We start from the raw sequence: 55,507 nt of genomic DNA, 5'->3' as shown, positions 1-55,507 counted from the left end.
CCAACCGCTTGATTGCGCTGGCAAAAGAAATCATGCCGGACCCGGATCCGCGTGAACTCGATGTGATGTTGTCTACCGGTGAGCAGGTCACCATAGGTATGACGGCGCTGGCATTGTCAGAGCTTGGCATTAAAGCCAAGAGCTATACCGGCTCACAGGTAAGGATTTTGACCGATGATGCGCATACCAAAGCACGCATCCTGGATATCGACCAGCACAACCTGAAAAAAGACCTCGATGATGGCTATGTCTGTGTGGTCGCTGGGTTTCAGGGGGTCGATGCCAATGGCAATATCACGACCCTGGGCCGTGGTGGCTCTGATACCACCGGCGTTGCCCTGGCTGCTGCTTTGGGCGCGGACGAATGCCAGATCTACACTGATGTCGATGGCGTATACACCACCGACCCGCGTGTAGTGCCGGAAGCGCGTCGCCTGGAAAAAATCACCTTTGAAGAAATGCTGGAACTGGCTTCACAAGGTTCTAAAGTATTGCAGATTCGCTCAGTGGAATTTGCCGGTAAATATAAAGTGAAACTACGTGTGCTTTCCAGCTTTGAGGAAGAAGGCGATGGCACACTGATTACGTTTGAAGAAAATGAGGAAAACATGGAAGATCCAATCATCTCCGGTATCGCGTTTAACCGCGATGAGGCGAAAGTGACTGTGGCTGGCGTACCAGACAAACCTGGCATTGCTTACCAGATTTTAGGCCCGGTGGCAGATGCCAATATTGATGTGGACATGATCATCCAGAACGTAGGTGCCGACGGCACGACCGACTTTACCTTCACCGTACACAAAAATGAGATGAACAAGGCGCTGAGTATTTTGCGCGATAAAGTGCAAGGGCATATCCAGGCGCGTGAAATCAGCGGTGACGATAAAATCGCCAAAGTCTCTGTGGTCGGTGTGGGCATGCGTTCACATGTTGGCATCGCCAGCCAGATGTTCCGTACCCTGGCAGAAGAGGGCATCAACATCCAGATGATCTCTACCAGCGAGATCAAAATTGCTGTGGTGATTGAAGAAAAGTATATGGAATTGGCAGTGCGCGTATTACACAAAGCTTTTGCTTTGGATGATGCGTAATCTGACTAAAAACATTCTTTAATTTTGCGTTGATTTACGAAGGGTTTTCGCGTACTATGGCGCCCTTCGATGCAGTAGCAATGCTGTGTTGAGCAGTAATGTAGTACTCGTTTAAAACGGTGAGCTGGCCGAGTGGTCGAAGGCACTTCCCTGCTAAGGAAGCATATGGGCTTAAACCTGTATCGAGGGTTCGAATCCCTCGCTCACCGCCAAATTTTTTAAACTTGTGTTATAATGCTGTCCTTGTTGCAACAGCGTTGTAACAACCTTGGCGCCCGTAGCTCAGTTGGATAGAGTATTTGGCTACGAACCAAAGGGTCGGGCGTTCGAATCGCTCCGGGCGCGCCAAAAATAAAAGCCTTGTTTCTAACGAAACAAGGCTTTTTTCTTTCTTATTTCCCTTCCAGTCCAAGCAATGACACGATGCGTGGTTTTCTTGAAACAAGCAGTTTTTTGTATCGTCATTTGCAAGAAGCAGGTGCTCGACAAGCATTTTTCAATGAGCTACTGATTTTTGTAAAGAAATTAAAATCCTGGCGCACATCGTATTGAGCACTACTGGTATCCACATCCCAGCGTAGCGAGAGGGTTGTCAGATATGGTATCCTCTAGCTTTGTTTTTTTATTGGTGTTTTAGTGTCTCTTAATGCTTGTTTGGCGCGGATTGCAGACGATATGCAGCAGGTGGATGTCGTTGTTCGCCAGTCTTTGTCATCCCAGGTACCGCTGATAAACCAAATCTCAGAGTACATCATCCATAGTGGCGGCAAACGCCTGCGTCCGGCATTGGTATTAATGTCCGGCGATCTGGCTGGTGGTGTGACGCCAGCGCACCATGAGCTCGCAGTGATTATCGAATTTATACACACCGCGACCTTGTTACATGATGATGTAGTGGATGCCTCGGACCTGCGTCGCGGCAAATCAACAGCCAATCATGTGTATGGAAACCCTGCCAGCGTGCTGGTCGGTGATTTTCTGTATTCTCGCGCTTTCCAGATGATGGTCAAGTTGCAGAATATGCGCGTGATGGAGATATTGGCCGACGCGACCAATACCATTTCTGAAGGTGAAGTGCTGCAGCTGCTTAATGTGCGCAATATCGGCGTCAGTGAACAAGACTACCTGCAAGTGATCCATTTTAAAACGGCTAAACTGTTTGAGGCAGCCACGCGCCTGGGGGCCGTGCAACGCCAGGCCAGCCCGGCACATGAAGAGGCGCTGGCAACCTATGGCATGCATTTAGGCACGGCATTCCAGTTAATTGATGATGTGCTGGATTTAACCGGTGACAGTGGCAAGATTGGTAAAACATTGGGTAATGATTTGGCAGAAGGCAAAGTGACTTTGCCTATGCTGTATGCGATTCAGCAAGCCCCGGCGACGCAGGCTGACCTCGTCAAGCAGGCGTTGCTTGAAGGCCAAGTCGCGCAGCTAGAACAAGTGCTGGAGATCCTGCATGCGGTTAAGGCGTTTGATTATGTGCGTTCGGTCGCACAAAAAGAGGCGCTGCTGGCCTGTCAGGCGCTAGATGTTTTTGAACCCGGCGCAGCCAAGCAGGCGTTGCTGGATCTGGCGCAGTTTTCGGTGAGCCGCCAGCAGTAAAGCGGCAGCATGCATTTTCAAAGCATGCTGCGCTGATCCACTTGATAGGCTAGTTCAATAATAGTCCGTTTAAAGGTGACTAGTTAAGCGCAATCGGTTCACCACTCACGTGGTAATAACTCAAGCGTGCGCATTCATTTGTTGCGTTTGTCAACGCGCCATCAAACAGCGATTCACCATTGACATCGACCACCGCGTAGCCATTGTGATAAAGCGTTACTTCTGCTTGCAAGGCATGGTCCGAACGGCTGGCAATCGTCGGCCGGCCATGTTTGTGTGAGGCGCGCATGGCGAAGCTGACACAATTTTCCTCTTCCTCTTCACTGTAGACTTCCCAGTGTGATTGTCCGGTCAGGTTTGCCAGCCATCCTGGCAGGTCGACTTCTACGCGGCAGATCACCGGCTCGTCCCAGGCAGGGTGTTCTACCTGGCCCAGTTCGAGTTCGGCCAGTGCGAGTTCGGTAGGAGGCGTGAATTTGATTTGATCAGACATAGGCAACTTCCTTCACTAGTAAGATTCAGATGCGAAGGCACTCAACGGGAGTGTCATTCTCATCTTACACATAAATGGTGACATTCAATCTGTTTTCAAGCCTGTAATTTCTGCTTTGAAGCTGGCTTTGCGCTGCATGCGCGGCTTTTAATCTTGCTTACTTGTAACAACGATGAGATGATGCAGCAACCTTAATAGTGTTATCGGTATCATGACAGAATTCCTTGAACCTGTTTTAAGTTTATTAAGAACGCAACCACATTTTCTGCAGGGCGTGTGCTTGGTCCTGGGCTTGCTGGTGGGCAGTTTCCTCAATGTAGTGATACATCGCCTGCCCAAAATGATGGAGCGTGAATGGCATGCCAATTGCCTGGATCTACAGGGTCAAAATGTGCCCGAGCAGCCCAAATATAACCTGGTCGTTCCGCGCTCTTCCTGTCCTCACTGCGGACACATGATAAGCGCGCTAGAAAATATCCCTGTCATCAGCTATCTGTTTTTGCGCGGGCGATGCAAAGCCTGTAAAGCCGCTATTTCAATCCGTTATCCGCTGGTAGAAGCCCTGACTGGTGCATTGTCATTCGCGGTCGCCGTGCAATATGGCTATAGCCATTTGACATTGTTTGCGCTGGTATTTGTCATCGCGCTGGTCGCTTTGACCTTTATCGATTTCGATACCCAGTTATTGCCAGATGATATTACCTTGCCGCTATTGTGGCTGGGCCTGCTGCTTAACCTGAATAATGGATTCACGGATATTACCTCTGCCGTCGTTGGTGCCATGGCCGGCTATCTGGTGTTATGGGCTGTGTATTGGCTGTTTAAACTCGTGACTGGTAAAGAGGGTATGGGTTACGGCGATTTTAAATTGCTGGCTGCGATCGGTGCCTGGTTTGGCTGGCAATTGCTGCCAGCGGTGATATTGCTAAGCTCGGTCGTGGGCAGTGTGATAGGCATAGGCTTGATTCTATTCAAAGGCAAAACCCGGCAGACCGCGATCCCATTTGGCCCGTTTCTGGCACTGGGTGGTATTGCCGCCTTGTTTTACGGGCAAACGCTGGCCGCTTTCTACCTGATGCCTTAATGGAAACTAGATGACTAAAGTAGTAGCCGTCACCGGCGGCATAGGCAGTGGTAAAAGTGAGGTATGTAAAACCTTTGTTGATCTCGGCGTGCCAGTGGTAGACCTGGATGACATTGCGCATGCCATGAGCGCCCCCGGGAGCATTGCCATGCAAACCGTGCGGCAGACATTTGGCGACGCCATGTTTGCAGCAGATGGGCAGTTAGACCGGGCAAGGCTGCGCGAACTGGTGTTTGCCGACCCGGATGCGCTCGATCAGCTGAACCAGATCATGCATCCGGCCATTCGCGCCGAGGCTGCACGGCAGATCGCACAACACTCCGCTTCTGCCTATGTGATTCTGGCGATCCCTTTACTGGTTGAGAGCCGTGCTGACTGGACTATGATTGATCATGTACTGCTGGTGGATTGCAGTGAAGAAACGCAACTAGCGCGCGTGATGCAACGTAACGCGTTTTCGGAGGCGATGGCGCAAGCGATCATTGCCGCACAAAGTAGCCGTCAGGAGCGCCTGGCGATTGCAGATTCCGTGATTGAAAATGATCAAAACCTGCAAGATTTGCATGAAAAAGTACTTAAGTTTCATCAAATTTTCTCAAAAACTTGCCAGTGAGTAAAAAGGGTTTCATAATCAGGCTTTTATTGCATACTTTTCAAGTATCAGCTGACAGAAAAGGCTGCCGTGTCGAGCTACGAGTTCCCATTTAACGAGCGCATCAGAACATATCTCCGCCTGGAAGATTTGTTTGTAAAGATGCTGCACCATATTGAAGTAGGCCATGAGGTGAATCATCATGTGGCGCTGCTGACGCTGTTACAAATCCTGGACCTGATCGATCGTGGCGATTTAAAAGTCGATTTACTACAGGAGCTGGACAGGCATAAAGTCCAGCTTTCATTCTTGCAGCACAATCCGAATATCGACCAGAATGCATTGGGTGACACGCTGGCTAGCCTGGATCGTTGTGCCACTGCATTGCGCTCAGATCACCAGAAGCTGGGCCAGTCATTGCGCGATAACGACTGGTTGATGAGCGTAAAACAACGCGCCGGTATCCCGGGCGGTGTGTGTGAATTTGATCTGCCTTCCTATCGCCACTGGCTGTATTTAACGGTCGAACGCCGCAAAACGGATTTTAGCCAATGGCTGACGCGGCTCATGCCCATGTACGAAGCCATACGCATGATCCTGCAACTGTTGCGCGGTAGCGGCCAGGTGCTGTCACTGGTGGCGCACAAAGGGGCTTACCAGCAGCAGTTATCCGGCCATAAACCCGCACAATTATTGCGGATTGAAATCGGTCACGATGAGTGTTTTCCTGAGGTGAGTGCCAACAAGTACGCCATTAATATCCGTTTCCAGAAACTGGATTTCGTACAAAGGCCAAAAGCCTGCGAGCAGGATATCCCCTTCAAGATGATCATCTGTAACTTTACCGGCCCGGGACACAATTAATGCAAACAACGGTGAAACCACGCCAGGTGGCCTGCCCCGGCTGTGGCGAATTGGTCGAGTATTCAACCGCGAATGCCTACCGGCCATTTTGCAGCGAGCGCTGCAAGTTGATGGATCTGGGGGATTGGGCCACAGAAAAATTCAGGATCCCTGACGCCACACCGCCCGACCTCAACGAGCCTGATTGATTCGCAACGCACACTGGTCATGATCATGAAAGCACTCGCCAGTTTTCTGATGAAACTTTTGTTAGGCCTCATGCTTGGTATGGGCATGGCCCAGGCAGATGCCATGATCAGCGATGCCTGGGTGCGTGCTTCTCACCCCGGCCAAACCGTAGGTGCTGCCTATCTCACGCTTCACAGTCGCGAAAATGTGAGCCTGGTCTATGTGGAAACCGCACGCGCTGGTACCACTGAACTGCATAGCATGACCATGCAAAATGGTGTTATGAAAATGCGCCATGTGGAAACGCTGCCAATTCCCGCCAATAAACCGGTCAAGCTGGCGCCAGGTGGCTTGCACCTGATGCTGTTTGAGTTGCCCAGCCCATTTAAAGTGGGCGAGAAAATCGAATTCAGGCTGTGTTTTAAAAATGATTCTGGCAGGATACGCGAGCAATTCGTCAGCCTGCCAGTCAAAGCCGCTGATTAACTCACTTAACCTCCACCATTTGAATACTGATGTTTCTCACCGCATTGCTTTCAACCAAAGCCATGTGCTGAGTGACGAGTGGTCCGATTAACATAATTTTTCTCCTGCCCTCCTTAACTTATTCGCCGTTCAGACGTTATCTATGTGCGGACCTGGTATCTGTTCAAGATGCATGTCCATTGATGAGCGGTGATAATTTTAATAACGGGTTTTAGTGCAATGACAACCAACGCATTGCAGCGTATGCGTACCGGAGAACTAGCGCTCGGTATGTTTGTCGCTGAATTAGACATTCCATGGCTGGATAGTCCATTTATCTTGCAGGGCTTCCTGATAGAGAATGAAACACAACTGAATGAGTTGCGTACGCTATGCCGTGAGGTCATGGTAGATAGAAATATGTCTATAGGTGGACATTTTGCGCCACAAAAACGTGAGAAAGTCACAGGTGTTTCCCGCACTGCCTCCGTCAGGCAGGTCGATACGCGTTCATCCACAGCCACGCATAGCCGTACTTCACCATCTCCCAATAGTTTTTTAAAAGTGGTGCATGCCTTGCGCGAAGGCAAAGTGCCGCCTGTCGTCGATGTACCTAACGCACAATCGGATTCTCCGGCAGCGACACACGCGCCCACACAGAGCAAACCTGCAAAGGCGAAAACACCGCAAAAGCATTACCAGCAAGCCTCGGTATCCTTCTGGAACCGGCTGTATAACTGGCTTTACGGCTTACGCACGCCGCAGAAGAAAAATGCGGATAGTGACCTGATCAAGCTGCAAAAAACAGCACAGGCGCACCCTGAATCGATGGCTGCACTGATCCCGGTTGAGCTGGAGATTGTTGAAGTCTATCCGCAGTTTGCCAAAACCGAGGCGGATACCCGCGATGTGTTTGAGAAGATCGCCTTAGGCACCAATGTCGACCTGGTCCATGTCAGCCAGTCCCTCGATAATATGCTGCAAAGCATAGAGCGCAACCCCGATGCCTTGCTGTGGCTTTCTCGCCTCAGGCAGACTGATGATTATGCCTACAACAAGGCGCTGTATGTCAGCATCAATATGATGGCATTTGGCCATTTTCTGTCGCTGCCGAGAAAGCAGGTGAAAGATTTAGGCATGGCGGGCTTGTTCCAGGATCTGGGCAAAATCCAGATTCCTACCGAAATCCTGCAAAAACCAGGCCGGCTGGAAGAAAGCGAGTTCCTTCTGGTCATGCAGCACGTGCAGGCCAGCCTTGACACCTTGCGCTCCAATACTGATATCAGCGCAGATGTGATGCAGATTGTGGCTGAGCACCATGAGCGTTTTGATGGTAGCGGTTATCCTCACCAGCTTGCAGGCGCCGGGATTTCATTGCTTGGGCAAATCGCCGGGATCATGGATACCTATTGCGCGATGACCAGCGATAAACCGTATGCCAAAGGCATGTTCAGTCATCAGGTGCTGGAACACCTGTATACCAGCAAGAATGAGAAATTCAGCGAATCATTAATTGACCAGCTGATCCAGTTTTTTGGTATTTATCCGGTCAGCTCACTGGTCGAGCTCAATAGCGGCGAAGTCGCCGTCGTGATTCAGCAGAACCAGATCCGGCGCTTGCAACCGCGCGTCATGATCTTGCTGGATACACAAAAGATCCGCATGAAATCGCCAGTCACCCTGGATCTGATCCACAGCCCGCTGACGCCAGCTGGTGAGGCATACCGGATCGTGCGCGGCTTACCGCCGGATTGTTACGGCCTTAACCCGGCGCATTATTACGATTAAGCCATGCAGCATTTACCACATACCGAGCGCGCAGCACGTCTTGAGAATGACCAGCCATTGCTGAAGCAAGCATTCAGGCGTTACCAGCCGCTGTCGGTCGACGCTCTGGCTGCGCGCTTGATGCAGTTTGGCTTAACACCTGCTGATGTGACCCGCAGCCCCCTTGAGTTGCAGCAAGCGCAACTCACGCAGATAAAAACGCATTTAATGACTGAGCCGCAGGCTAATGCCGCGCTGGTAGAGCAATACCTGCACGCGCTGGCGCAGCTAGGCCAGCGCCATGATTTTTATGCGTTTACAGAGGCCCTCAATGACTTGGCGGTGATCTGGATTGATCTGTATGCAGAAGGTGTTTCTATCACCTCTGTAGAGACATTGTTAAGCGCGCTATGCGTTCCACAATGGTTTTCAACATCTAAAACCCGCGCGCTTAAGCACTGCCTGTCGCATTTGTTGATAGAGTCCGCCGCCCGCTATGACCATACTGCCCTCGAGTTCGCCAGACGTCATCATCAGCATAGTCATTTGCCTAACGGACGCTTGCTGGTCGAGCAATTGCAACAACTACTGATCTTTAGCCAGACCGAAGCAGGCTTGCTGCTGATCAGCTTTAAACTGAGTTCTACCATGCTGGATGGCCATCGTCACCGGATGCCTGAAGTCGCCGTTGAGATCATTAAACGCCTGCAGCAAAACCTGCCCAAAGACCATACCTTATTTCACCTGGATTCCTACGAGTTTGCGGTATTGTCACCGCAACTGGACCATACCGTGAAACTGGACTTGCTCTCGGCAAAACTGCGCCGGCCTTTTGAATTCACCGTCAATGCCAAACAGCAGCTTTTTTCAGTGAGTCCCGTGATAGGGGGTGTTTGCCGCGATGCCACCCATAAAAAAGCTGACGATATGCTTGCGCAAGCGCGTCTCGCGCTGGAGCACGCAGACAGTACCTATCAGCCTTTTGCTACGTATTCAGAAGCTTTAAGCGAGCACGCTGATGCCAATGCGCAACTGCGGCAGGATGTGCTGGATGCGTTCGAGAATGACCGCATGGCCTTATATCTGCAACCGATTGTGGATACGCTCAGCGGGCAATGCATGGGCGCCGAAGCCTTGTTACGCTGCCGCAAAGCCAACGGTGAATTTATTCCGCCGCCGGTAGTGATCGAGGTGCTGTATCAGCAAGGCCTGGGCAATATGTTTATCCGCTGGCTGATTAATACTTCATGCCGCTTAGCCAGCACCATTAAACAGAAAACGCGGCAGCCGATCTTTCTCTCCATTAACCTGACTGCTGACGACCTGATCAACCGGGAGTTGCCTTATTTACTGGCCCAGGCATTAAAATTATGGGGGGTAGAAGCCAGCATATTCACACTCGAAATCACAGAAAATGGCCTGCTGGTCGATGAGCAGACCGCCGTCGAAATCATGCGTGAATTCACCAGCATGGGTTGCCGTATGGCGCTGGACGATTTTGGCACCGGCTATTCCTCCATGTCACGGCTGCGTAATTTGCCGATAGACCTGGTGAAGATCGATCAATCCTTTGTCCGCAATGTGGCGCATTCCGCACAAGACCGCGCCATCGTCCAGGGCATCATCACCATGGCACACGGACTAGGTAAAAAAGTCGTGGCCGAGGGGGTTGAAGATGCCGATTGCCGGGCGATTATCCAGTCATTGCAATGCGAGAAGATCCAGGGCTATTACTTCTCCAGGCCTCTGCCATTTGAGCAGTTCTTAGCATGGGTAGAGGTGGGGCAGACACCTGCACCGCAAGTTGAGCTGATGGATTAGCTGATAAGCTGTTTCCATGTTGAGTCTGCCTGATTAACAAGCTCTTAGGCCTTAAAGGAATTTTTTCAGGCTTAAAGGCTCATATCTGTGTGATGACCTGCATCATTCATGCAAGGTCGCTTATTAAAAACACTCATCATCATTTATGCCTAAACTTTATGCGCGCGCATCTTTTACTCCAGCCAGTTTGTATACAATCGCGCTCATCACCATGGGCTTGCTGACTAGCGCTTGTTCGCCGGTAAATATACTCAATGCGGTGATTTCCGATAAAAGTTATCACCTCAACAACGGTGTTGCTTATGGCGATCTACCGCGGCAAACACTGGATATTTATACGCCGAAAAATCATTTAAGCGTCAAAGAGGCACCACCGGATAAAACAGAAAATAACGTCCCCATAGCCAGCAAAGGCCTGCCGGTGGTGGTATTTTTTTACGGTGGCAGCTGGGATTCCGGCAATCGTGGCAGCTACAAATTCGTAGGCGAAGCGTTGACTTCACAAGGCTTTATCGCTGTGATCCCAGATTATCGCGTCTACCCTGAAGTGCTCTTCCCTGGTTTTATGGAAGACCCGGCCAAAGCCGCCAAATGGGTCAAATTACATGCAGCAGAATTTGGCGGTGACCCCGAACGCGTTTTCCTGGCAGGCCATTCCGCTGGTGCGCATATTGCCGCCATGCTAGTGTTAGACCCTGAGTTTCTCGCAAAGCAGGACAGCAAACCACAAGACTTCGCCGGCATGATAGGGCTGGCTGGCCCTTATGATTTCCTGCCGCTCAAGAGTGACAGATTGAAAATAATTTTTGGCCCGGAAGACCAGCGCGTAAAATCGCAACCGATCAACTTCGTTACAGGCAACAACCCGCCTATGTTGCTGATGGTTGGCACTAAAGATAATACCGTCTGGCCAAGAAACACTTATCGCCTGGCAGCAAAAATCAAAGCCACAGGCGGCCCCGTTGAGGTGGCCGAGTTTGCCGGGTATAGCCATATCGATATGGCCGCCAAACTGGCAAAACCGTTGCGTGATGAGCGTATGCTAAATACGATGGCGGATTTTATAAAGCAGCATTAAAGCTGCATTTCTATATTAAAACGTAGCGAGATACAGATTTTCAACCTGCTCCCTGGCCCAAGGGGTCTTGCGCAAAAACTTCAGGCTCGATTTCACCGAAGGGTCATTCTTAAAGCAATTGATATTCACTTTTTGCGCCAGCTTCTCCCAGCCATAGTGGTCAGCGAGCCTGACCACTATGTTTTCAAGCGTAATGCCATGCAATGGATTGTTGGACTGAGAGGGGGTGGATGTGGTCATTTCAACGATCGTTTGATTACTGGTTTAAAGCGGCAGCAATTTGTTTGTATGTAGATTTCGCCACTGATTCGCAAAGCGAATTCATGCCAAACCATGCATTCGCAGAATAATCACTCGCCGTAAATAGTTTTCCTTTATAGTTTACCTTCACGCCTAGCCTGTCCTTGCCAGCCATAAACCCAAACAACGCCCGGTTCGCGGGGTTGCGTTGACGGAAATCAATAATTGAAACCTCGGCCGTCTCTTCTTCTGATAAAGCGTAATTGTGTTGGCTTGCTTCTGCTGTATAAGTTTTCTCAATCAGTGGAATCACCTTCTCGTTGATCGGGCAATCGCCACAATCCCAACGGATACTGAGTTTTGGTATTTTTCTAGATATCGTCGCTGGCTCAGATTCTGGTACTGGTTCTGGAGCAGGAGTCGCCTCGACTACTTCATTTGCTGTCGATATTTCTGAAGATTCTTCAGCAATAGCAGAAAAAGTAATAAAGGATTGGCATAACACAAGCACTGAAGCGGCTAACAAATGTTGAATTTTCATCATGATCCCAAGAGAAAGTAATAAATAAATCTAGTTGTTTTAAATTGAATTGCCACGCGTGAGCCAAAGAATACTTGATTATGTGTAAATAATCCAAGCCAGTTTTGAGTGATTAGCCCTTACTTTTTAAACTGAAGTGTTGGAATAAAGCTGATGGAAACTACCATCGACCTTTGATTAGACTTTCATAGCATTCTAAATTTTTATCTAAATCAGCTGCGCTTGATGACTGCATGAGTGTGATCGTTTCTGGGTTCGCAACTATATGAGAAATCGTAGTCTTGCAGGAGTCTTCTTGTTCATCCCAATCAAAAAACACCTCATAATCTTTGTCTTTCTCAAACTGGTAGCTAAAGGCGTTGCCACAGTATCGAATATTATCCTTTCCTATCGGACGACTAATCACCGCCCCTCTGAACAAGAAATGTAAGGGTTTATTCGTTGTAACAAAGACTTCTTTTGCAGCATTTTTATTATGATGATTCAAGGGTATACCCAGCGACTTTGGGTTGCTGTTGACCAGTACTCCGGTCCTTAACTTTATCCACTCTTGTTCATTAATTGTACATGCCGCATCTTCATAGCCATATAAAACTGTAATGCTTTCAGTGTTAGTTGCAAACCTGACTCTGGCACGGTCTCCTGATGTAGGTTCCTGATAAGACAAGCTCTGGCATCCTGCTAAAGCAAAAGTGAGCAGTATTAAAAACAGATTTAGCATTGATGGTACCTGGTGTTTGTATGAGTGAGTGCATTTAAGCGTTCCGCTTGAATGATGGATTAGTCAGTATGTCTGATTTCAAACAACTGACGGATGCCAAGTATAACCAAACCTAAAACAGCAGAGAATACACAAACAACATGAAGCTTGCTGAGAGGGCTCGCTGATAAAGCACATTAGTTATATTGGTTAAGAAAAGTGGATTGGAGTCTGAGTGCTTGACAGAATTAAGCACTAGAAAAGAATAACTGCATTCCACTTCGTTTAATGGGGAACGGTGAAGTTTTACTTTTGAACTACATTAGATATCGTTGCTCGTGAAGCCATCTTTCTTGAGGCAAAGAATGTAAGCGCAGTTCCAATCATGACGGGCGGTGAGCTAATATAAGTATTGAATGCATTTGTAGTGAATATTGCCCATGAAATCATGTAATAAATCAGCTCAACATCAATGACGATGTTGGCTGATTAACAAGAGCAGTTTTTCTATGAGCAAATGGAGCAGTTAATTACGTCTTGATCCATTGCAAAGGACCTTGGAATAAATCAGAGGCTAAAACAAATAAGAAAAGAGCCAAACCAAACCAAAGAATAAAGTTTGTAAATATCACATTCCAACCGTGATATTTTTTTTCTAAATGTTGGATTATCTTTTTGACATTTTCGTCTTTAGTTTCGGCGTATAACTTGCGGAGAACTTTTAACGAAACAGGAAAGCTCGAAAATGCATAAATATACATTGGGATAATAGCCCCAAGACATAGAATCGCTGCTCGCGATGGTGTAGGGAACTGCAAGCATGCGATAGCTAAAAAGGTTGTTGATGCACCAAATACCCAATTGAGATAGTCAAAGTGTGATTTAACTTCCTGTGCATATTCTTCATCAGTGATCAGTGGTTTGTTATTCATAGCGCTTCCCTATTGATGAGTTCATCATGTGCGACATAAAGGCCAGGCTTTAGCACGCTCCTACTTTTAAACACAGTATCTCGTTCAAAAAGTATTTTAAATTTAACAATAATTAATATTTGTTAAATTATGGTGCATCCTAAAATACAAATATGAATGCGTCAACTCAAACGTTGAAGCTACTTGACCAAATATCCAATAGGGTTCGACACAGGCATCTAAACACTGGCCGATTTAGATTGGATGAAAATGCTTATTCCCGCTCCAGTAAATTGAGCGTATTAATAAGGATTTCAGCAATTTAGTGGGAGTGCTTGCTTTTAAGTCAGATGTTCACCAGCAGCCTCGCTGCATAGCGATGCCACGCGCGCCACTCGCTTGTGCTTTTGCCAGGTGCTCCGGGCGCATGCCACCCAGCCCATAGGTCGGGATTTCCAACCCACTTAGCATATCAGCGAACTTTTCCCAGCCTAATCCGAGGGCTTGCGGGTGGCTTTGTGTTGGCAACACTGGAGAAAGCAGGGCGAAGTCCAGGTGCAGGGATTGGGCTTTTTGTAGTTGTTCAGCATCATGGCAGGAGGCTCCTATCAGTAGGTGGTCTGGTTTGGTTGTCATTGCCATCAGGCGCTGGCTATTCAGGTGTACGCCTTGGTAGCCCAGTTGTGCAGTTTGTTCCGGGCTGCTATTTAACAGGCAGCGGCAGTCGTACGGTGCGCAGAGTGACAGCACTTGTGCACTTAACCTGGCTAGGTCATCCGGGCTGAGTTGCGATTCCCGGATTTGCAGTAACTGCAGGCCTTGATCCAGTTGCAGCCTGAGTGCTTGCAGAAATGCTTGCTCGCCCATTTCTTGCACATTGCTGATGGCGTACACAGGTGGTAATGACAGCGCTTGCATGATGGGGGCATTAGCTGGCAGTACCGGGCTGACATTGAGCTTTTGCGGGTGTTGCCAGGCTAGCTGCTGGCCTTCTCTGGCTTGCAGTTCGCCTTGCCAGGCACTGACAAAAAAGAAATGCAGTAACACGGTTTTAGCTTCTGCATCATGTGTGGCGGGGTAGTCATAACGCCGTTTGATCCAGGGTTGTATCTGGGTCGGGGTAATGCCTAGTTCTTCTTGCGATTCGCGGATCAATGCATGTTCCGGGCTTTCTCCGCTCTCGATCTTGCCCCCGGGAAACTCCCACCAGCCTGCCCAGCCTTTGCCTTGCGGGCGGCTGGCGAGCAGGTATTCGCCGGTGGGTTTGGTCAGGATGGCAACGGCGACTTGAACGAGTTTGGTCATAGGCTTTATTGAATGGCGGGTGATCGCACGTATACAGGTTAAGAATTGGTTTTTAAGAGGAATCCTGCATCCGCGTTTTCGTTAACAATGTTGGAAACAGTGTCTCTGTGGCGCGGGTATCGCTAAGCTTTTAATTGAAGTTTCCCGGCATAATCCTTGGCAAACTGGAAAGCCACGCGGCCACTGCGGGCACCACGGGTGTGGTAAAACTGCAAGGCGGCATGCCGGGCGGTTTCATCCATGCTGACACCAAAGGTTTGCAGCCAGTGCTCGGCAATGTTCAGATATTCATCCTGGTCAAAACTGTAGAAAGATAGCCACAGGCCAAAGCGTTCGGCCAGTGAGGTTTTTTCATCAATGGTATCGTTGGGGCGGATCTCGCCGGTCTTTTCCAACACCGGCTGGTTATCGGCCATATATTCCGGCATCAGATTCTTGCGGTTGGAGGTGGCGTATACCAATAAATTGGATGAGGCATTTTCAATCGAGCCATCCAGAATGACTTTCAGGGCTTTGTAGCCGGTGTCATTGGCTTCAAAGGTGAGGTCGTCACAAAAGATGATGAATTTCTCCGGGCGGTTTCTGATCAGTTGCGTGATTTGTGGCAGGTCGGTTAGATCCTGCTTGTCGACTTCGATCAGCCTTAAACCGATCTCCGAATAGGCATTCAACAGCGCTTTGACTAGCGATGATTTACCCGTGCCACGCGCACCAGTCAGCAGCACGTGGTTGGCGGGCAGGCCTTGCAGAAACTGCTTGGTGTTGCGTACCACTTCGGCTTTTTGTCTATCGATAAACCGGATATCTTGCAGTGAAACCGCATGTGGATGTTCGACGGCTTGCAATTGGCCCTGTGCGCCATGTTTGACCCAACGCCAGGCAGTGACTTGCCAGTTAGGTTCGGCCAGCGGTGCAGGTAGCAGGGTTTCCAGGCGCGAGATGAGTTGCTCGGTGCGCTGTAGCAGGTGTTCAATCGAATTCATGCGGGTTTTCTTAAATCATGGAGTAGGGTGAGGGGCTATTGTACACAATGCCGGAAGGGGCTGTCAGCGTAAGCGCCCTTTGCTGGTTGTAAAAACCTTGACGCAAAAAATAGTCGCTTTGTGTTAACTTGTCAGGCTTATATTTGGTCACGCTTTTAATCCCGACAGGTCACTTGCTATGCAACACAAAAAAATTATTCTGGCATCCCGCAGCCCGCGCCGGGTGGAGCTATTGGCGCAACTAGGCGTGCAATGTGAAATCGTCCCGGCGGATATTGATGAGTCCTGCCTCGCAGGCGAAGATCCGGCAGTGTATGTACAACGCCTGGCAAAAGCCAAAGCGCTGGCCATTGCCGCCACGCATGCAGATCGCGGGCTGGCTATCCTGGCCGCAGATACGACGGTGGCACTGGGGCAGGAGATTCTGGGCAAACCGGCTGATGCCGATGAAGCGATGGCGATGTTGTCTCGCCTGAGTGGCAGCGTCCACTTGGTGCATACGGCGGTGGCCGTTTACCAGGCTGGGGCAGTGCAGTGTTTACTCAGCACGACACGCGTAGAAATGATGCAGGTGCCGATGTCGATATTGCAGGATTATGTGGTCAGCGGTGAACCGATGGACAAAGCCGGTGCCTATGGCATACAGGGGCGCGCGGGCGCCTGGATCGCGCGGATTGATGGCAGCTACAGCGGGGTGATGGGCTTGCCTCTGCATGAAACGGCGCAGTTGTTGCACGCGTGGTAAACTCTGGGGAAAAAACGGTAACGGTTTGGGATCGGGTAAAGCAAAATGTCATTGGCGCAGGAAGTATTAATCAACGTCACGCCGCAGGAAACGCGGGTGGCGATTCTGGAGCAGGGTGTAGTCCAGGAGTTGCATATTGAACGGGCATCTTCGCTGGGCATCGTTGGCAACATTTATCGCGGCACCGTGGTGCGGGTGTTGCCCGGCATGCAATCCGCGTTTGTTGAAATCGGCCTGCCTCGCGCGGCTTTTTTGCATGCGGCCGATATCATGGCCTGCCACTCTGAAGAAGGTGATGTCAAAACTGACAGGCCTATCCAGGAAGTACTGCATGAAGGTCAATCTATCATCGTGCAGGTGATTAAAGAGGCGATAGGCACCAAGGGCGCGCGGCTGACCACTGAGATCAGTATCGCCGGGCGTTTTCTGGTGTATCTGCCGTTTCAAAAACATATCGGCGTTTCGCAACGTATTGATATCGAAGAAGAACGCGAGTTTTTGCGTAACCGTTTGCTGGGATTGTTGCCGGAGCAGCGTGAAGGCGGCTATATCATCCGCACCATGTCTGAAAACGCCACGGATGAAGAATTGCTGGCCGATATCGAGTATCTGCGCAAGGTGTGGAGCAAGATCCAGACCGAAAGCACTACCGTTGGCGAACGCTCACTGATTTTTTATGACCTGAGTTTGCCGCGCCGCATCTTGCGCGATGTGGTGTGCAAGGAAACCACCAATATCCGCGTGGATTCGCGCGAAATGTTCGAGCGATTAAAAGAGTTTGCCGAGTTGTATGTATCGCACGCGGTCAAGCCGCTCACGCATTACAAGGGCGAGCGTTCATTGTTCGAGTTTTATGATATTGAAAATGAAATCGAAAAGGCGCTGTCACGCAAGGTCGAGCTTAAATCCGGCGGTTATTTGATTTTTGACCAGACAGAAGCGCTCACGACTGTAGACGTCAATACCGGCAGTTTTGTCAGTGGCAAAAATTTGTCCGACACCATTTTCAAAACCAATCTTGAAGCCGCGCAAACCATTGCGCGCCAGTTGCGGTTGCGCAATCTGGGCGGCATCATCATTGTCGACTTTATTGATATGGATGAAGATGCGCAGCGCGAGGCCGTGCTGGAAGAGTTGCGTAAAGCCGTGACGCTGGACAGGGCGCGTATCAACGTCAATGGTTTTTCAACGTTAGGGTTGGTAGAGTTGACCCGCAAACGCACGCGTGAAAGCCTGGCGCATTTGCTGTGCGAATCGTGCAAGGTTTGCCAGGGGCGCGGCGAGTTGAAAACGGCGCAAACCATCAGCTATGAAATCATGCGTGAGTTGTTGCGCGAGTCGCGGCAGTTCAAGAGTGCCAACGCATTCAAGATACTGGCATCACCAGAAGTCATCAATATGCTGGGCGATGAAGAATCGCAAAGCCTGGCCAGCCTGTCGGATTTTATTAAAAAGCCGGTGACTTTGCACCCGGACACCCAGTATGGGCGCGAAGAGTTCGATATTGTCTGGATGTAAATGAAATACCGGGCGACCAGTCAGTCGCCCGGTATTTGCTTAATAGATACTGTTAGCCAGCCCTGGCAACACGATATGGCTGATCATTTGTAGCAGGATCAGTGCCACCAGTGCCGAAAAGTCAAACCCCTGAATCTGCGGCAACACCCGGCGTAGTGGCTCCAGAATAGGGGCCGTGAGCTGGTTAAGCACACCGTAGATCGGGCTGTAAGGGTTCACCCAGCTTAAAATGGCCATCAGCAGAATCGCATAGAAAAAGACATCGACGATCTGCCCCAGTACGCCAAAAATCGCCTGCCACACCCACAACACCGGGGCGGCACCAGCCCCTATCAGTATTGAGATCAGCGCGAACAAGATCACTTGCATCACAAAAGCGAGCAGCAAAGTCGACATATCCCATTGCCTGACCGGGCGTATCAGTTTGCGCGTCGGTTTGACCATGAAGTCAGTCAGTACCATAGTCATTTGCCCGAGCTGGTTTTGAAACGAGGTGCGTGTCCATTGCATCAGGAAACGCAACACCAGTAAAAACGTCAAAATGCCGAATACCGTCCTCAGCAAAAATACTGTCATCTCACCTAACATTATTGTCCTCCCAGTTCGTCGCCCAGGGTTTTTGCCCGGTTGGCCGCTTGTTGTGCCGCATGTTGCATAATGGCATGAATATTGTGCTGATTAAGGCTCAGCAGGCCTTGTTCGGTAGTGCCACCCTTAGAGGTGACCTGCTCGCGCAGGGTCGCGATCGGCGTCTCGCTTGCGGCAGCCAGCAGGCTGGCGCCCTTGAATGTCGCGATACTGAGTTGCAGCGCCTGTGATGGCGTCAGCCCCAGGGCAACGCCCGCTTCGGTAAGTGCTTCAATCAGCAAAAATACATACGCCGGGCCACTGCCAGAAATCGCGGTGACGGCATCCAGTTGAGATTCTTCCGTGAGCCATACCACTTCGCCAGCTGCTTGCAACAAAGTATCTGCCAGTTGACGCTGTGCTGCATTGACATCGGCCAGTGCAAATACGCCGGTGACCCCTGCCTGGATTTGCGCCGGCGTGTTTGGCATGGTGCGCACCAGTGTGCGATAGCCATTTAACCAGCGGCTTAAATCAGCAGTGCGAATACCTGCCGCCACAGAAATCACCAGTTGTGATTGCAGAAAAGGCGCCAGTGACTCAGCCACTGCTTTCAACTGCTGTGGTTTGACGGCCAGCACGATCACATCCACTTGTAATGCCTGCTCAGATAACGCTTGTGCCGCGCGCACGCCCAGGTTTTTCTGTAATTGATCATGCTTGCTGGCATCGGGGTCTATCACCGTGATCTGCTGCATGGGAAAGGCGCGCTGTTTGAGGCCGGTGATCAGGGCTTGCGCCATGTTTCCGCCGCCTATAAAGGCGATACGGGGTGATGCGAGTGAGGACATGGTTAAACAGCTCCTTTAGTAGCTAAATCTGGATCAGTGGGAATTTTAGGCGAGCGCGCGCCAAAAATGGCGGTGCCTATACGCACCAGCGTGGCGCCTTCGGCAATGGCGGCTTCGTAATCGCCGCTCATGCCTATGGATAGTGTATCGAGTTGCAGGCCGTGCGCATTTAAATGCTCAAACAGCGCGCGCACCTGCCGAAATTGGTCACGTTGTGCCGCCACATCCTGCTGCGGTGCCGGAATCGCCATCAGCCCGCGCAAGCGTAGTTGCGGCAATTGTTTGATCTGTAAGGCAAGTTCCAGCAGCTCCTGGCCACTGGCACCACTTTTGCTTGCTTCTTCACTAATGTTCACTTGCAGGCAAATGTCCAGCGGTGGGCGATCAGGAGGGCGTGCATCTGAAAGGCGCTGCGCGATTTTAAACCGGTCAACCGAGTGTATCCAATCGAATTGACGGGCAATTTGCTGTGTTTTGTTGCTTTGAATCGGCCCGATAAAGTGCCATGCTATTGCACAGTCCTGTAATTGCGCCTGTTTGGTCAGGGCTTCTTGCAGGTAATTTTCGCCAAATACGGTTTGGCCCGCGCTGTAAGCTGCACGAATCGCTTCCGCAGATTGTGATTTGCTGACTGCACACAGCGTCACGGGTTGCGTCATATGAAAACGCGTTTTTGCCAGGGCAATGCTTTGCCGGATATGCGCAAGATTGTCAGCAAGGGTGTCTGTAGTGGCGGTCATGGCTGGGTAGGCGAGCTCTGGTATGCAGGTCAAATAACAAAATAACATTATATAAATAATCACTGGAGTGAATTATGGATATTTCAGATTTATTGACGTTTTCTGTCAAAAATAAAGCGTCAGACTTACATTTATCTTCCGGCTTGCCGCCGATGATCCGTGTGCATGGTGACATCCGTAAAATCAATTTACCTGCCATGGATCATGCTGAAGTGCATCGCATGCTGTACGACATCATGAACGATACCCAGCGCAAGGTGTATGAAGAAAAGCTGGAATGCGACTTTTCATTCGAGATCCCTGACCTGGCACGTTTCCGGGTGAATGCGTTTAACCAGCAACGCGGTGCCGGCGCGGTATTCCGTACTATTCCGAGCAAAGTATTGACACTGGAAGAGTTGAATGCGCCCAGAGTGTTTAAAGACCTCGCCGATACCCCGCGTGGCATTGTGCTGGTGACCGGTCCGACCGGTTCCGGTAAGTCAACTACGCTGGCTGCCATGGTCGATTACATCAATGAGACGCAAATGTCGCATATCCTGACCGTGGAAGACCCGATTGAATTTGTGCATAGCTCGAAAAAATCACTGGTCAACCAGCGTGAAGTCGGTCCGCATACCCAATCGTTTGATAACGCCTTGCGTTCTGCCCTGCGTGAGGACCCGGATGTGATCCTGGTCGGCGAGATGCGCGATCTGGAAACCATACGCCTGGCACTGACGGCGGCCGAAACCGGCCACTTGGTGTTCGGTACCTTGCATACCAGCTCCGCCGCTAAAACGATAGACCGTGTGGTCGATGTGTTTCCTGCTGCTGAAAAAGAAATGGTGCGCTCCATGCTGTCAGAATCCTTGCGTGCAGTGATTTCACAAACGCTCTGTAAAACCAAGGATGAACAGGGCCGCGTTGCCGCGCATGAGATCATGATAGGCACCCCGGCGATCCGTAACCTGATCCGCGAAAACAAAATTGCACAAATGTATTCTGCCATCCAGACCGGCCAAAACGTCGGTATGCAGACCCTGGACCAGAACTTACAAGACCTGGTGAAACGCAATATCATCAGTGCCGGTGAAGCGCGTACTAAAGCGGCCAACCGTGATTCGATCATTGGGTAAGACACAGCATGGATAGCATACAAACTGGCGCAGATCAGGCGCAGACAGAAAAATTCGTCAATGACCTGCTCAAACTGATGGTGACGAAAAAAGCGTCTGACTTATTCATCACGGCCGGTTTTCCGCCGGCGATGAAGATAGACGGCAAACTGACACCCGTTTCCTCGCAAACGCTGAACACGCAGCAAACCGCTGAAATCGCGCGGGCCGTCATGAATGACAAGCAAGCGCAGGAGTTCAAGGAAACCCGTGAATGCAACTTCGCCATCAGCATGTCCACAGTGGGCCGCTTCCGTGTCAATGCGTTTATCCAGCGCAGCGCTACCGGGCTGGTGTTTCGGGTGATTAATACCAATATCCCCAAATTTGAGGATTTGAAACTGCCGCCAGTGCTCAAAGACGTCATGATGGCCAAGCGCGGCCTGGTGATTTTTGTCGGCGGCACCGGATCAGGCAAATCCACCTCCATGGCAGCCATGCTCGGTCACAGAAACGAAAGCAGTTACGGCCACATTATTACCATTGAAGATCCGGTAGAGTTTATCCACGGCCACAAAAACTGCATCGTCACCCAGCGCGAAGTCGGCGTCGATACCGAAAACTGGCATGCAGCGCTAAAAAATACCCTGCGCCAGGCACCGGACGTGATCATGATCGGCGAGATCCGTGACCGTGAGACCATGGATTATGCGATTGCCTTCTCGGAAACAGGGCACCTGTGCCTGGCCACCTTGCACGCCAATAGCACCAACCAGGCGCTGGACCGGATCATTAACTTTTTCCCGGAAGAGCGCCGCCAGCAATTGTTGATGGATTTATCGCTCAACCTGCGGTGCATCGCCTCGCAACGGTTGATTCCCAAAGTGGATGGCAGTGGCCGGGTGGCGGCAGTAGAAGTGTTGCTGCATTCGCCGCTGATCTCGGACCTGATTTACAAAGGTGACGTGCACGCCATTAAAGAGATTATGGCCAAGTCACGCGAACTAGGCATGCAAACGTTTGACCAGGCATTGTTTGAGTTATATGAGGAAAGCAAGATCACTTATGACGATGCTTTGCGCAATGCCGATTCGGTCAATGATTTAAGGCTGAAGATCAAACTGAACAGCAAGATCGCCAATCCGGAAAATCAGGATCAAAACAAGATCTCTAATCTGGATATCTTATAAAGTCATACTTGGGCGCAGCGTCAGGCTGGGCCATCAACAGGCCATCGCTCAAGCATACGAGCGGTGGCCTGTAATTTTTTAGACCGCATGAAGGTTGGGCTGCACGCCCAGCTGCAAGGTTTCCTGCTGGAACACCAGCTCGCCGCTGGTGATGGTGGCGGAGACTTTGCCGGACAATGACTGATTCAGGAAAGGCGTATTCTTGCCCTGACTGACCAGTACACGGCTATCGACACGCCATTCTACTTCCGGGTCGTAGATCACTACATCTGCTGTGGCGCCCACCTTTAAAGTACCCGCAGCCACACCAAGGATACTGGCGGGTGCCTGCGTGATCTTCAGCAATGCCTGTGCAGGTGTGAGCTTGGCTTGCGCAGCCCATTTCAAGGTCAGTGGCAGTAATAATTCCAAAGCAGAGGCGCCGGGGTGGGATTCGGCAAACGGCAAGGCTTTGGCATCCTCATCCACAGGCGTGTGGTCTGAGCAAATGGCGTCCAGTGTGCCATCCAGCAAGCCGGCACGTAGTGCATCGCGGTCACGCTGGGTGCGTACTGGCGGTTTTAAATGCACCATGCTGTCAAAAAAGCCGATATCCATTTCTGTCAGGTGCAGATGCTGGATGCTGACATCTGCAGTCAGGCTGACGCCCGCCTGTTTGGCCTGGCGGATCAGTTCTACAGACTCAGCTGTGGAAACGCGCGCAATGTGCAAGTTGGCGCCAGTGTTTTGGGCGATGCGCAGCATGGTTTGCAGGGCGATGCTTTCAGCTGCGACCGGAATACCTTTCAGGCCTAAGCGGGAAGCCACTTCACCATCATGGGCGACACCATTTTTGGCCAGGTAGGGGTCTTCGGCACGCATAAACAGGGTGTAGCCGAAAGTGGCAGAGTATTCAAACGCACGCCACAGTACCTGTGTATCGACGATCGCCGTATCTGCTTGCGAGAAACCGACACAGCCCGCCGAGGTCAGGGCAAACATTTCTGTAAGGAAGTGGCCTTCCAGCTGGCGGGTGACAGCGCCTAGCGGGTAAACATGGGCCAGCGCATGTGACTTGGCGCGGTGCTTGAGCATTTCAACCAGGCCGGGTTCATCCAGTACCGGGTCGGTATCAGGCGGGCAGGCCAGGCTGGTGACGCCACCGGCCATGGCCGCACGCAGCTCACTCAACAGGGTGGCTTTATATTCGCTACCAGGTTCGCGCAGGCGTGCGCATAAATCCACCAGGCCGGGCAGTACCCATTTGCCCTGTGCATCCAATGTCTGGTCGGCTTTAAAACCAGCCGGGGCTTCACCAATGGCGACGATTTTATCTGCGCTGATATAAATATCTTTGACAGCATCCAGCTGCTGGCTGGCGTCTATCACGCGACCTTGTTTGATGACTATGTTCATGCGGCGTTGCCTCCCCCCAGAATCGCCATCACTGCCATGCGCACCGCGATGCCATAGGTGACTTGCGGCAGAATGACAGATTGTTTGCCATCCGCCACGCTGGAATCAATTTCTACGCCACGGTTCATCGGGCCAGGGTGCATGACGATGGCATCAGGCCTCGCCAGTGTCAGCCGCTCCGGCGTCAGGCCAAAGGTCTGGAAAAACTCTTGTGTGCTTGGCAGCAGGGCGCCAGACATGCGTTCGTTTTGCAGGCGCAGCATCATGATCACATCCACATCTTTCAGGCCTTGATCCATATTGTGGTAGACCTGCACACCGAGTTTTTCAACCTCGGCGGGTAACAAGGTACGCGGGGCAACGACGCGGATTTCAGGCACGCCCAAGGTCGCCAGCGCGTGAATCTCACTGCGCGCGACGCGGGAATGCAACACATCGCCAACAATGGCGACGCGCAGGTTGTGCATCTCAGGTTTGTATTTGCGGATGGTGAATACATCGAGCAAGCCCTGGGTAGGGTGCGCATGGCGGCCATCCCCGGCATTGATCACGCTGATATGCGGCGGTACATGTTGCGCAATAAAGTGCGCGGCACCACTTTGCTGGTGGCGGACGACAAACATATCCGCATGCATGGCAATCAGGTTGTTGACGGTGTCGAGTATGCTCTCGCCTTTGGATTGCGATGAGGTGCTGACATTCAGGTTCAGTACATCGGCAGACAGGCGTTTGGCGGCGATTTCAAAGGTGGTGCGGGTACGCGTGCTGTTTTCAAAAAACAGGTTGCAGACGGTTTTGCCACGCAGCAATGGTACTTTCTTGATCTCGCGTTCAGCCACGCCAACAAAGTTTTCAGCAGCATCGAGGATATCCGTCAGGATACGCTTGGGCAGGCCTTCGATACTGAGCAGGTGTTGTAATTGTCCCTGCGCGTTCAGTTGCGGGTTGTACATGTTAATTGGCTCCATTATCTGCAGGAGGATGGGCTTCAGGCGGTTTGGTGGCTGTCTGGCTGGTGTCTGTCACACTGAGAAGCAATCGCCCCTGGGTATTGATGGAGAGCTCGAATGCCTGGTGGGCCTGCAGTGGGATGTCGGCACCGACAATGTCCGGACGTATCGGTAATTGTGCGCCGCCGCGGTTGATCAGCGCCGCCAGTTCTATCAGGCCCGGGCGGCCATAATCGAATAATTCGTTGATGACTGCGCGCACGGTGCGGCCAGTGTAAAAAATATCGTCGACCAGGATGATATGCCTGTCATTGACGTCAAAAGGGATATGGCCAGGCTGGGCGGTGGTTTTCATGCCGCGTCTGGCGTAGTCATCGCGGTACATGGAGGCGTTCAGTTTGCCATGCGCGATATCGCGGCCGAGGTCATTCTGCAGGCGATGCAACAGTTTTTCCATCAACCACACGCCGCCGGTATAGATGCCGACCAGAGCGGTATTGTCATGGATGCGTGGTTTTAATTGGTCGTAAAGCTGATCCAGTAGTTGTTCGGGGTCAGGCAGTATCATGAGAGTCCTGTGCTATGAACGTGAGTGATAAGCGTCAAAGTAAGATTGTAATATAGTTTGTGCGGCAACCTGGTCCAAATGTTGTTTCTGCGCCCGGCCGCGGATGCCTGCTTCACGCAGTGACTGCGAGGCTTCGGCCGAGGTCAGGCGCTCATCTATCATCATCACTGGCAGGTTAAAGCGGCCTTCCAGTCGTTGGGCAAATTTTTGTGCCAGCGCGGTCATGGCATGGGCGTCACCATCCATGGTCATGGGCAGGCCTACGATCAGCAACACTGGTTGCCATTCCTGCAACAGCGAGGTGATCTGGTCAAACTTGCCGGCATTGTCTTCGGCGGCTATGGTCAGCAAAGGGTGCGCCAGAGCAAGCAGGGTTTCACCCACCGCCACGCCTACGCGTTTTTCACCAAAGTCAAACGCGAGCACGGTGCCGCTGATATCAGGGTAGCGGCGTTCTGTAATAGGCAGGTGGCTTTGATTCAGGGGTTGCTTGCCGTGCTTGAGCGCTTCAGGCATGCCCTGCCACCTCGGACAGGGTGGCATAATCCACCCCAAGTTGCTGCATGGCCCATAACACCTTGTCATCGTTAGGCAGGGTGAAAATGAGTTTATGCAGATGTTCGCTGTCGTCCAGAGGCAAGGTGAGCCAGGCATTGGCCTGGATCTCATCCTCCAGCTGGCCGGAAGACCAGCCGGTGTAGCCGAGGGCGATAAACATATCCTGCGGTGCTTCGTCGCGGGCGGCAGCTTCCAGGATGTCCTTGGAAGAAGTCATCGCCAGCCCTTCGGACAAGCCCAGCGTGGTATTGAATTCTGTGGCAGGCGTATGCAACACAAAGCCGCGTTCGACTTGCACCGGCCCGCCAAAATGCACCAGGCGAGCTTGCTGATGCGGGGCATCACATGGCATATCCAGTTGTTCAAACAAGTCGCCGACATTGAGTTGCAAAGGATGGTTGAGAATCATACCCATGGCCCCATCATCGTCGTGGCTGCAGATCAGGATCACGCTTTTGCTGAAGTAGGGGTCTTGCATGGCTGGCATGGCGATCAGGATCTGGCCAGTCAGGTTCAATCGTTCGTTGATTTCAGATAAAGGTAATTGTTCACTCATACAGGTGGCGCTTCTTCCTCGCTGAGGTAGCCGGTGATCTCCAGGCCAAAGCCATCCATGCTTGGCATTTTGCGCGGTGCGGCCATCAGGCGCATTTTTTTCACGCCCAGGTTCAACAGAATCTGTGAGCCTATGCCGTAATTGCGTAACTCCTGATTAAGGGTGATTTTCTGGTCAGCGCGCAAAATCCTGTCGGTCAGCCCCAGGCCATCTTCGTCCCGGTTGATCAGCACGATGACGCCACACGGCGCGGTGCTGATGGTGCGCATGGCTTGTAACAAATTCCAGCTATGCGATTGATGGCTGCTATCCAGCAGGTCTATCATGGATAAAGGCTCGTGCACACGCACCAGGGTTTCTTCAGCGGTTTGCGGATCGCCTTTCACCAGCACCAGATGGGTTTCTCGCGCGATATTGTCGCGGTAGGCGATCAGTTGCATGGGCCCGTAAGCCGTTTCAATCTTGCGCTCGGCGCTGCGTTCAATCAGGGTTTCATGCGAGGCGCGGTAATGGATCAGGTCAGCAATGGTGCCGATGCGGATATCATGCTCGGCCGCTACTTGCATCAGATCCGGCAGACGCGCCATCTCACCGTCATCTTTCAGGATCTCGCAGATGACGCTGGCAGGTTCGCAGCCAGCCAGTTGCGCGAGGTCGCAACCCGCTTCGGTGTGTCCGGCGCGCACAAGTACACCACCGTTCATCGCCCCGATCGGGAAAATATGCCCCGGGCTGACGATATCGGTGGCAGTCGCGTTTTTGGCGATGGCCGCGCGGATAGTCGTGGCGCGGTCAGCGGCGGAGATGCCGGTGGTGACACCTTCTGCCGCTTCAATCGATACCGTGAAGTTGGTGCCCAGACGGGTGCCGTTTTTACGCGTCATGGGCGGCAAATTCAGCTGGCGGCAGCGTTGCTCGGTCAGCGTCAGGCAGATCAGGCCGCGGCCATACTTGGCCATAAAATTGATGTGTTCTGCGGTGACGAATTCTGCCGCGATCACAAAGTCACCTTCGTTTTCCCTGTGTTCGTCGTCTACCAGGATAACCATTTTTCCGGCACGGATGTCGGCAATAATCGCTTCAATAGTACTGATCTGTGCCGACATTATTCCTGCTCCCAGGCTTGCATGCGCTCAACATAGCGCGCGATTAAATCAATTTCAAGATTCACTGCATCTCCGGGTTTGGCAAACTGCATGATGGTGTGTTGCATGGTATGGGGGATCAGGTTGATGCTGGCTTCATCCTGCACAATGGCATTGACGGTCAAACTGACGCCATTCACACATAATGAGCCTTTTTGAGCGATATATTTGCTCAGCGCATGCGGGGCACGCACTTTCAGCAGCCAGCATTCGCCCACGGGTTCCAGGGCGGTAATGGTGCCTACGCCATCAACATGGCCGGTGACGAGGTGGCCACCCAGCCGGTCAGCCAGCCGCAAGGCTTTTTCCAGATTCACCGGCCCCGGCTTGCCCAGCCCGGTGGTGACTTCCAGCGTGACTTGAGATGCCATCACTTCAAACGTGTTGTGGTCCAGGCTGGTCACAGTGAGGCATACACCATTGACGGCGATGCTATCCCCCAGCTGGACATCTTGCAGACCTAAATCGGAAGCTTCGATACGTAACGCGCGATCGTCGCCGTGTGTGACTACGTCGGCGATGTGGCCGACGGTTTGAATAATCCCAGTGAACATGGTGTGATTTTATCAGTGCTGCATGCTAAAGTAATCACATTCCCACAACATTTTTCATAAACCAATATTTTTTCATACTTGGCCGGGTGAGCATATGCGTTTAGATGATCTGGAAGAAAGTCAGCATGTAGAAGATAGTCGTGGCCGTGGCCTGATCGGCGGCCGCAGTATCGGCATAGGCACCATCGCCATTGCGCTGGTGGCGATGTATTTTGGTGTAGACCCCAATCTGGTTTTGAATCTGGCGCAACAAGGGCAGCCCGCTGCGCAAACTTCAGCCGCGCCTGCGGATAGCAATGACCCAAAAGTGAAGTTTGTGGCGAAAGTATTATGGAGTACCGAACAGGTCTGGCAAGAAATATTCACTTCGGCAGGCAAGCAGTACAGCGCGCCCAATCTGGAAATCTTTGGTGGCGCCACGCAGACCGCCTGTGGCCAGGGACAGGCGGCGATGGGGCCGTTTTATTGCCCGGCTGACCAGAAAGTCTATATTGACCTCAGCTTCTACCAGGAGCTGCAAGAGCGTTTCAAGGCACCTGGCGATTTTGCGCAAGCTTATGTGATTGCGCACGAGGTCGGCCATCACGTACAAAACCTGCTGGGCACTTCGCAAAAAGTACAGCAGGCCAAACAGCAGGCTGGCTCGGAAGCGGAAGCCAATGCTTATTCGGTCAAGCTGGAATTGCAGGCTGACTGCTATGCCGGTGTGTGGGCACACCATGCCAACCAGCAGTTCCGTATCCTGGAAGACGGCGATATTGAAGAAGCACTGCGCGCAGCCACCGCCATTGGCGATGACACCTTGCAAAAACAGGCGCAAGGCTATGCAGTGCCGGACAGTTTCACCCATGGCAGCGCCGAGCAACGGGTGCAATGGTTTAAAACAGGGCTGCAATCCGGCAGCGTCAACGACTGTAATACATTCAAAACATCAGCATAGGCAGTATGGAATTCAAGGTATGACCCAACAAGGTAATTCTTCACCCGCATCTGCAAGCGATCTGCCAGACGATCAGCATCTGATTGAAACCACAGTCTCCAGCGAGATTCTGGCGCAGGGCAAGATGCTTACCGTGCGTTATGACCAGGCACGTTTGCCAAATGGCACCGTGAGTGGCCGTGAATATGTCACTCACCCGGGCGCTGTGGTCGTGGTAGCGTTGACCGAAGAAGGCGGTGTAGTGCTGGAAAGGCAGTTTCGCTATCCGCTACAGCAAGTATTTATAGAACTGCCAGCCGGTAAGATCGATCACGGAGAGCCCGTATTGCAGACCGGGCAACGCGAGTTGCTGGAGGAAACCGGCTATCGCGCCCAGGAGTGGGTGAAATTGGGCATACAGCATCCGTGCATCGGTTATTCAAATGAGGTAATCCATATCTACCTGGCAACCGGGCTGGCCTTGGGCGAGCATGCCAGAGATATTGATGAAGCGATGGATGTGTTTGTCTGGCCATTTGCCCGTGTGATGCAGGCGATTGAAAACGGCGAAATCACCGATAGTAAAACCATGGGCGCCATGCTGCTGGCTGAGCGTTATCTGCGTCAGCATCCCATATCAGGATTGAGTGTTTAGAAAGAGTCGTTAATGAAAGTATTACAGATAGGCTGCGGTGGGTTAGGTACCTTGATTGCGCAGCAAACCCTCACGCATGGGCATGAACTGACGATAGTCCGCCGTTCCAAACAGGCAGTACCTGAAGGTGCGCAGGTTTTGCACCTGGATGTGGTGGCCGATGAAGCGTTACCAGAACTGGCCGAGTTGCAGCCTGAAATCCTGCTGTATTGTCTGGCGCCGGTTGAAGGGCAGTCTTATCAGCAGACCTATGTGCAGGGGTTAAAGAATGTGCTGGCGCAAGTGTCTAAATCGGCGTTGCGCCATGTATTTTTCATCTCCAGCACTGGTATTTATGGCGAACATGAGGGGGAATTCATTGATGACAGTACTGCTGTAGTCCCCGCTGACGCCGATGGGCAGGTGATGCTGGATGCCGAGCGTCTGCTCTATGATTTACCGTGTGGGCATTCTGCCCTGCGCGTGTCAGGCATTTATGGCCCGCAACGCTTGTATTTATTGCGCGCCGTGCAAGACCCAGCCCGCTGGCCCAAACAGGCGCACTGGACTAACCGGATCCATGAGCTGGATGTGGCACGGGCAGTGGTGCATCTGTATGAATTACTCGCCAATGACGTAGTTTTGCCAGCGCATTGCATAGTGACGGATGGTGTGCCTGCTTTGCAGCACGAAGTGTTGCAGTGGATGGCCGGCCAGTTGCAAGTGCCGTTGCCGGATACGCCGCCTATGCAGCCGCAATCCGGCAAACGCATCACCAACCAGTTTTTGCCGCAAAGCGGTTTCAAATTGCAGTTTGCCGATTATCAGGCAGGTTATGCAGCGATACTGGCCGCGAATGCTTAATTACGCGGCTGTACTTTTAGTGATGAAAGCCCCTATGTTTTTGGTTAGAAGGTAAAAATTTGCGAGCGATATTCAAAGTATTACTTGTTGCCGGGCTGATATTCAGTAGTGTAATCACTGTCGCCGATGACGGTGAAGGCTTTCCGCTATGGGTAGCCGCGTTGCGACAAGAAGCGCTGGCTTTACACATTGCGCCGCAAGCAGTCGATGTGACGCTCAACCAGGTGACTTACCTGCCCAAAGTGATTGAACTGGATCGCAAGCAACCCGAGTTTGTCACTAGTTTTTCGGCCTATGTGAACCGCCGCATCAACCAGCGCGTGGTCAACAAAGGCAAGCAGATGCTGAACGATTACCAGGGCGTGCTGTATGTGGTCGAAGAGTTATACCAGGTGCCCAGGGAGGTATTGGTGGCATTTTGGGGGTTGGAAACCAACTTTGGTAGCTTTATGGGCGATATTCCGCTGGCCTCGGCGCTGGCAACGTTGTCTTATGAAGGGCGTCGTGCCGAGTTTTTCAAGCGCGAATTACTTAACCTGATGCGCGTGGTCGAACGCGAACATCGTTATGATAGCCCGGTCACCGGCTCCTGGGCGGGTGCCACCGGGCATATGCAGTTTATGCCAAGTACCCTGCTGAAATATGGTGTAGATGCGGATGCGGATGGCAAAATCGATATCTGGAGTTCATACCCGGATATATTCAGTTCAGCAGCCAATTATTTGTCACAGGCGGGTTGGCAAGCGGGTAAACCCATCAGCCTGCTGGTGGCGCTGCCACCTGGGTTTGATTATAGCCAGGCGCAATTGCAGCTTAATAAACCAGTAAGTGAGTGGGTCAAGCTCGGCGTAGTCGGTGTGCCGGAAAATGCCCTGAGTTTTCCGCAAGCAGCCATTATTCTGCCGCAGGGCTTTGATGGCCCGGCCTATATGGTCTTCCCCAATTTTGATGTGATCATGCAGTGGAATCGCTCGGTAAATTATGCGCTGAGTGTCAGCCTGTTGAGTCAACAGTTACGGCAGGATATGTATACGCTGGCGATGCCGCCCGAACCACCAGCGCTCAGCTACCAGCAAATGTGGACATTGCAGGAAGCGTTGAATGCGAAAGGCTTTGACAGCGGCACGCCGGATGGCTTTCCTGGCGGTAAAACGCAAGCCGCCATTCGCCGTTACCAGGCCACGCAAAAACTACCTTTGGATGGTTACCCAGGGATAGAGATTTATAACCGACTGACATCAGAGCCGTGATGGCTACGATGTTTTACCTGGTCACTTGCGGGTTTTAAACCATCCGGTCACGCTCACGCGTGCTTGTTTTGCCGGCAGCACGGCATGCCAGAACCTGTCCGCTAAAAACAGTACCAACCTGCCGCCGATGGGTGCAACATCGATATGCGGAGCTGTTGGTAAAGGTGTCGCCGTGTGCTGGCCGGTATATAAACGTAATTCTCCGCCAGCGTCTTTCGGCCAGTCATCATTTAAATAGATGATCAAGGTCAGTGCCCGCGAGCCGGGGCCTTGTCTATGCTGGTGGAACTGGTCGATATGCGTAGCGTAGCCTGCAGAACCGGCCGGGTAGACTGCAAAATGTGTTTCAACCTCGTCCAGCCCCATCATCAGGTTGCGATTCACCAGTAATCGCAGTTCGGCTAACAGCGCAAAATATTGGCGTACAGCCGGATGTGCGTCACTTTCATCCAGCCAGGCGATCTGGTCGCCGCGCAAAGCGGGGTTAGTCACGGCGATTTTGCTGGTGCCTGCCTGATGCATGTCGCCAGATTGCTGGCGTGCTAGCGCCAGAACTCGCAGGGATGCGATCAAGGCGTCAGGAATAAACTGGTCGATCACACAATAGTGCTGGTGAGTCAGCGTATCCAGTAACTGGGTTGCCATACGGTCAGGCAGAAGGGCTGGTGAGATATCGTTGCGATGCATGGCGATATTATAAGGCGGATACCATTGCCTATCAGCCTGCTTTCGGATAGAATGCGCAACCTTATTGATTTGCAGCATGCCTGTTTTGCAGCATGACTATGAATTGATGGTAGGGAATTGATAGCAGGAATTTATAGTCGCGTAGCTCAGCTGGTTAGAGCACCACCTTGACATGGTGGGGGTCGATGGTTCGAGTCCATTCGCGACTACCAGATAGTAAAGCCACCTCAGCGAGGTGGCTTTTTTGTTTTTAGCCAGTTTTTAGCCGGGGTGTCAGGGTTTTTATACCTGGTCTGGCACGGATGCATGCCTAGTCCCGTTGCGGATTTTTCACGCGCTGTGCGATAATGTTTGTTTGACTGTAAAGTAGGCGCCATGCGCTTGTTTTTATAGCGATTTTAACCTGAGTGAGAGAGATACATGCCTGTAATACGCTTGCCTGATGGGTCTACCAGAAGCTTTGAGCAGTCGGTGACCGTGGCTGATGTTGCGCTGAATATTGGTGCCGGTCTGGCAAAGGCCGCATTGGCAGGCAAAGTCACGCACCCAGGGCAAGAGGCAAAACTGGTGGATACCAGCTACCTGATCGAGCAGGACGTAGACCTCGCCATCATTACCGATAAGAACGACGAAGGCCTGGATGTGATCCGCCATTCGACCGCCCACTTGCTGGCCTATGCTGTTAAAGAGCTGTTCCCCGATGCCCAGGTCACCATAGGTCCGGTGATTGATAATGGCTTTTACTATGACTTTAGCTACAAACGCCCGTTTACACCGGACGACTTGACTGCCATTGAAAAGAAAATGGTTGAGCTGGCCAAAAAAGACGAAAAAGTGGAGCGCAAGGTATTGCCGCGCGATGAAGCAGTCGCTTATTTCAAAAGCATTAACGAGCACTACAAAGCCGAGATCATTGCCAGCATCCCCAGCAATGAAGATGTTTCGCTATATAGCGAAGGTGGTTTCACCGACTTGTGTCGTGGCCCGCATGTGCCGAATACCGGCAAGCTGAAAGCGTTCAAGCTGATGAAGCTGGCTGGCGCTTACTGGCGTGGTGACAGTAATAACGAGATGTTGCAGCGTGTTTATGGCACCGCTTGGCGCAATAAAGACGAGCTGGAAGCTTATCTGCATATGCTGGAAGAAGCCGAAAAGCGCGACCATCGCAAGCTCGGCAAGCAGCTGGATTTCTATCATATGCAGGACGACGCACCAGGCATGGTGTTCTGGCATCCGCGCGGCTGGGTGATCTGGCAGGAAGTTGAGCAGTACATGCGTGCCAAATTCAAAGAGTACGACTACCAGGAAGTGCGCACGCCTACCGTGCTGGACAAAACCCTGTGGGAAAAGTCAGGCCACTGGCAAAACTACCGTGACAATATGTTTGTGACGCAATCGGAAAGCCGCGACTACGCTGTCAAGCCGATGAACTGCCCCGGCCATATCCAGATTTTCAACAGCAGCCTGCACAGCTACCGTGATCTGCCGTTGCGCCTGGCAGAGTTTGGCTCGTGTCACCGTAATGAGCCTTCCGGCTCCTTGCATGGTTTGATGCGCGTGCGCGGCTTTACCCAGGATGATGCGCATATTTTCTGTATGGAATCGCAAGTCGAAGCCGAAGTGGCCGACTTTATCAAGATGTTGTACGAGGTCTATAAAGACTTCGGTTTTGATGATGTGATCGTCAAGCTGTCTACCCGCCCTGAGAAGCGCGTCGGTACTGAAGAAGCCTGGGATATGGCGGAGACTGCGTTGGCTAATGCCATTAAAGCTAACGGCCTGGAATTTGAATACCAGCCAGGCGAGGGTGCTTTCTACGGCCCGAAAATCGAGTTTACATTGAAAGACTCACTGGGCCGGATGTGGCAGTGTGGTACCATCCAGCTCGACCCTAACTTGCCGGAACGCCTGGGTGCGGAATATGTGGCTGAAGATAATTCCCGTCAGCGCCCGATTATGCTGCACCGCGCCATCGTCGGTTCCATGGAGCGTTTCCTCGGTATTCTGATTGAAAACTTTGCGGGTGCCATGCCAGCCTGGTTGGCACCGGTGCAGGTCATGGTGCTGAATATTTCTGATGGTCAAGCCGATTATGTGCGCCAAGTGGTTGAAAGTTTGAAGAAAAATGGCATCCGGTGCGATTTTGACTTGAGAAATGAGAAGATTACCTATAAAATACGCGAACATAGTTTGCAAAAGTTGCCATACCTGATTGTGGTGGGTGACAAAGAAATGCAAAATGGTCAAGTGGCCGTACGTACCAGAAAAGGTGAAGATCTGGGTGTGATGACGGTAGACGCGTTTGTAGCGCGTGTGCAGCAAGACATCCAAAGCAAGGTCTGATTTTCCTTGGTGCCGTGCGGCTTTGTTTATTGTTTAGGGGATTGTTATAGCTCAAGATAAAGATACACGCATCAATGGCGATATTACCGCGCCACAAGTGCGTTTAGTTGGTGTAGATGGCGAACCGTTAGGTGTGATGACTCTGAGAGAGGCCTTTGCCAAAGCGGAAGAAGCTGATATTGATATTGTTGAAATTGCACCAAATGCCGCACCACCAGTGTGCCGTTTGATGGATTATGGCAAATTCAAATACGCCGAGAGCAAACGTCTGCATGAGCAAAAGCTGAAACAAAAACAGGTGCAAATCAAAGAGGTCAAATTCAGGCCCGGCACTGATGATGGCGATTACAACATCAAGTTACGTAATATCATCCGCTTTTTGGGCGATGGTGATAAAGCAAAGATTACTTTACGCTTCCGTGGGCGTGAGATCACGCACCAGGAATTTGGTCTGGCCCTGTTAAAACGTCTGGAAGCAGATTTGTCAGAGCATGCATTGGTTGAGCAATATCCTAAAATGGAAGGCCGCCAAATGGTGATGGTGCTGGCACCGGCAAAGAAAGCCGTCCCGGTCGTTAAAAAAGCAGACAAGCCTGCTGAGAAAGAAACACCAGCCGCTGAATAACATTCAGCGCAACAAGTTTAAAGCAGTACATAAAGTTTTTTTGGAGTAATACGGCTAAATTGGCTGCCTAGTTACTCTCTATTCAACCTCTAAGGAGACCAAAATGCCAAAGATGAAAACAAAGAGCAGCGCTAAAAAGCGCTTCAAGTTCTTGGGTAATGGTAAAGTGAAGCGTACACACTCTCACTTGCGCCATATTCTGACCAAGAAAACCACCAAGCAAAAACGTAAGCTGCGCGGTACTTCCATTATTTCTGCAACTGATGTCAAACGCGTTCGCGCAATGATGCCAACACAATAAGGAGACCGATATGCCTAGAGTAAAACGTGGCGTCATAGCCCGCGCAAGACACAAGAAAGTTTTAAAAGCCGCTAAAGGTTACCGTGGTCGTCGTAAGAACGTCTACCGCGTTGCCAAACAGGCAGTGATGAAGGCCGGTCAATATGCTTACCGTGACCGTCGTCAGAAAAAACGTCAATTCCGTACTTTGTGGATTGCGCGTATTAACGCTGCAGCCCGTGAAGCTGGTTTGACATATAGCCGTTTCATGAATGGCTTGAAAAAAGCTGCGGTTGAAGTAGACCGTAAAGTATTGGCTGACCTGGCTGTGTTTGATAAAGCTGCTTTCGCTAAATTCGTAGAATTGGCAAAATCAGGTTTAAGCGCCTAGTCTGACCTAACGAAAAAAGAGGCTGCGGCCTCTTTTTTTTATTTCAATCGCTGTACAAAACACAATTGCTAGAAAATATACCTATGGCCGATCTTAACCCCTTAATCGCAGAAGCACAGCAAGACTTTGCTAACTGTCATGATGTGCCTGCCCTGGAAAATGCCAAAGCCAAATATCTGGGAAAATCTGGCGCGCTCACCGAAGCCTTAAAAGGTCTGGGTAAACTGTCTGCAGAGGAACGACCGGCAGCAGGCGCTGCGATTAATGTGGTTAAACAAGCGGTGGAGCAGGCACTCAATGCACGCCGTGACAGCATTCTGGCTGCAGAACAGGCCAAACAGCTGGCAAGTGAAAGCATCGATGTCACCTTGCCTGCGCGTGCGCAGTCTGCGGGTGGCTTGCATCCGGTGACGTTGACATTGCGCCGGGTAGAAGAACTGTTTCATTCTATCGGTTTCAGTGTGGCTAATGGTCCTGAGATCGAAACTGATTTTTATAATTTCACCGCGCTGAATATCCCCGATAATCATCCGGCACGTGCCATGCATGACACTTTTTATGTGGATAGTGGCAATGACAGTATGGAGCACGTATTGCGTACGCATACGTCACCGGTGCAGGTGCATTACATGGAAAATAACACGCCACCGCTCAAGATTATAGCGCTAGGCCGCGTTTACCGTGTGGATTCTGATGCTACGCATTCACCGATGTTCCACCAGGTGGAAGGTTTATGGGTCGACGAACAGATCAGCTTTGCCAATTTAAAAGGCGTGGTGCAGGATTTCCTGCAGAAATTCTTTGAGCGCGATGATCTGACTGTGCGTTTTCGCCCGTCATTCTTCCCGTTCACCGAGCCTTCTGCCGAAATGGACATGAGCTGGAACGGCGGCTGGCTGGAGATCGGTGGTTGCGGCATGGTGCATCCTGAAGTGCTCAAGCACGTGAATATCGATAGTGAAAAATACCGTGGCTTTGCGTTCGGCCTTGGCGTTGAACGGCTGGCCATGCTGCGCTATGGTGTGAATGATTTACGTCATTTCTTTAATAATGATCTGCGCTTTTTGCAGCAGTTTATTAAATAACCGCCCGTCACTTTTAACTCTGATTAATTAGGTAAAGACAATAATATGCAGTTCTCAGAACAATGGTTACGCTCTATGGTCAATCCAGCGCTGGATACCGCGCAATTGGGTCACGCATTGACCATGGCTGGTCTGGAAGTGGAAGAGCTGACTCCGGTCGCGCCTGCTTTTAGCCAGATTGTTGTTGCAGAAATCCTGGAAGCGAGCAAGCATCCGGATGCAGACCGTTTGCAGGTATGTAAAGTCAATGTCGGCGGTGAAATACTGCAAATCGTGTGTGGTGCTGCCAATGCCCGCGCGGGATTGAAAGCGCCCTGTGCCCTGGTCGGGGCCGAGTTGCCAGGCATCAGCATCAAACAGGCAAAAGTGCGCGGTGTGGAGTCATTTGGCATGATGTGCTCAGCCAAAGAGCTGGGCATTGCCACTGAAGCGAATGGTATTTTAGAGCTGCCAGCCGATGCGCCCGTCGGGCAGGATATCCGTGAATATCTTGACCTGAATGACCATACCTATACGCTAAAACTCACACCGAACCGTGCCGACTGTTTAAGTATTTTAGGCATCGCACGTGATGTGGTCGCCATGACCGGCGCACCTATCCAGGCGCCAGTTATCCAGGTAGCGGCTGTCACTAGCCAGCTAAGCAAGGCAGTGACGGTAACCGCCAGTGAGGCCTGCCCTGCCTATTACGGCAGAGTGGTCGAAGGCGTTAATGCAAAAGCCGCAACCCCGGATTGGATGGTACGCAGGCTGGAACGCAGCGGCATACGCAGCATCAGCGCGCTGGTCGATATCACCAATTACGTATTACTTGAACTAGGCCAGCCATTGCATGCCTTTGACCTGAACTTGCTGCAAGGCGATATTCAGGTACGCCTTGCACAAGCGGGCGAAAAACTGGCACTGCTAAACGATACTGAAATCACTTTAAAAGCCGATGATCTGGTGATTGCAGATGCCAACGGCCCCGTTGCATTGGCCGGTATCATGGGTGGCAAGTCTACCTCGGTCGGCGATGCGACCCAGGCCATTTTCCTCGAAAGTGCGTTTTTCACACCAGATACCTTGGCCGGCAAAGCACGCCGTCTGGGCCTGAGTACTGACTCTTCCTATCGTTTTGAGCGTGGTGTCGATTTCGGCAACACCTTGCAAGCCTTAGAGCGCGCAACTGCCCTTGTGCTTGAGATCTGTGGCGGCAAGGCCGGCGCAGTCACCACCAGTACCAGCCAGTTGCCAGTGCGCAAACAGGTCTCCTTGCGTTACGAGCGGTTGATTTCAGTGCTTGGCATTGATATCAGCGCAGCGCAGGTCGGCCAATTACTGACTCAATTAGGGTTTGTTTATAGCGAAGCCGACGGCGCGTTCAATGTCAGCGCGCCCAGCTTCCGCTTTGATATCGCACGTGAAGAGGATTTGATCGAAGAAGTCGCACGTCTGCATGGCTACGAACATATCCCGGCATTGACGCCAGTCGCCTCACAAGCGATGCTGATCGCGCCAGAAGCCCAGCGCCATCCTGACCACTTGCGTGACATCATGGTGCAGCAAGGCTATCAGGAAGTTATCACCTACAGCTTTGTCGATGCCGCCTGGGAACGTGATCTATACGGTAACCAGCAGCCAATCGCCCTGAAAAACCCAATCGCCAGCAACCTGAGCGTGATGCGCTCTGGCTTATGGGGTGGTTTGCTCGACACGTTGAGCTACAACCTCAATCGCCAGCAATCGCGCGCCCTGTTGTTTGAACTAGGCAGCAGATATGAGCGTCACGCACAAGGCTATGCTGAAACCCTGACTTTATCCGGCCTCTGTTATGGCAATGCATTGCCTGAGCAATGGGGCAGTGCTGCGCAAGCTTTTGATTTTTATGATGCGAAAGCACATGCTGAGGCATTGTTTGCCCAGCCTGTGCGTTTTGTAGCAGAGCAACATCCGGCATTGCATCCTGGTCAGACAGCGCGTATTTATGCAGGTGAAAAAGCCGTTGGCTGGTTGGGTAAACTACACCCGCAATGGCAACAGCAATATCAATTGAATCAGGCCTGTTTCCTGTTTGAAATTGATGCAGAAGCCATCCAGATCAGTCACGTTCCCGCTTACCAGGAAGTCAGTAAATTCTTGCCGGTACGTCGCGATTTAGCCATGGTTGTTGAGCAAAATATCTCTGCACAAGACATGATAAATGCCATTATTGCAGAGAAAATTCCGCAGCTGCAAACTGTAAAATTGTTTGATGTTTATCAGGGAAAAGGCGTGCCAGAAAACAAAAAAAGCCTTGCATTTCTTGTACTTATGCAAGATACTGGCAAAACTATGGTCGATGAGGAAGTGGATGCAATCGTGTCACAAATCCTCAAAAATTGGTCATCTAATTTTTCTGCAGCACTACGGTAGTTTTCGGTTATCACTAGGGTAGTTTTCGAACATCACCAAGATATGTTTCGAACAATACATTAGATAGTTCTCGAAATAGTGTCAGGATAATTTCGGAATAGTATCTGGCATATTCTCTGGGAAAGTCATTGGATTAAACCCGAATAACCAGTTGATTTAATACTAGCGTCATCTCACATAATAAGAAGGTTCAGGGGATCGTTAATGACACTCACAAAAGCTGACTTGGCTGATTTGTTGTTTGAACAAGTCGGGTTAAACAAACGTGAAGCCAAAGACATGGTAGAAGCGTTTTTTGAAGAAGTGCGTAATGCACTGGAAAACGGCGATAGCGTCAAACTTTCCGGATTCGGTAATTTTGAATTACGTACCAAATCCGAACGCCCAGGCCGTAACCCAAAAACAGGCGAAGAAATACCAATTTCAGCACGTCGCGTGGTGACTTTCCATGCCAGCCAAAAGTTGAAATTACGTGTAGAAGAGCATTACGCAGAACAACCCTTGCAAGCCCAGGCTTAATTTAATATCCAGACATGGTCGAAGCGCAAAAAATCACGTTACCGCCTATCCCCGCCAAACGCTATTTCACTATTGGTGAAGTCAGCGAGCTGTGCGGTGTAAAACCGCACGTATTGCGATACTGGGAACAAGAGTTTACCCAGCTGAAACCTGTCAAACGCCGTGGCAATCGCCGCTACTACCAGCATCATGAAGTCCTGCTGATCCGTAAAATCCGGGAACTGTTGTATGAGCAAGGGTTCACCATCAGTGGCGCACGTAATCGCCTGGATGGCGTTGATGAAAAAGCCGATAAAGCGGGACGCCTGGCAGCCGAGTCTGCCGCAAACTTGAATACAGCGGCCATTGCTGCTGAAGCTTCAAGATTACCTGCTGTCGATATTCAGGCCTTAAAAGAGCAAATTCAGCAGGTGATCAACCTGCTCAAAGTCGCCGCTTAATCAGCCTTGCAGATACACAAAACCGCATATTCTGCTTAGCGAATATGCGGTTTTGTTTTATAATTCAGCCTTCTTTTCAGACGGGTTCCCGCCTGAAATCAAATGTCGGGGCGTAGCGCAGCCTGGTAGCGCACTTGCATGGGGTGCAAGGGGTCGTGTGTTCGAATCACACCGTTCCGACCAAGAATCTAATCCACAGCGGTGCAGTCCATCATCATTTGCGTTTGCGCTGATCCAGATATTGATCGCCAGCCAGGTGATTTGCCGCATACATTTCATCAAGCCGTTTATTCAAAGCATCACACCTATCTTTTAGCTGTTCGGAATCTTCCAGCCCATCATTCAGGTGTGCCATGGCCTCATCATATTGTTGGTTTTTCTGCTTTTGCGATAAGCCTTGTTGATTCATAGATGCGTTGATTTCTTTCATTCGCTTTATGCGAATGTTTGCTTTTCTTGAATATTTGGCACATGTTGCCTCTTGTTCAGCTTCAATTTTTTTAATTTCGGCTTTAGAAAACGGCATTGCCTTTTCATAAGTATTGGTTGTGGTAATTGATTGCTGCGCACATGACGCAGTGACTAAAACAACCAGGGGAATTATTGCTCTTATCACAACGGCATTACCTTCTATTAGTTTATTTGCAGCACAAGTTGTGTAGTGTTTCGCACTTGGCCTTCTTATTTCATAAGTTGAATATATAAACGCTATACAACGAGATCGATCCCTGAAATGTATCAAAGTTTCAGACAGAAGCGTTTGGAAAATGACACGGAAATCATAAAAGAGCCTTAAATATATGCGTAAGGAGAGCTTGGAACTCTCCAACAGTATTGATAAACATGCTTTTGCAAAGTAATCTACATGAATATAAATATATTTTATTAAAGCTATAATTTATTGAGGTTGAAAGGGGAGCCAGATGCAGCGTCTTTTGTTCGCTATCGTTATCTTTATTTCTACTGTAAATTGCAATGCTCACTCTGGTGGTACCGATAAGAACGGTTGTCACCACGACAGAAAAACCGGCGGATATCACTGCCATTAAACGCATCTTGTTTTCAAGGCCCGCTTTCATTGCGGGTTTTTAATTACTATCAGCTTTAAATGTTCACTGTGAAAGATAAGGATTAAATTCGAATAATCATTTCGTCAGGGGGATAGGTATGGCATTGCCAAAGAAAGTAGTTGAGCGTTTAACATCAAACCTGAAGCGTTACCAAGCCATATTGGCTGAAGCTAAGAACAGAGATATCAGCGAATCAGATACCGTTGTCATTCTTGCCGATATGCTTGCGGAGTTGCTTGGCTATAAAAAATACATCGAAATTACAACAGAGTTTGCAATACGTGGCACTTATGTTGATTTGGCGGTGAAGGTTGGTGATGAGGTCCGTTTCCTGGTTGAGGTCAAAGCGATCAATATCGATTTGAAGGAGAGTCATGTCAAACAAGCGATTGACTACGGTGCGAACCACGGGATTGAATGGGTAGTGCTAACCAATGGGGCTGCCTGGCAGTTCTATAAGATTCACTTTGATAAACCGATCGATAAATCATTAATGTTTGAAGTAGATTTACTTCACACTACTGCAAGAAATACACAGTTAATCGAGTGCTTTGGAAACCTGAGTCGTGAAGGTTTTACACAATCAAGCATGACAGCCTTTTATCAACAGCAGCAAGCAACAAGCAAATATTCAATAGGTGCATTACTCACTACAGATGCTGTGTTGTTAAGCCTAAAGAAAGAACTCAAGAAGTTAAGCCCCACTTCAAAGATCGAAGATGAGTTCTTACGAACTCTATTACTGACCGATGTGATCAAGAGGGAATTGACCGAAGGGGAGCAAGCAACAGCAGCGATTGAATTAATTAAGAAGTGTGCAAGGGCTCAGGCGAGATTAAAAGCCAAGGCTGTTACTCAGTAGGGTCAATGTGCGGGGATAAGTGACTATTTTCTGGTTGCCTCGAAAAAGGCCGGCTGAGCCAGGATGTTCTCCGTGGCCATTTCAGCGGCTTTTACAAATACTTCTGGGTCGCCGGTCTTATTGAACTCTTTGATTTCGGCTGCGCCATAGGCAGACAGTAACAAAGATTTCCTTGTTTTATTGTCTAGCACTTCCCATGTTAGCCTGAGTGATGCTGCGCCTTTATATCCCAATGCGGCTGAGGAGCAGATGTTAGCCTTGATGTCTTCAATCGCGACGCCAATCAGGATATCCGCATCTCTTTCCGCGCTTGCCTGAATCAGGCTCGTGTACACTTTGTAACCGTGTTCGGACAGTGTGTTTGTCATCTGATCACGTATCGAGTTCAGTGTGCCTTGATTGTCCAGCCACATTAAGTCGCCATAGCTGTAACAGGTCACACCGGCTTCCATTAGCCCGATTTTCTTGTCGGTCAACTTGGAGGTCACATTGGCGATAAACACTATTTTTGACTCGCTCGAACTTTTTATCGGTGTTAAGTGGTCTGGTTTGGCGAGCTGGGCTGGCGGTATTGTGGAGGCGCACCCTGAAAGTGCTACAAAAAGAACAGTGGCAACTACTTTATACATATTTTTCTTCTGGTGATACATATTGGTGTTCAGGTTGTAAGTCTCTTCACTTCAATGTCAAGATATGCCGATTCTTGGCAGTATGTTTAAATATTAGGCACTGATATCAGTGGCAATGGCAGTCTGGCTCGCGGTTTGTTTCTGTAAGGGATGATGGGCAGAAAAATGCCGCGAGAGCGCTTCGCTCAGGGGCGCTGGCCGGTTGAGGTAAAAGCCCTGTGCGTATGCGACACCCATTTCGCCCAGGCAGTCCAGCGTTGCCTGGTCTTCCACATATTCAGCAATGGTTTGAATGCTCATCGATTCCGCCACGCTTTGTATGGCTTTGGCCATCGCCAGGTCTACTTTGTTGATGGTGATGTCTTTCACGTAAGCGCCATCCATTTTGAGGAAGTCCACCGGCAGGTGTTTCAGGTAGCTGAACGATGACATGCCACTGCCAAAGTCATCCAGCATAAATCGCGTGCCCATTGCCTTCAGTTCGGTAATCAACTTGATGGTGTTATCGATATTAATGATGGCCGAGGTTTCCGTGACCTCAAAGCAGACATGGCTGGGCGAAATCTCATAGTTAGCAAAACAATTTTTAATGTAGGGCAGCAGGGTGGCGTCACCTAAAGACATGCCGGATAAGTTGATGCTGACAATAAATGGCTTGGTGGCCGATTGCGTTTTAAATAATGGCTGCAATGCCATAAACGCATGCTGAATCACCCAGCGATCGATTTTGGTCATCAACTGATAACGCTCTGCGGAAGGCAGGAATTCGGCAGGCGGGATAATACCGCCATTCTCGTCGCGTTTGCGGATCAGGATTTCGTAGAAAGGCGGAAGCTCTTTCTGCTGCATGGGGAATATGCCCTGGCAATACAATACAAAGTCATTGTGTTCTATGGCTTCGTTGATGCGTAATACCCACTCCATTTCAACGTGGCGTTTGAGTAACACATCATCTTCAGGATGGAACAGGTGAATCTGGTTGCGGCCATTATCTTTTGCGACATAGCAGGCGGCATCCGCATGGCGGGTGATCTGACCCACATCTTTCAGGTCGGCGGTGACTTCTACAATACCGATACTGATACCGGTCTGGAACAGGCGGCCTTCATGCATGAATCTGAAGGCTTCTACCATCTGGCGCAATTGCGCGGCGATTTCAATCGCTTTTTCAACCTGGCAATAGCTCAGTAATAAACCGAATTCATCACCGCCCAGCCTGGCGAAAGTGTCTTCAGCACGAATGCGCTGACTCAGGATCATACTGATCTGCCTGAGCATTTCATCGCCAGCAGGATGGCCGCAGGTGTCGTTGATTACGCGGAACTGGTCTAGATCCATGTAACAAAACACATGATTGGCTTTGTGCTGTTTCACGTCTTCCAGCGCCTGTTGCAGGCGTCTTTCCAGCTCCTGGCGATTGACCAGGCCAGTTAAGGCATCGTGTCGCGCCTGGTAACGTAACTGTGCCTGGGCATCCTGGATACGATGGCGCATGTCGGCTTCAACATGCTGCATCTCCCTGGAGATTTCATTGATCGTAGTTTGCAGGGAATGGATTTCCGGCAGGCTGTTTTTTACATGGCTGATGTGCTGGTTACCCACCACAAAACGTTTTAGCGCAGCCGTCAATTCGCGTATGGGTTGGCTGATAGAACGGCTCACCCAATACACCAGCACCGAGCACAGCATGAGCCCCAGGGTGATGTAACCGATATTGCGGATAAAAGCCTGGCGGTGATCTTCTAACATCGCGGCTTTATCAATGGCAACAAACACATATCCCAGCAGGGCATGTTTAGGTTCTGTGGTGAAAATCCTCACCATGGTCACGTCATGCGTGGCATGCTGCATCACATGGGTATCTTGCTGTGGTAATGATTCGCCCACGATGAAAGAAGCACCCAATTGGGCCAGTGGGCGGTTAACCGCATCCGAAATCATTAATGAAAGATAAGGCTCACGGTCAAGCTGGCTGGCTTTTAATAGACGATCAATGTAAGGGCGGCCATGCAGTTCTGTTTGATTATGCACAACGGCAGAGAGAAATTTGGCGGTAGTTAACGCATGTTGACTCAGCTTGTCTTCATCGTTTTGCAATTGCTTTTGAAAATCAAACAGCAAGAAGGTGCAGGATAAAGCGAATACTGGCGCAATCACCAGTAATAGTAGTCTGGACTGGATACTTAAGGTTTGGAAAAATTGCATGGTTCCAGATAATTCATTTAATTCAAAGCAACGGCTAATACGTAGTGATAATCATGGTAAATGGCGCTTGCTGCAGTCATGACATCCCCCCGGATTTCGTGTATAAGTCCAAAACATACTTAGGTAATATTTTATCTGCTGTGTTTTACCAAGCCAGCAAATTTACCAGATCGCTAATCCAGCCCGTCAGCAAGTTGAACCAGCCAGCAAATTGTTAACTTGTTTTTGCAGAAGAGTGTATTTGTTTTTTCATGATACAGCAAATTTATATCACAGATTATCTGTCTGATGCAGCAGCCGAATCTGCGGCTGTGATTCAGCATATGACCGATCAATGCCCCATACTGCTGAAAGGTGACTGGCAAGTGAACGCTGCGACGCCGTTGAATGCTTTATTTGGCACGCTACACGATGCCGACCACACGCCTGGCTTATCGAAGGTAGCGACTATCCTGCGTACGCGGCAAGCTTCGGTCACCGGCGTGCCTGTGTTATGTGTGTTGCCGGTGCATCTTGGTTTACAACGAGATACTTTTTCGCTGCAGGGAACCGTGCAAATATCGCCAGCAGTATATGCGTATTTGACGGAAACCCTGCAACAGCATTTCCTGCAGGATTTTATCGTGCATGCCACCGCAGAACAGCGGTTCTGGTGGGTACAACCTCTTAACCCGCTTGAAGTGCAATGCCCATGGCCACAAGATTGTTTATATCAGCAGGCATTTCAGTGGCAGCCACAAGGCACACACGCTTCGCTGATACGGCAATGGACCAACGAAAGCCAGATGCTGCTGCACCAGTTTTCACAAGACAGTCGCTTGCCGGGCTGGCCAGAACGCTTAAACAGCCTGTGGTTTGCCAGCGTGCCAGCGGTGCCGGTATGGCAACATGACTGGCAAGCTGTTATTGGCACCGGGGCGGTGTTTGACGGCTTGCAACGGTCACAGTTATCGGCCGTGAAGCAGCTTTCAATGGCACAGGTGTTAGAGGATAAAACGATCACCAAGGCGCTGATGGTGGTTGACCAGATAGATCAGGTGGACTGGCATAGTCTTTCTGCTGCATTGCAGAAAGGTCGTATATCTACGCTAGAAATCATCTTGCCACTTGCCGAGCGCAGTATCAAAGTCACTTATAAACAGCGCTATCGCTGGCAGTTCTGGCGCAAGGCACAGACCTTGCCTGGCTTGTTCGATAAACTTGAAGCGTCATTGCCAACCTTTAAATTACCCGGATCTGTTTGAGCGTGTGGTCTTTGAATTAGAAAATAAAACTCAGCCAAGATGAAAATTCAGCAAAGACAATACCCCCCAAACGCGTTGCAGGCCTTGCAAGCACAGGGCTTGCCCGAAATATTGGCCCGTTTGCTGGCCGCCAGGCAGGTGTCCGCCGATGACTGGGGCTTGCAGGAGATGCCGCATTTACTCAAACCGCAGGCGCTTACTGGGTGTGCCGAGATGGCCACGCTACTGGCTAATGCCATCCAGGAAAAGAAAAAACTCCTGATCATCGGCGATTATGATGCGGATGGCGCCACTGCCACCTGCGTTGCCATGCGTGGTCTAAGCATGATGGGGGCACAGGTGGATTTCCTGGTGCCTAACCGGTTTGAATATGGCTATGGCTTAACGCCCGAGATCGTCGCTCTGGCTGCGCAGCAACAGCCTGATATGATCCTGACATGTGACTTATACGGATGAATAATTGTCCATTTTCCATTCGTAGCCTTTATTTACTCAATCTCTAGGAGTTCGGTTAATTAATTTGTAAACAAACTACATTTTATGACCATATTTATTTACAAAATGAACTCTGGACTATGAAGATTTAGATTGGGCAAGGTAATAAGCGCTTAAATAAATTTTTTAATACTTCACTTCAAAAAAATAGGTAATACATTCCAATCCATGGAGCAAATAAAAAAATATACATTGCCGCAACCATTGCTGATAGAGCGACCTATCAATGAAATAGTTATGGAAAACCTTATCCAACAGGGTTTGGAACAATGGTTGGCGAAAGTTTTAGCCACAAGGCTGAATGAGTCCTTCGAATATTCAAAATTGAATAGTTTTGAACTAAAGAACCTGCCAGACCCAATAGCAATTCCAGATATGGAAAAAGCAGTTAAACGTATTGTTGAGGCAATTAAAAATAGGGAAAGAATTGTATTTGCTTGTGATCATGACATGGATGGCACTGCTTCAGCTGCTTTGCTTTGGAGCGCATTTGTAAATTTTTTTGAGGTCGATAGTGACTTACTGAATGTAGTTACCAGTCATAGGTTAACAGAAGGATATGGAATTACCGAGCCAGTAGCGGCTAGGATCATTGACCTTAAGCCAGACTTGGTGATAACGGCGGATAAAGGAAGTAGTGACGAAATTAGAATCAAAAAGCTATCTGAGGTAGGAATTGATGTAATTGTGACTGATCACCATGAACTTGGTGAGTCCGGTCCACCGCCTTCAGCCTACGCTGTAGTTAATCCAATCAGGCAGGATTCATCATACGACAAGTATGTATGTGGAGCGGGTGTCGCCTTTTTAACTATGGCTAAAGTTAGAACTGCACTTATTGATTCTGGATTTAAAACTGAAATAGGTAGTTTGTTGCCATTGATGGACTATGTTGCAGTAGCAACTGTCGCAGACTGCGTATCTATGAGTCCTGTAAAAAGTCTAATTAACCGAACTTTCGTTAAGCGTGGGCTCGAGCTAATTAATAATAAAAGTAAAGCTTGCTGGAGTGTATTTTGTTCCGAACAAAATGGGCCTGTTGATGCAGAGACAATTGGATTTAAATTAGCTCCAGCTATTGCTGCTGCCGGCAGATTAGATTGGGCTGAGGCTGGCTTTAAGTTTCTAACAGCGAATACAGTTGAAGCCGCAACTGAGCATTGGGAACTTCTTAAGTCCGAGAATGAAGAAAGAAAGAAAATCGAAAAATCAATGAGAGAAAGGGCATTCTCTAAAGCTTCGAGACTTAACGGCCATTCAATCATAATTTACTTTGATGACGGGCACAGTGGAGTTCACGGAATAACTGCAAGTAGACTTGTTGAAGCTTATGGTAAGGCTTCAGGAGTTTTCTCCCCAAGGGTTGTTAAAAGTAATAACTTAATGGAATTGAGTAAAGACATTGCATCTGGATCTTTTAGAGGTATTCCTGGTTTGCATGTTAGGGATGCATTGGCATTTGTAGATAAACTACACCCAGGGCTTCTGCTTAGTTTCGGTGGGCATCATGGTGCTGCCGGAGCTTCAATTAAGATTTCTGATATTGATAAATTTGCACATGCCTATGATGAGGCTGTAATAAAGCAAATTGGAAATCAAGAACTTAAACCGACTATTCAGATTGATGGAGAAATTCCTAATGAGTCAATTACTTCAAAAACATTAGAGAAAATTGAAAGTCTGGAGCCATGGGGGAGAGAGTTTCCATCTCCCACATTTAAAGGAACTTTCCAAATATCAAAAATAAAGATGATGAGTGAAGGTCTTCATTGCAGACTAAGTTTAAACATTGGTCGAGGCACCGTAGAAGCGATTTGGTTTAACGTTAATGATATTGATAATTTCGATAGCCAGGTAAAAGTTGGAAACCAAATACAACTAATCTATAAACTTAAAAGCAATTGGTTTCAAAATAGAAAAACTTTACAGCTTCAAGTCATAGCAATGATAAGTTAAAGGCATTTTCAGGAAAGCTATCGAGCATAATTCTAAATAAAGGTAAAGCAATGGCTATTGGTTACGTGGTCTATAAATTAACCTTCCCTAACGGAAAAATTTATGTGGGGAAAGATATTGGGGCTAACGGACATTCTTTACGTTATTTTGGTTCTTGGTTTAATGCCAACGTCGAGAAGGATTTTACTGATGCTGAGCTGCGAGACTTCACTCTTCGTAAACAGATAATATTTGAATCAATGGATAAGGCAGAAATTAGCCGCATGGAATCTGAATTCATACGTTCGTTAAAATCAAATGATCCTGCAATTGGTTATAACCAAACACACCGTAGCGTTAAAAGACTGGGTTAATTGAATGTCTCTTAAAAAAGCGAAAGATCAATTATTCGAATTACTTTCCACTAACGATTGCAATGTCATAGCACTTTCCGGTAAGTGGGGGACTGGTAAAACGCACTTATGGAATGAAATTGATAGGGACTTAACCAGAGGCAACAATAGCCCATCCTTATATGTATCGCTTTTTGGCGTTTCGACAATCGATGAAATTAAACGAAAATTACTTGAGTCGGCGTTTCCAAATGTTGAAGGTAATGAAGATGTATTTTCAAGTTTTAAAAATGTCTTAAAGGTCGGAATCAAAGCTGCCGCAGAGCATTACAAAGCGCTAGCTGCGTTAACTGATATAAATCTCTTACTTCTAGCTCCAGTGTATCTTAAAGAAAAGACTATCGTAATCGATGACATTGAGAGAAAAAATCACAAATTAGAAGAAGATGAAGTCCTAGGCTTCATTGATGAATACTCAAAACGTCATGGATGTAGATTTATTCTGATACTCAATGAAAATAGGCTTGGGGGTAATGGTGGACAAAACAACTTATGGGCAACGTTTAGAGAAAAGGTAATTGATCACGAAATAAAGCTAAATACATCTGCTGATGAGGCTTTTGCAATTGCAATATCACTTGTACATTCGATTTATGAATCCGAACTGAAGCGTGCATTCATTACATGCAGACTTACAAATATTAGAATTATTATTAAGGCAATCAAAGTGGCGAACCATATATTGGGAAAGCAGCCGTTAGATCCAATTATTCAAGCCAGAATGATTCCTTCAATAGTACTTTTTTCTGCAATTTATTATAAAGGTGTCGAGGACGGCCCTGATTTCAATTTTGTTCTAAACATTGTGAGAGCAAGAGTAGCAAACCTACTTAATGATTCTAAGGAACAATCCGAAGATGATTTAATAAAATCTCGATGGAGTACATTGGTTCATGAAATGGGTATTCATTCTTGTGATGAGTTCGAGTTTTTGTTAGTAGATTTCCTTGAGTCTGGAATACTGGAAAAATCTCGATTCGATGAAGTGATTACTCGTTATAAAAATGAAACGAATAAATTAGAAGCCAATAATAAAGCTCGTAAATTTTTAGAAGATCTCTATTGGAATCATTTTTTAAGTAACGAAAAACTCGTAAGCCAGTCAAAAAAACTTGTTAAATTAGCTGGGCTACTCAATGCTACAAATGTTTCAGAAGTAGTGGAATACTTGGAAAAGTTACCGGGAGGAGAAATTACTGCACAAAAAATTCTGAAAGGCTGGCTTGAAAACTTTAAAGCAAATCCTCCAATTCAAACAACATTCGAGACTACCACTTATTATCATAATAACGGTATCCACCTTCATCCTGATATTTCAAAAGCTTATCAAGATCTGCAAGCTACAGTAAAAGAAAATACTAGTATTTTTGATGCCTGCCTTCACATAATTGACAATAATGGGTGGGGGAGCATTCAGACATTTGCTTTTGAAAGATCCACTGTAGAGGAATTTGATAAAACAATTAGGACATTAAGTATTAAAAATTTGCGTCTGTTTATGGCGCAGATGATTGATATGAGTATTAAAAGGCAAACATTTGATAGGCATTTTGCAAATGGAATTAATAATTTTTTGATTGCTTGTAAAAATATATCTGAAGATCAAAAATCTCCTCGATTAGCAACTCTAATTAAAAACATTTTTAATTCAACCCCATTAGCACACGATTTTGGTATTCAAAAAACTGAGCGATAAGTCGAAGTGGCTTAGAGTGAGGATACAAAAGACTTTGGGACGTGAGTTGTCATAAATTCAAATGTGATTCGATATCAAGATGAAGTTGGCAAACTTAACTGGAGCAAATGTCATTGCGCTTAAAGCTAATGTTTTACCAACTTCATATATTTTAGTTTTTTCTCAAATCACTCTTCGAGTTCGTAAATATAACTGATGGGAAATATTACGGTGGAGCTAGCGCCCCCGGCCCTTCAATCTCAATTCCACCAACTTTCTCAACAGAAAATCCCCTAAAGCTCACTGTAATTGTATTTGTAGTTTCTTGGAGAGAGGATTTTCCTCCACCAATTGAGAAGATGATCAAATTAATTCCTGCATTTGCTGATGCCTTTTTCTCGACTCCAAAGCCAAATTCAAACGTTGAAGCAACGTCTTTATCTTTGTTCGGATTTTGGAAAGACATGCAAGGCTCAACACTACTTGCATCTAGAAGATTATCTCTAAGGCTAGCAAGGGTATATGCTATCGGTGAGGAGTCATACTTAATTTCTTTTTTAATATTCGAAGCAACAGATTTAACACCAGGCTTGGGGTATATCGTGAAAGTTAGAATTTGACTGTTAGTATCTCTTTTTGAAGCATTTACCCCTGGCTCAAACGCCCCCGTGCCAATAGGTATAGCTAGGCCAGCTTTACCTTCTTTACCGCCAACAGATTGAACTTTCATAACTACTTTCAAAGACTCAATGTTGAAATTTAAGTTACCTTTACATGCATTGGTTTTGGATTCTTGAGGTAAGGAAGCAGAGTAATTTTGAAATAGTTGAACATCTGCTTTTAAAGCTTTGACAATATTTGCAATTGAAACATTAGGTCCAATAACATCCTCTGCAATTGAGTATGATGGATAACTGCTCAAGAAAAGAAAAATCAATAAAACCATGTTATTAGTCATTTTTGTCTCCCGAAATTAAAAATATATCGTTCGCTTAATTTAAACTTCTTGAATTCTGTTTACTGCCTTAATTAACTGATACCCCCTGCGTTAGACCGAACTTTCACTCGCCGCCACAACTCTTCTAAATGATTACTGCATAATTAGTACAGAGTATTATTCCTCATACCTCTTGAAATCTTCCACCTTCAGAAGCTATAAATCAATGCAACCAATGCTGTTTATAAGTGCCTATTCCGCAGTTGTCGATATGATAGGTTGCTGTAAGCATCTATGACGAACTGCGTTCTTTCGAGTAACTAAACATTTTTATCGCGTAGAGCTCTAGACGAATTGGATTAGTCTTTTACCTTTTCCAAAATTAAGAGCTCCTGCATAACAATATTCTGGAGCTCGTTGAGAGTTAACTTTTCATCAGATTTTATATAAGCTAAAGTCAAAATCGTCAAAGGGTGTACACCCATTGCTTTCGAAAGGTCATTTATCTTTGAAACCGTGGGTTGCTTCCTGCCATTCTCAAGTACTGACATATAAGTCCTGCTTGATATTTCACTGAAAAATTCTTGACTCAATTCTCGAGTAATTCTGATATCCCGGATTGCAGCACCTAAAGCTTTTTGAAATTCCATACTAAGTCCCCATAAAGGACTTTATATAGCCATTATGTGCCCTAAAGGACTATAATCTATAGGACACATTAACCGTATTGGATTGAAATAATGTTCCTTGCTAGCCAAATTCATTTGCGAAAAGCATTTTTTGACGGTGAAAATTTCAGTCTCAACAAGATTGAGCTATCTGCATTTATGCCTTGGTTCATATGTGAAGTTCCTGAATTCGATGATGATTCTGAAGAGCCAGTTTGTACTACTACCCATCTTATTGGTGATATTGACGATTTGGCCAAATTTGCGGGGAGTCGAAAAATTGATAAGACATATGTGATTAGCCCAGGACACTTACTAAATCAGGATAACTGGTCTCTGACTAGATTGAAGGCTATTTCTTCTGCAACTTACCAAGATGATGAATACAAGAGTACTGTATATCGTTTTGAAACCGATACAGGTCAAGTTATTGAGCACGATATTAGTGGGTTGAACAAAGATAAAAATGAACTTACTTTTGAAACGATTTTGCAATTCAATTAAAACAACGGTTCCTAATGACCAGCACTGGCAGATTCAATGAATCAAGTCGCTAGTAAAGAAATAACTATCAGTTTTGAAACTGATACCCTAACCACAGTGAGTCCTGAAACTGCTCACAGTCTCGTAAAGTTGATGGAGTCAAACTCACTTGAAGATTTGATTCAACTGTTACTGCGAAATCTGGCTGCTGAAACAGGCGTGATACCTACAAGCTCATTAGTCGCATATCCCTTAAGAGGAAAACATCTGATCTGAAGAAGTTAAGTGATGAAAGATAACGATAACCAACTCACTGTTGTATTTGAGGAAGACACTGAATATTCAGTTAGCCTGGAAACAGCTACTTCGATGATGAAGATTGTCGGTGCTAACTCAATAGAGGATTTGATTCATCGTTCACTTTTAATGTTCAAAGAAGTGCTTGAAATTTCACATCCCAAAGACGATGAATTCTCTACTACTGAGCACTGGGCTAATGTTGCTCAGCGGCTACCAAATGGTATTTCATTGAGGGTGTTATCGGGTTTGTTTAGTGAAGAAGCCGGGAATAAAGCTTCAGATGGAAATGGTTACACATTGCGGGATTTAATTTCAGATGTAACTGAAGAAACCAACATGAACGCATCTCGTTTGGGCAAGTAGTTGGAAGAGAAATACTATGAGTTAGTGAGGTGAAAATGGAATTCTCAATTCAAATCAATGTTGGTCAAACACCACAAGAAGCTTTAGAAAGTATTTTGGACGACTTCCATAAGCACGAACGAGGTGAAAAATACGTTGCTAGCCAGCTTGGAGTCCTTAATTGGGATCAGTTCTATGCTCTGTTTTCGCCTCAAGGTCTTAAGCAAGTTGAGTCATTTGTTAAATCGCATAATGGCATTTGGCCTGAACTCATGCTCGACTTTCTTCCTTTAGTGACAACTAATCAAAACACGAACATTAGTGTTTCAGGGCTCAAAGAGTTTGATCCCGCCGATTATATTAATGACGCTGAAGATGTGATGCTTTATTTAAAAGATACCCTTGCAGAAAATGACCCGGTTGCTTTAGCGGAAGCTTTGACGGTGATATTGAGGGCCGATGGTATAAAAAAGCTGATTGGAAATAGTGAGCCTAGCTAGACAGCTCAAAAAGTACCTACTCTCAAGGAGATGCTTGATCAATGTGATTTGAGGGCAGATCCACATCCTGATTCAGACATTTTTGAGAATATGCCGGCTAAGGGGCAAGAAGACATTTAATTTGTAAGTGGTTTTTCACCTTAGATATTTCAATTACTCCATGGGTGACTGTTTACACAAGTCTACCGCACCACCAAGATGGAGGCCCATGCCACCATCATCCTTATGAGTCCACGCTTTAAGAAAACACTCTACGATTTCTTCTGTGTTCGTTGCACGTTTACAAAGCCTGATTGCTTGCCCACGATTCAAACCTAGACCGTTTTTATCAGGATGCTGCCATGCAATGGCATAACATACTAAAACTTCTGTCGCATTTTTAGCTCCATTGCATAACTCAATGGCCTGACCGCGATTCAAACCAAGTCCACCATTATCAGAATGTGCATAAGCCTTATCAAAGCAATCTGTAACCTCAGTAGCACTAGAAGTAAATGGATTTAGTAAAACCAGCAAAAGGACTATTTCAAGCATGTGTTTCATATCTAGCTTCGCTTTTTGAATTGGTTTGAGTAGTCTTAAGCGTGCGTATCCACTCATTCATCTTTCCAATTTCCATGAGGTCAGAAACTAGCTTTTTACTTGAAACGGTATTTGAGCAGTGCCCAGTTGAAACGCTTTTTGAGATGAAGGTGATCAAGTTGTCTCTACGGTTGCAGTTAACTTCACAAGATAAATTTTTAAACAAGAAATTCACCCTCCAGCTTCCGTGATCTGCTGGGTAGTCCTCGAAGGTCAGAATCTGACAACCAGCATAGTTTAGTGATGCATACAGATCTCTCTGATTCATATTGCACACCCTTATTGGTATTATGATTTATAGTTTTCCTCTACAGCTATATTAAACCAATGTTATTAACATATGTTAACTATCTGTGATTGAGAATTTCAACTATGTGTAGCAACTTTGATCCTATCAAGATTAATAAATCCAGTTGGGTTAACGAGCACTTTAAATGTGAATTGCCTCAAGGCGATTGGGATGCGAATGTATATTCGACCGCTCCAGTACCCTTTGTGTATCTGGATGATGGCCAAGTCAAATGTGAATTAGCGCAATTTGGGTTGGTACCTCCATGGGCCAAAGATAAAAAACGTCATGGCCGTCACACATAC

At 48.6% G+C, this 55,507-nt stretch carries 61 protein-coding genes and 4 tRNA genes (1 of these 65 cut by a window edge); 41 read left to right on the top strand and 24 right to left on the bottom strand.

Annotated elements, in window-relative coordinates; translation table 11 throughout:
- From ACTS9Y_RS01740 to ACTS9Y_RS01725, 4 genes are all read left to right on the top strand, one after another.
- Positions 1–1,091 carry the 3' portion of an aspartate kinase gene (locus ACTS9Y_RS01740; protein WP_379031401.1) on the top strand. The gene continues 139 nt to the left of window position 1, outside the view, so the window shows 1,091 of its 1,230 coding nt (coding positions 140–1,230); its start codon lies beyond the left edge, outside the window; its stop codon occupies positions 1,089–1,091.
- A gap of 118 nt (positions 1,092–1,209) precedes the next feature.
- Positions 1,210–1,303 (top strand) — tRNA-Ser (locus ACTS9Y_RS01735).
- A gap of 59 nt (positions 1,304–1,362) precedes the next feature.
- Positions 1,363–1,439 (top strand) — tRNA-Arg (locus ACTS9Y_RS01730).
- A gap of 327 nt (positions 1,440–1,766) precedes the next feature.
- The gene (locus tag ACTS9Y_RS01725; protein WP_442586890.1) at positions 1,767–2,696 is read left to right on the top strand and encodes a polyprenyl synthetase family protein; all 930 of its coding nucleotides are present in this window, start codon (positions 1,767–1,769) and stop codon (positions 2,694–2,696) included.
- Between the two features lie 79 nt (positions 2,697–2,775).
- Here ACTS9Y_RS01725 and ACTS9Y_RS01720 read toward each other — a convergent pair whose 3' ends face one another.
- The gene (locus ACTS9Y_RS01720; protein WP_442584290.1) at positions 2,776–3,189 is read right to left on the bottom strand and encodes a hypothetical protein; all 414 of its coding nucleotides are present in this window, start codon (positions 3,187–3,189) and stop codon (positions 2,776–2,778) included.
- Positions 3,190–3,400: 211 nt separating this feature from the next.
- On the opposite strand from ACTS9Y_RS01720, the gene ACTS9Y_RS01715 reads away from it, so the two are divergent.
- From ACTS9Y_RS01715 to ACTS9Y_RS01680, 8 genes are all read left to right on the top strand, one after another.
- On the top strand, positions 3,401–4,273 hold the full coding sequence (locus ACTS9Y_RS01715) for a prepilin peptidase (RefSeq protein WP_442584289.1): 873 nt from the start codon (positions 3,401–3,403) through the stop codon (positions 4,271–4,273).
- A 10-nt stretch (positions 4,274–4,283) separates the two neighbouring features.
- Positions 4,284–4,886 (top strand): dephospho-CoA kinase, encoded by a 603-nt coding sequence (coaE, locus tag ACTS9Y_RS01710; RefSeq protein ID WP_442584288.1) that lies wholly within the window; start codon positions 4,284–4,286, stop codon positions 4,884–4,886.
- 69 nt (positions 4,887–4,955) lie between these two features.
- Entirely contained in the window at positions 4,956–5,729 is a 774-nt protein-coding gene (gene zapD / locus ACTS9Y_RS01705; protein ID WP_442584287.1) for a cell division protein ZapD, read from the top strand.
- Positions 5,729–5,917, top strand: coding sequence for a DNA gyrase inhibitor YacG (locus ACTS9Y_RS01700; RefSeq protein ID WP_442584286.1), 189 nt, complete (start codon positions 5,729–5,731; stop codon positions 5,915–5,917). The genes zapD and ACTS9Y_RS01700 overlap by 1 nt, the downstream gene beginning before the upstream one ends.
- A gap of 49 nt (positions 5,918–5,966) precedes the next feature.
- The gene (locus ACTS9Y_RS01695) at positions 5,967–6,383 is read left to right on the top strand and encodes a copper chaperone PCu(A)C (protein WP_442584285.1); all 417 of its coding nucleotides are present in this window, start codon (positions 5,967–5,969) and stop codon (positions 6,381–6,383) included.
- A 219-nt stretch (positions 6,384–6,602) separates the two neighbouring features.
- The gene (locus ACTS9Y_RS01690) at positions 6,603–8,150 is read left to right on the top strand and encodes an HD-GYP domain-containing protein (protein ID WP_442584284.1); all 1,548 of its coding nucleotides are present in this window, start codon (positions 6,603–6,605) and stop codon (positions 8,148–8,150) included.
- A gap of 3 nt (positions 8,151–8,153) precedes the next feature.
- Positions 8,154–9,950, top strand: a complete 1,797-nt coding sequence (locus ACTS9Y_RS01685; RefSeq protein WP_442584283.1) for an EAL domain-containing protein — start codon at positions 8,154–8,156, stop codon at positions 9,948–9,950.
- 145 nt (positions 9,951–10,095) lie between these two features.
- The gene (locus ACTS9Y_RS01680; RefSeq protein ID WP_442584282.1) at positions 10,096–11,028 is read left to right on the top strand and encodes an alpha/beta hydrolase; all 933 of its coding nucleotides are present in this window, start codon (positions 10,096–10,098) and stop codon (positions 11,026–11,028) included.
- 15 nt (positions 11,029–11,043) lie between these two features.
- Here ACTS9Y_RS01680 and ACTS9Y_RS01675 read toward each other — a convergent pair whose 3' ends face one another.
- From ACTS9Y_RS01675 to ACTS9Y_RS01650, 6 genes are all read right to left on the bottom strand, one after another.
- Positions 11,044–11,268, bottom strand: a complete 225-nt coding sequence (locus ACTS9Y_RS01675) for a VF530 family DNA-binding protein (protein ID WP_442584281.1) — start codon at positions 11,266–11,268, stop codon at positions 11,044–11,046.
- 16 nt (positions 11,269–11,284) lie between these two features.
- A complete protein-coding gene (locus tag ACTS9Y_RS01670) occupies positions 11,285–11,812 on the bottom strand; it encodes a hypothetical protein (protein ID WP_442584280.1) in 528 nt (175 codons plus the stop codon).
- A gap of 157 nt (positions 11,813–11,969) precedes the next feature.
- A complete protein-coding gene (locus tag ACTS9Y_RS01665) occupies positions 11,970–12,530 on the bottom strand; it encodes a hypothetical protein (protein ID WP_442584279.1) in 561 nt (186 codons plus the stop codon).
- Positions 12,531–13,039: 509 nt separating this feature from the next.
- Positions 13,040–13,441 (bottom strand): hypothetical protein, encoded by a 402-nt coding sequence (locus tag ACTS9Y_RS01660; RefSeq protein ID WP_442584278.1) that lies wholly within the window; start codon positions 13,439–13,441, stop codon positions 13,040–13,042.
- A 333-nt stretch (positions 13,442–13,774) separates the two neighbouring features.
- Entirely contained in the window at positions 13,775–14,725 is a 951-nt protein-coding gene (locus tag ACTS9Y_RS01655) for a Nudix family hydrolase (protein WP_442584277.1), read from the bottom strand.
- 122 nt (positions 14,726–14,847) lie between these two features.
- Positions 14,848–15,708, bottom strand: coding sequence for an ATP-binding protein (locus ACTS9Y_RS01650; RefSeq protein WP_442584276.1), 861 nt, complete (start codon positions 15,706–15,708; stop codon positions 14,848–14,850).
- Positions 15,709–15,886: 178 nt separating this feature from the next.
- Here ACTS9Y_RS01650 and ACTS9Y_RS01645 point away from each other — a divergent pair, with 178 nt between their 5' ends.
- The gene (locus ACTS9Y_RS01645) at positions 15,887–16,453 is read left to right on the top strand and encodes a Maf family protein (RefSeq protein ID WP_442584275.1); all 567 of its coding nucleotides are present in this window, start codon (positions 15,887–15,889) and stop codon (positions 16,451–16,453) included.
- Between the two features lie 51 nt (positions 16,454–16,504).
- Positions 16,505–17,971: a ribonuclease G gene (rng, locus tag ACTS9Y_RS01640; protein WP_442586889.1), complete on the top strand. Its 1,467-nt coding sequence runs from the start codon at positions 16,505–16,507 to the stop codon at positions 17,969–17,971.
- A 39-nt stretch (positions 17,972–18,010) separates the two neighbouring features.
- On the opposite strand, the gene ACTS9Y_RS01635 is transcribed toward rng, so the two are convergent.
- Genes ACTS9Y_RS01635 through ACTS9Y_RS01625 form a run of 3 tightly spaced genes read right to left on the bottom strand, consistent with a single transcriptional unit; the run spans position 18,011 to position 20,129 of the window.
- Positions 18,011–18,547 (bottom strand): YggT family protein, encoded by a 537-nt coding sequence (locus tag ACTS9Y_RS01635; protein WP_442584274.1) that lies wholly within the window; start codon positions 18,545–18,547, stop codon positions 18,011–18,013.
- 11 nt (positions 18,548–18,558) lie between these two features.
- Complete coding sequence (gene proC / locus ACTS9Y_RS01630) at positions 18,559–19,389, bottom strand: pyrroline-5-carboxylate reductase (RefSeq protein WP_442584273.1); 831 nt, start codon at positions 19,387–19,389, stop codon at positions 18,559–18,561.
- Between the two features lie 2 nt (positions 19,390–19,391).
- Entirely contained in the window at positions 19,392–20,129 is a 738-nt protein-coding gene (locus ACTS9Y_RS01625) for a YggS family pyridoxal phosphate-dependent enzyme (RefSeq protein WP_442584272.1), read from the bottom strand.
- 74 nt (positions 20,130–20,203) lie between these two features.
- On the opposite strand from ACTS9Y_RS01625, the gene ACTS9Y_RS01620 reads away from it, so the two are divergent.
- Together ACTS9Y_RS01620 and ACTS9Y_RS01615 are read left to right on the top strand one after the other, a co-directional pair.
- Positions 20,204–21,247: a type IV pilus twitching motility protein PilT gene (locus ACTS9Y_RS01620; protein ID WP_442584271.1), complete on the top strand. Its 1,044-nt coding sequence runs from the start codon at positions 20,204–20,206 to the stop codon at positions 21,245–21,247.
- 8 nt (positions 21,248–21,255) lie between these two features.
- Complete coding sequence (locus tag ACTS9Y_RS01615; RefSeq protein WP_442584270.1) at positions 21,256–22,416, top strand: PilT/PilU family type 4a pilus ATPase; 1,161 nt, start codon at positions 21,256–21,258, stop codon at positions 22,414–22,416.
- A 78-nt stretch (positions 22,417–22,494) separates the two neighbouring features.
- Here ACTS9Y_RS01615 and ACTS9Y_RS01610 read toward each other — a convergent pair whose 3' ends face one another.
- From ACTS9Y_RS01610 to ACTS9Y_RS01580, 7 genes are read right to left on the bottom strand one after another with little or no spacing between them, the layout of a single operon-like run.
- A complete protein-coding gene (locus ACTS9Y_RS01610) occupies positions 22,495–23,811 on the bottom strand; it encodes a dihydroorotase (protein WP_442584269.1) in 1,317 nt (438 codons plus the stop codon).
- Positions 23,808–24,764, bottom strand: coding sequence for an aspartate carbamoyltransferase catalytic subunit (locus ACTS9Y_RS01605; protein WP_442584268.1), 957 nt, complete (start codon positions 24,762–24,764; stop codon positions 23,808–23,810). Before ACTS9Y_RS01605 ends, ACTS9Y_RS01610 begins: the two co-directional genes overlap by 4 nt.
- A 1-nt stretch (position 24,765) precedes the next feature.
- Positions 24,766–25,329 carry a bifunctional pyr operon transcriptional regulator/uracil phosphoribosyltransferase PyrR gene (gene pyrR / locus ACTS9Y_RS01600; protein WP_442584267.1) on the bottom strand — a complete coding sequence of 188 codons (564 nt, stop codon included), beginning with the start codon at positions 25,327–25,329 and terminating at the stop codon, positions 24,766–24,768.
- Between the two features lie 12 nt (positions 25,330–25,341).
- Positions 25,342–25,845: a Holliday junction resolvase RuvX gene (gene ruvX, locus ACTS9Y_RS01595; protein ID WP_442584266.1), complete on the bottom strand. Its 504-nt coding sequence runs from the start codon at positions 25,843–25,845 to the stop codon at positions 25,342–25,344.
- A complete protein-coding gene (locus ACTS9Y_RS01590) occupies positions 25,838–26,443 on the bottom strand; it encodes a YqgE/AlgH family protein (protein WP_442584265.1) in 606 nt (201 codons plus the stop codon). The genes ruvX and ACTS9Y_RS01590 overlap by 8 nt, the downstream gene beginning before the upstream one ends.
- Complete coding sequence (ribBA, locus tag ACTS9Y_RS01585) at positions 26,440–27,549, bottom strand: bifunctional 3,4-dihydroxy-2-butanone-4-phosphate synthase/GTP cyclohydrolase II (protein WP_442584264.1); 1,110 nt, start codon at positions 27,547–27,549, stop codon at positions 26,440–26,442. Before ribBA ends, ACTS9Y_RS01590 begins: the two co-directional genes overlap by 4 nt.
- Entirely contained in the window at positions 27,549–28,142 is a 594-nt protein-coding gene (locus ACTS9Y_RS01580) for a riboflavin synthase (protein WP_442584263.1), read from the bottom strand. The genes ribBA and ACTS9Y_RS01580 overlap by 1 nt, the downstream gene beginning before the upstream one ends.
- Positions 28,143–28,236: 94 nt before the next feature.
- Between ACTS9Y_RS01580 and ypfJ the strand changes: the two genes are divergently transcribed.
- The 4 genes from ypfJ to ACTS9Y_RS01560 are packed head-to-tail and all read left to right on the top strand — an operon-like array spanning position 28,237 to position 31,809.
- Positions 28,237–29,082, top strand: a complete 846-nt coding sequence (ypfJ, locus tag ACTS9Y_RS01575) for a KPN_02809 family neutral zinc metallopeptidase (RefSeq protein ID WP_442584262.1) — start codon at positions 28,237–28,239, stop codon at positions 29,080–29,082.
- 19 nt (positions 29,083–29,101) lie between these two features.
- Positions 29,102–29,716 (top strand): NUDIX domain-containing protein, encoded by a 615-nt coding sequence (locus ACTS9Y_RS01570; RefSeq protein WP_442584261.1) that lies wholly within the window; start codon positions 29,102–29,104, stop codon positions 29,714–29,716.
- Between the two features lie 12 nt (positions 29,717–29,728).
- Positions 29,729–30,559, top strand: a complete 831-nt coding sequence (locus ACTS9Y_RS01565) for an NAD-dependent epimerase/dehydratase family protein (RefSeq protein WP_442584260.1) — start codon at positions 29,729–29,731, stop codon at positions 30,557–30,559.
- A 59-nt stretch (positions 30,560–30,618) separates the two neighbouring features.
- Positions 30,619–31,809, top strand: coding sequence for a lytic murein transglycosylase (locus tag ACTS9Y_RS01560; protein ID WP_442584259.1), 1,191 nt, complete (start codon positions 30,619–30,621; stop codon positions 31,807–31,809).
- Between the two features lie 21 nt (positions 31,810–31,830).
- Here the strand turns inward: ACTS9Y_RS01560 and ACTS9Y_RS01555 are convergent, their stop codons facing one another.
- The gene (locus tag ACTS9Y_RS01555) at positions 31,831–32,574 is read right to left on the bottom strand and encodes a 2OG-Fe(II) oxygenase (RefSeq protein WP_442584258.1); all 744 of its coding nucleotides are present in this window, start codon (positions 32,572–32,574) and stop codon (positions 31,831–31,833) included.
- A 57-nt stretch (positions 32,575–32,631) separates the two neighbouring features.
- On the opposite strand from ACTS9Y_RS01555, the gene ACTS9Y_RS01550 reads away from it, so the two are divergent.
- The 10 genes from ACTS9Y_RS01550 (at position 32,632) to ACTS9Y_RS01505 (ending at position 40,756) form a co-directional block, all read left to right on the top strand.
- Positions 32,632–32,708: transfer RNA gene (locus tag ACTS9Y_RS01550), tRNA-Val, on the top strand.
- A 208-nt stretch (positions 32,709–32,916) separates the two neighbouring features.
- On the top strand, positions 32,917–34,839 hold the full coding sequence (thrS, locus tag ACTS9Y_RS01545) for a threonine--tRNA ligase (protein ID WP_442584257.1): 1,923 nt from the start codon (positions 32,917–32,919) through the stop codon (positions 34,837–34,839).
- Between the two features lie 40 nt (positions 34,840–34,879).
- Positions 34,880–35,464 (top strand): translation initiation factor IF-3, encoded by a 585-nt coding sequence (gene infC / locus ACTS9Y_RS01540; RefSeq protein ID WP_442586888.1) that lies wholly within the window; start codon positions 34,880–34,882, stop codon positions 35,462–35,464.
- A gap of 103 nt (positions 35,465–35,567) precedes the next feature.
- Complete coding sequence (gene rpmI, locus ACTS9Y_RS01535; protein ID WP_019881750.1) at positions 35,568–35,765, top strand: 50S ribosomal protein L35; 198 nt, start codon at positions 35,568–35,570, stop codon at positions 35,763–35,765.
- 10 nt (positions 35,766–35,775) lie between these two features.
- Positions 35,776–36,135: a 50S ribosomal protein L20 gene (gene rplT, locus ACTS9Y_RS01530; RefSeq protein ID WP_379031113.1), complete on the top strand. Its 360-nt coding sequence runs from the start codon at positions 35,776–35,778 to the stop codon at positions 36,133–36,135.
- An 83-nt stretch (positions 36,136–36,218) separates the two neighbouring features.
- A complete protein-coding gene (pheS, locus tag ACTS9Y_RS01525; RefSeq protein WP_442584256.1) occupies positions 36,219–37,220 on the top strand; it encodes a phenylalanine--tRNA ligase subunit alpha in 1,002 nt (333 codons plus the stop codon).
- A gap of 45 nt (positions 37,221–37,265) precedes the next feature.
- Entirely contained in the window at positions 37,266–39,614 is a 2,349-nt protein-coding gene (pheT, locus tag ACTS9Y_RS01520; protein ID WP_442584255.1) for a phenylalanine--tRNA ligase subunit beta, read from the top strand.
- 204 nt (positions 39,615–39,818) lie between these two features.
- Positions 39,819–40,133, top strand: coding sequence for an integration host factor subunit alpha (locus ACTS9Y_RS01515; RefSeq protein WP_055826063.1), 315 nt, complete (start codon positions 39,819–39,821; stop codon positions 40,131–40,133).
- Between the two features lie 14 nt (positions 40,134–40,147).
- A complete protein-coding gene (locus tag ACTS9Y_RS01510) occupies positions 40,148–40,573 on the top strand; it encodes a MerR family transcriptional regulator (RefSeq protein ID WP_442584254.1) in 426 nt (141 codons plus the stop codon).
- Positions 40,574–40,679: 106 nt separating this feature from the next.
- Positions 40,680–40,756 (top strand) — tRNA-Pro (locus ACTS9Y_RS01505).
- 31 nt (positions 40,757–40,787) lie between these two features.
- Here ACTS9Y_RS01505 and ACTS9Y_RS01500 read toward each other — a convergent pair.
- Positions 40,788–41,189, bottom strand: a complete 402-nt coding sequence (locus ACTS9Y_RS01500) for a hypothetical protein (RefSeq protein WP_442584253.1) — start codon at positions 41,187–41,189, stop codon at positions 40,788–40,790.
- Positions 41,190–41,496: 307 nt separating this feature from the next.
- Here ACTS9Y_RS01500 and ACTS9Y_RS01495 point away from each other — a divergent pair, with 307 nt between their 5' ends.
- Positions 41,497–41,622, top strand: coding sequence for a YHYH domain-containing protein (locus ACTS9Y_RS01495; RefSeq protein ID WP_442584252.1), 126 nt, complete (start codon positions 41,497–41,499; stop codon positions 41,620–41,622).
- A gap of 118 nt (positions 41,623–41,740) precedes the next feature.
- Complete coding sequence (locus tag ACTS9Y_RS01490) at positions 41,741–42,505, top strand: type I restriction enzyme HsdR N-terminal domain-containing protein (RefSeq protein ID WP_442584251.1); 765 nt, start codon at positions 41,741–41,743, stop codon at positions 42,503–42,505.
- A gap of 23 nt (positions 42,506–42,528) precedes the next feature.
- Here the strand turns inward: ACTS9Y_RS01490 and ACTS9Y_RS01485 are convergent, their stop codons facing one another.
- Positions 42,529–43,134: a hypothetical protein gene (locus ACTS9Y_RS01485; protein WP_442584250.1), complete on the bottom strand. Its 606-nt coding sequence runs from the start codon at positions 43,132–43,134 to the stop codon at positions 42,529–42,531.
- 93 nt (positions 43,135–43,227) lie between these two features.
- Entirely contained in the window at positions 43,228–45,339 is a 2,112-nt protein-coding gene (locus ACTS9Y_RS01480) for a putative bifunctional diguanylate cyclase/phosphodiesterase (protein WP_442584249.1), read from the bottom strand.
- A gap of 251 nt (positions 45,340–45,590) precedes the next feature.
- Here ACTS9Y_RS01480 and ACTS9Y_RS01475 point away from each other — a divergent pair, with 251 nt between their 5' ends.
- The 5 genes from ACTS9Y_RS01475 to ACTS9Y_RS01455 all read left to right on the top strand — a co-directional run bounded on the left by ACTS9Y_RS01475 (position 45,591) and on the right by ACTS9Y_RS01455 (position 51,122).
- Entirely contained in the window at positions 45,591–46,583 is a 993-nt protein-coding gene (locus ACTS9Y_RS01475) for a hypothetical protein (RefSeq protein WP_442584248.1), read from the top strand.
- A 39-nt stretch (positions 46,584–46,622) separates the two neighbouring features.
- Positions 46,623–47,039 (top strand): DHH family phosphoesterase, encoded by a 417-nt coding sequence (locus tag ACTS9Y_RS01470; protein ID WP_442584247.1) that lies wholly within the window; start codon positions 46,623–46,625, stop codon positions 47,037–47,039.
- A gap of 276 nt (positions 47,040–47,315) precedes the next feature.
- Positions 47,316–49,034 (top strand): single-stranded-DNA-specific exonuclease RecJ, encoded by a 1,719-nt coding sequence (locus ACTS9Y_RS01465; protein WP_442584233.1) that lies wholly within the window; start codon positions 47,316–47,318, stop codon positions 49,032–49,034.
- Between the two features lie 50 nt (positions 49,035–49,084).
- Positions 49,085–49,387: a GIY-YIG nuclease family protein gene (locus ACTS9Y_RS01460; protein ID WP_442584234.1), complete on the top strand. Its 303-nt coding sequence runs from the start codon at positions 49,085–49,087 to the stop codon at positions 49,385–49,387.
- A gap of 4 nt (positions 49,388–49,391) precedes the next feature.
- On the top strand, positions 49,392–51,122 hold the full coding sequence (locus ACTS9Y_RS01455; RefSeq protein WP_442584235.1) for a P-loop NTPase fold protein: 1,731 nt from the start codon (positions 49,392–49,394) through the stop codon (positions 51,120–51,122).
- A gap of 205 nt (positions 51,123–51,327) precedes the next feature.
- Here the strand turns inward: ACTS9Y_RS01455 and ACTS9Y_RS01450 are convergent, their stop codons facing one another.
- Positions 51,328–52,059, bottom strand: a complete 732-nt coding sequence (locus ACTS9Y_RS01450; RefSeq protein ID WP_442584236.1) for a hypothetical protein — start codon at positions 52,057–52,059, stop codon at positions 51,328–51,330.
- A 338-nt stretch (positions 52,060–52,397) separates the two neighbouring features.
- The gene (locus ACTS9Y_RS01445; RefSeq protein ID WP_442584237.1) at positions 52,398–52,688 is read right to left on the bottom strand and encodes a helix-turn-helix domain-containing protein; all 291 of its coding nucleotides are present in this window, start codon (positions 52,686–52,688) and stop codon (positions 52,398–52,400) included.
- A gap of 90 nt (positions 52,689–52,778) precedes the next feature.
- On the opposite strand from ACTS9Y_RS01445, the gene ACTS9Y_RS01440 reads away from it, so the two are divergent.
- The 3 genes from ACTS9Y_RS01440 (at position 52,779) to ACTS9Y_RS01430 (ending at position 54,331) form a co-directional block, all read left to right on the top strand.
- Positions 52,779–53,210 carry a hypothetical protein gene (locus tag ACTS9Y_RS01440; protein WP_442584238.1) on the top strand — a complete coding sequence of 144 codons (432 nt, stop codon included), beginning with the start codon at positions 52,779–52,781 and terminating at the stop codon, positions 53,208–53,210.
- Between the two features lie 267 nt (positions 53,211–53,477).
- Positions 53,478–53,852, top strand: coding sequence for a hypothetical protein (locus tag ACTS9Y_RS01435; protein WP_442584239.1), 375 nt, complete (start codon positions 53,478–53,480; stop codon positions 53,850–53,852).
- 35 nt (positions 53,853–53,887) lie between these two features.
- Complete coding sequence (locus tag ACTS9Y_RS01430; protein WP_442584240.1) at positions 53,888–54,331, top strand: hypothetical protein; 444 nt, start codon at positions 53,888–53,890, stop codon at positions 54,329–54,331.
- Positions 54,332–54,484: 153 nt separating this feature from the next.
- On the opposite strand, the gene ACTS9Y_RS01425 is transcribed toward ACTS9Y_RS01430, so the two are convergent.
- Positions 54,485–54,931, bottom strand: a complete 447-nt coding sequence (locus ACTS9Y_RS01425; protein ID WP_442584241.1) for a hypothetical protein — start codon at positions 54,929–54,931, stop codon at positions 54,485–54,487.
- Between the two features lie 354 nt (positions 54,932–55,285).
- Here ACTS9Y_RS01425 and ACTS9Y_RS01420 point away from each other — a divergent pair.
- Positions 55,286–55,507 (top strand): hypothetical protein (locus ACTS9Y_RS01420; protein ID WP_442584246.1); only part of this gene is annotated, 222 nt, incomplete at its 3' end.

The sequence above is a fragment of the Methylophilus sp. genome (genome assembly GCF_052173275.1).
Classification (GTDB): Bacteria; Pseudomonadota; Gammaproteobacteria; order Burkholderiales; family Methylophilaceae; genus Methylophilus.
This window is presented reverse-complemented; position numbering and strand designations above follow the sequence as displayed.

Excerpts from the sequence above, each read along its gene's own strand:
- ACTS9Y_RS01725 (WP_442586890.1), top strand. The coding sequence starts at position 1,767 with ATGCAGCAGGTGGATGTCGTTGTTCGCCAGTCTTTGTCATCCCAGGTA.
- ACTS9Y_RS01720 (WP_442584290.1), bottom strand. The coding sequence starts at position 3,189 with ATGTCTGATCAAATCAAATTCACGCCTCCTACCGAACTCGCACTGGCC.
- ACTS9Y_RS01715 (WP_442584289.1), top strand. The coding sequence starts at position 3,401 with ATGACAGAATTCCTTGAACCTGTTTTAAGTTTATTAAGAACGCAACCA.
- coaE (WP_442584288.1), top strand. The coding sequence starts at position 4,284 with ATGACTAAAGTAGTAGCCGTCACCGGCGGCATAGGCAGTGGTAAAAGT.
- ACTS9Y_RS01700 (WP_442584286.1), top strand. The coding sequence starts at position 5,729 with ATGCAAACAACGGTGAAACCACGCCAGGTGGCCTGCCCCGGCTGTGGC.
- ACTS9Y_RS01695 (WP_442584285.1), top strand. The coding sequence starts at position 5,967 with ATGAAACTTTTGTTAGGCCTCATGCTTGGTATGGGCATGGCCCAGGCA.
- ACTS9Y_RS01690 (WP_442584284.1), top strand. The coding sequence starts at position 6,603 with ATGACAACCAACGCATTGCAGCGTATGCGTACCGGAGAACTAGCGCTC.
- ACTS9Y_RS01685 (WP_442584283.1), top strand. The coding sequence starts at position 8,154 with ATGCAGCATTTACCACATACCGAGCGCGCAGCACGTCTTGAGAATGAC.
- ACTS9Y_RS01680 (WP_442584282.1), top strand. The coding sequence starts at position 10,096 with ATGCCTAAACTTTATGCGCGCGCATCTTTTACTCCAGCCAGTTTGTAT.
- ACTS9Y_RS01675 (WP_442584281.1), bottom strand. The coding sequence starts at position 11,268 with ATGACCACATCCACCCCCTCTCAGTCCAACAATCCATTGCATGGCATT.
- ACTS9Y_RS01670 (WP_442584280.1), bottom strand. The coding sequence starts at position 11,812 with ATGATGAAAATTCAACATTTGTTAGCCGCTTCAGTGCTTGTGTTATGC.
- ACTS9Y_RS01665 (WP_442584279.1), bottom strand. The coding sequence starts at position 12,530 with ATGCTAAATCTGTTTTTAATACTGCTCACTTTTGCTTTAGCAGGATGC.
- ACTS9Y_RS01660 (WP_442584278.1), bottom strand. The coding sequence starts at position 13,441 with ATGAATAACAAACCACTGATCACTGATGAAGAATATGCACAGGAAGTT.
- ACTS9Y_RS01655 (WP_442584277.1), bottom strand. The coding sequence starts at position 14,725 with ATGACCAAACTCGTTCAAGTCGCCGTTGCCATCCTGACCAAACCCACC.
- ACTS9Y_RS01650 (WP_442584276.1), bottom strand. The coding sequence starts at position 15,708 with ATGAATTCGATTGAACACCTGCTACAGCGCACCGAGCAACTCATCTCG.
- ACTS9Y_RS01645 (WP_442584275.1), top strand. The coding sequence starts at position 15,887 with ATGCAACACAAAAAAATTATTCTGGCATCCCGCAGCCCGCGCCGGGTG.
- ACTS9Y_RS01635 (WP_442584274.1), bottom strand. The coding sequence starts at position 18,547 with ATGACAGTATTTTTGCTGAGGACGGTATTCGGCATTTTGACGTTTTTA.
- proC (WP_442584273.1), bottom strand. The coding sequence starts at position 19,389 with ATGTCCTCACTCGCATCACCCCGTATCGCCTTTATAGGCGGCGGAAAC.
- ACTS9Y_RS01625 (WP_442584272.1), bottom strand. The coding sequence starts at position 20,129 with ATGACCGCCACTACAGACACCCTTGCTGACAATCTTGCGCATATCCGG.
- ACTS9Y_RS01620 (WP_442584271.1), top strand. The coding sequence starts at position 20,204 with ATGGATATTTCAGATTTATTGACGTTTTCTGTCAAAAATAAAGCGTCA.
- ACTS9Y_RS01615 (WP_442584270.1), top strand. The coding sequence starts at position 21,256 with ATGGATAGCATACAAACTGGCGCAGATCAGGCGCAGACAGAAAAATTC.
- ACTS9Y_RS01610 (WP_442584269.1), bottom strand. The coding sequence starts at position 23,811 with ATGAACATAGTCATCAAACAAGGTCGCGTGATAGACGCCAGCCAGCAG.
- ACTS9Y_RS01605 (WP_442584268.1), bottom strand. The coding sequence starts at position 24,764 with ATGTACAACCCGCAACTGAACGCGCAGGGACAATTACAACACCTGCTC.
- pyrR (WP_442584267.1), bottom strand. The coding sequence starts at position 25,329 with ATGATACTGCCTGACCCCGAACAACTACTGGATCAGCTTTACGACCAA.
- ruvX (WP_442584266.1), bottom strand. The coding sequence starts at position 25,845 with ATGCCTGAAGCGCTCAAGCACGGCAAGCAACCCCTGAATCAAAGCCAC.
- ACTS9Y_RS01590 (WP_442584265.1), bottom strand. The coding sequence starts at position 26,443 with ATGAGTGAACAATTACCTTTATCTGAAATCAACGAACGATTGAACCTG.
- ribBA (WP_442584264.1), bottom strand. The coding sequence starts at position 27,549 with ATGTCGGCACAGATCAGTACTATTGAAGCGATTATTGCCGACATCCGT.
- ACTS9Y_RS01580 (WP_442584263.1), bottom strand. The coding sequence starts at position 28,142 with ATGTTCACTGGGATTATTCAAACCGTCGGCCACATCGCCGACGTAGTC.
- ypfJ (WP_442584262.1), top strand. The coding sequence starts at position 28,237 with ATGCGTTTAGATGATCTGGAAGAAAGTCAGCATGTAGAAGATAGTCGT.
- ACTS9Y_RS01570 (WP_442584261.1), top strand. The coding sequence starts at position 29,102 with ATGACCCAACAAGGTAATTCTTCACCCGCATCTGCAAGCGATCTGCCA.
- ACTS9Y_RS01565 (WP_442584260.1), top strand. The coding sequence starts at position 29,729 with ATGAAAGTATTACAGATAGGCTGCGGTGGGTTAGGTACCTTGATTGCG.
- ACTS9Y_RS01555 (WP_442584258.1), bottom strand. The coding sequence starts at position 32,574 with ATGCTGCAAATCAATAAGGTTGCGCATTCTATCCGAAAGCAGGCTGAT.
- thrS (WP_442584257.1), top strand. The coding sequence starts at position 32,917 with ATGCCTGTAATACGCTTGCCTGATGGGTCTACCAGAAGCTTTGAGCAG.
- rpmI (WP_019881750.1), top strand. The coding sequence starts at position 35,568 with ATGCCAAAGATGAAAACAAAGAGCAGCGCTAAAAAGCGCTTCAAGTTC.
- rplT (WP_379031113.1), top strand. The coding sequence starts at position 35,776 with ATGCCTAGAGTAAAACGTGGCGTCATAGCCCGCGCAAGACACAAGAAA.
- pheS (WP_442584256.1), top strand. The coding sequence starts at position 36,219 with ATGGCCGATCTTAACCCCTTAATCGCAGAAGCACAGCAAGACTTTGCT.
- pheT (WP_442584255.1), top strand. The coding sequence starts at position 37,266 with ATGCAGTTCTCAGAACAATGGTTACGCTCTATGGTCAATCCAGCGCTG.
- ACTS9Y_RS01515 (WP_055826063.1), top strand. The coding sequence starts at position 39,819 with ATGACACTCACAAAAGCTGACTTGGCTGATTTGTTGTTTGAACAAGTC.
- ACTS9Y_RS01510 (WP_442584254.1), top strand. The coding sequence starts at position 40,148 with ATGGTCGAAGCGCAAAAAATCACGTTACCGCCTATCCCCGCCAAACGC.
- ACTS9Y_RS01495 (WP_442584252.1), top strand. The coding sequence starts at position 41,497 with ATGCAGCGTCTTTTGTTCGCTATCGTTATCTTTATTTCTACTGTAAAT.
- ACTS9Y_RS01490 (WP_442584251.1), top strand. The coding sequence starts at position 41,741 with ATGGCATTGCCAAAGAAAGTAGTTGAGCGTTTAACATCAAACCTGAAG.
- ACTS9Y_RS01485 (WP_442584250.1), bottom strand. The coding sequence starts at position 43,134 with ATGTATAAAGTAGTTGCCACTGTTCTTTTTGTAGCACTTTCAGGGTGC.
- ACTS9Y_RS01480 (WP_442584249.1), bottom strand. The coding sequence starts at position 45,339 with ATGCAATTTTTCCAAACCTTAAGTATCCAGTCCAGACTACTATTACTG.
- ACTS9Y_RS01475 (WP_442584248.1), top strand. The coding sequence starts at position 45,591 with ATGATACAGCAAATTTATATCACAGATTATCTGTCTGATGCAGCAGCC.
- ACTS9Y_RS01470 (WP_442584247.1), top strand. The coding sequence starts at position 46,623 with ATGAAAATTCAGCAAAGACAATACCCCCCAAACGCGTTGCAGGCCTTG.
- ACTS9Y_RS01465 (WP_442584233.1), top strand. The coding sequence starts at position 47,316 with ATGGAAAACCTTATCCAACAGGGTTTGGAACAATGGTTGGCGAAAGTT.
- ACTS9Y_RS01460 (WP_442584234.1), top strand. The coding sequence starts at position 49,085 with ATGGCTATTGGTTACGTGGTCTATAAATTAACCTTCCCTAACGGAAAA.
- ACTS9Y_RS01455 (WP_442584235.1), top strand. The coding sequence starts at position 49,392 with ATGTCTCTTAAAAAAGCGAAAGATCAATTATTCGAATTACTTTCCACT.
- ACTS9Y_RS01450 (WP_442584236.1), bottom strand. The coding sequence starts at position 52,059 with ATGACTAATAACATGGTTTTATTGATTTTTCTTTTCTTGAGCAGTTAT.
- ACTS9Y_RS01445 (WP_442584237.1), bottom strand. The coding sequence starts at position 52,688 with ATGGAATTTCAAAAAGCTTTAGGTGCTGCAATCCGGGATATCAGAATT.
- ACTS9Y_RS01440 (WP_442584238.1), top strand. The coding sequence starts at position 52,779 with ATGTTCCTTGCTAGCCAAATTCATTTGCGAAAAGCATTTTTTGACGGT.
- ACTS9Y_RS01435 (WP_442584239.1), top strand. The coding sequence starts at position 53,478 with ATGAAAGATAACGATAACCAACTCACTGTTGTATTTGAGGAAGACACT.
- ACTS9Y_RS01430 (WP_442584240.1), top strand. The coding sequence starts at position 53,888 with ATGGAATTCTCAATTCAAATCAATGTTGGTCAAACACCACAAGAAGCT.
- ACTS9Y_RS01425 (WP_442584241.1), bottom strand. The coding sequence starts at position 54,931 with ATGAGTGGATACGCACGCTTAAGACTACTCAAACCAATTCAAAAAGCG.